Origin of the sequence: Paraburkholderia piptadeniae, from assembly GCF_900007165.1 — a bacterium.
Taxonomy (GTDB): Bacteria; Pseudomonadota; Gammaproteobacteria; order Burkholderiales; family Burkholderiaceae; genus Paraburkholderia; species Paraburkholderia piptadeniae.
Genome location: NZ_CYGY02000077.1, coordinates 1 through 57671 on the forward strand (window position 1 = coordinate 1; position 57671 = coordinate 57671).

Consider the following 57671-nt stretch of genomic DNA (forward strand, 5'->3'; position numbering starts at 1 on the left):
TTTAACTCGGGATACTAGTAACGCAGATCAGATTTGCGGGTTCGTCGTCGTACAGCGATGCTGTTGAAGTGCGGTACTACCTGACAATCACTAATCCAGCCAACGTAGACGTCAGGAGGACAGCCATGCCCACGCCCGATGCGCCGTTTATCCGACTCTACTGCGAAGGAAAGGAGATCAACCCCTCGTCTCCAAAGAACGATATTGGGATCATGGCAATAAAAGCGCCTCCGCAAGATGATGAGATCAAGCGAAACCGCTTCATGGTTAAAGGAAACGGTAGATGGACCGGCGACGTACCCGGTGAATTTGTGATCACGAACAGCCAACTGCTGACCGGCACGCACATCTACGAAATGGTTTACTGGCACAGCCAGCTCGACTGGATCGACGTGCGCGAAGTACTGGCGCGCACCGACGCGCAGGGCAAGGGCCGCATGGTCTACCCGATCACCGACAACGCGCCATCGAACCGCCTGTACTTCAAAGTCTACAGGCCGACCGACGAGGAAGCCGCAAAGGGCTACAAGATCGAGTTCCTGGGCGAGGTCGACGCCCGCACCCAGGTGCCGCCGTTCCCGCGCGCCCGACCCGGTGATTTCTCGCCACGAACCGGTTACTGGTACGCGGTGGGTCAGACGATCGACCTGATCGGCGGCTACCACGAGGTGTTCGTGAAGGAAGGTGATTCAATGCCGAACCTGCCGGGTACGGTTGCTGTGGACCCGTTCAGCTTCGAATGGAACTATGCCGGTGAACACCCCAGAGCAGCGGGCCAATAAATTTCTATCGCGAAGAGGTTTTCATGCGTCCGGTTGTTCTGGTTGGTCACCGCCATATATGCCCGGTTCATGGGGTGGGCACAGTCGTGACGGGTACAAGTGGTGTGATCATCGGAGGTCGCGCCGCCGCCCGTATCGGCGACATAACCAGTTGCGGAGCCGTCATCACTTCGGGCTCGACCTCGGAGTTCGATGGCGCCGGTATTGCCCGGAAGGGGGACACAACCAGCCATGGCGGTACGCTTGTTGAAGGCGACAGCGCCTGGGTGCTTGAATGAGCGAACAGGTACGTTCAACGTTTTGCCACCCCTTCGGGCGCGCCGTATTTTGTTGCCTTAGTGCTTTTTAAGCCGCGAACCGCGCCAGTCTCAAGGCTCTTCTCACGCTCATCCAGAATCGTTTCGCCCGGCTTGACGCGCGTGAATGTCACGGGCTCTTGCGATATGCAGATCTCTCCTTGCTGGCGGCGAACCGTCGTAAATGCCGATCTGGTTAGATCGCCCGCGTCCGGAAAGTCCTCTCTGAAATGCGCGCCCCGCGAGTTCTCGCGAGCAATTGCCGCTTCCGTAATCACCTGGCTGACCGATATCAGGTTCTTCAAATTGAGCCAGTCGTGCCATTGCAAATTCAATGCGCGGTCGCCATCGGCAACGCCTGTGCGCATCAACTGGCCGTAAAGGTCTCGCAATGCCGCTCGTGCGCGAAGAAGTCCGTCGCCATGGCGACTAATGCCGACGTCCTTCCACATGCATTCATAGAGCGATTCCCGAATGTTCTCCAGGTCTTTTCCGTTCTGCTTGAAAGGCGCTTCGGCTTCGCTGATGGCGGCCTGTATTGCGTCATCGTCGGGGGCATGATGCTGGCCCTGTTCGCTGACCCACGTCGCCATGCTGTCACCCGCAATGCCGCCGAAAACGGTGGAGTTCGCGACACCATTGCCACCCAGGCGATTGGCGCCATGGACTCCGCCCGTATCTTCGCCCGCTGCGAACAGGCCGGTGAGTTCCGTGCGGCAATCGGTCTGAAAAACCACGCCGCCCATCATGTAGTGCGCGGTCGGCACGACTTCGACGAGACCGCCCGCAAGATCGAAGCCGCAGTCGGCGCAGCGTTCCACCATGCCCTTGAACTGCTTGCGCACCTTGTCCGGTCCAAGGTGGCCCATCTGAATGTACACGCCGCCATTCGGCGATGTGCGGCCCTCTCTCATTTCCGAGTAGATACCACGCGATACGATGTCGCGCGTCGCACGCTCGCCGCGCGCGTCGTAGCGATGCATGAAGCGCTCTTTATCGCCGTTCAGCAAATGACCGCCCGCTCCGCGCAAGCCTTCTTCGAGGACCGTGCCTGTCATCCGCGTATGACTTCCCGCGAGCAGACCTGTCGGATGGAACTGCACCATTTCCATATCGCGCAGCGGCAAGCCCGCGCGCAATGCCATCGCAAGGCCGTCGCAACTCTTGTCGCCCGACGGCGTATGAAACTTGTACATCGTCGGGCCCCCACCCGTCGCGAGCAGTACCGCGCGTGCCTGCACGAACACGAACTGCCCCGAGCGCATATCGATCATCAGGACGCCCGCGAGGCTCTTGCCGTCGCGGCTTCTGATCAACTCGATTGCGCGGTGCTCTTCGAGCCGGTTGATGCCCCGGCTCCACACCTGCTCGGCAAGACGGTTGATGATCTCGATACCCGTCAGATCGCCCTTGTGCACCGTCCGATCGAACGTCTGTCCTGCGAATGCCTTTTGATGAATCGAGCCATCGGGATTGCGATCGAAAAAGCAGCCCAACTCGTTCTCAAGTTCGCGAACGCGCTCGACGGCCGTGCTCACCAGTGTCCACGCGAGATCCTGATTCGACAGCCACTTGCTGCCTTCGATGGTGTCCATGAAATGACGCTCGACGGAATCACCCGGCGCCAGCGCGACGTTGTATCCGCCCTGTACCATGCGCGTGCAACCGCACTTCCCTAACAATCCTTTGACGGCGACGGTAATCGAGAGCTGAGGCGCGGTCTGATGCGCGTGCAGCGCCGCGAAGAGACCCGCGCCGCCGGAGCCGAGTATCAGGATATCCGTCCGGATGTGCGCAATATTCATTTGGCCTGTACTCCAAGACTGGCGAGCACGGCCGCGCGACGATCGGCTGCGTCGTGCTTCACGGCGTCGTAAAGACTCCCGCCGTGGCTATCCATCGCCACCAGCAAGGGACCGAAGTTGCTGATCCTGAATCGCCATAAGGATTCGGGATTGAGATCGTCGAGATCGATGGCTTCGATCTGCTCGATCCATGTCGTCTCGAGCGCGGCCGTGCCGCCGATGATCGCGAGATAGACGCCGCCGAGATCGCCGAACGCCGCTTGCGACGCTTCGCGCAGCCCGCCCTTGCCGACGATCATGCGCACGCCGTATTGCTCCATCAGCGGCCGCGTGAAGCGCTCCATCCGGTCCGACGTCGTCGTGCCGATACAGATCGGCTGATAGCCCGCCGGATAGTCGTCGCTGACGGGAACCTTGCGCACATTCGGCGCCGTGTGAATGACGGCATGGCCGCGAAGATCGAAATGCGTCGTGCGCCCTCTGTCGAACATATGAATTTGCGTCGCGTCCCGAATGCCGTAAAGCGTTCGATGCAATGTCACCGTATCGTTCACACGCAATTGCCGGATCTGTGACTCGTCGACGGGCGTGAATAGATCGTAGTGGGCCATTTTCAGAAACCGTATGAAAGTCCGTCGGTAGAGAACACGGCTCTTGCGCGCCGCGCCGAGTGACATTGCATGTTCACCGCAATGGGATTCATCGTGATATGCGTCGCAGCGAGTTCGATGTGAACGGCGAATGCCGTGCTGTCGCCGCCCAGACCTTGCGGGCCGATGCCGAGCTGGTTCACGGCCGCCGACAGTTCTGCTTCGAGCGCCGCGCCGTCGGGATCGCCGCAGCGTGTGCCGAGCGCCCGTGTGGCCGCACGCTTCGCGAGCGCAATCGAAAGATCGGATGTGCCGCCGAGTCCGACGCCGACGATCGTCGGCGGGCAGGTCTTGCCGCCCGCGGAAAGCACGCAATCGACGACGAACGTCTTGATCGCATCGATCCCTTCGGCAGGCACGGCCATCTTCAGAAACGAATTGTTCTCGGAGCCGCTGCCTTTAGGCACCATTTCGATAGCCGCTGTATTCGCATCGCCGGAAAAGTCGATGTGAATGACAGGTACTTCGATGCCACAAGACGTGTGATCGTTCTTGCGCGTCAAAGGATGCACGACCGACGAACGCAACGGATGCTCGCGCGTCGCTCGCTCACAGCCCTTGCGAATCGCCGCCTTGAGTTCGAACCCGTCGAACTCGACATTGCGCCCGATCACAACGTTGTAGATCGGGATGCCCGTGTCCTGGCAAAGGAGATTGTCGGTTCCCTCCGCCACTTGAATGTTCGTGCGCATCGTTTCGAGCACACGCTTCGCCACAGGCGATGTATCGGTTGCCGCGAGCCTGTCGATACCGAGCTTCACATCCGGCGGCAGCAGTTTGAGCGCGCGGATATAAAGCTCTTTAGACGCTTCCTCGACCGCGCCGAGATCCAGTTTCATGGTCATTTCCTCCCGGATAGCGTTTCGAATCCAGACCTCGCTGGCTTCGCAAACGCGGCATCAGTAGTTCAGTGCATCAGTGCAAGCAGAAACGCGAGACCGGCGCATGTGCTCGCTCCCAACCCCAACGCGAGCCAGTTCTTTCGCAGCCCGTTCCAGGGAAGAAACTCGATCAGCAACAGCCGGATGCCGCCCATCAAATGAAGCGAGAGCAAGACCACGAGGCCCCATTCGCCGAACTTGAAAAGCGGCTGGTCAGTGACGCGAATGAAACTTTCGAGTGCGCCCTCGCCGGCAATCGACTGCCCAAGCGCCCAGAAATGAACGGGTAAAAAGAGAGCAAGGCCGAGACCGGACAGGCGGTGTACGAGAAACGCCCAATACGCCGGGTGCGTACGCGCGCGATAGTCGTTCTTGCGCATCATGCGACGACTCCATAGACCGCGCGCAGTCCCATGAAAGCCAGCAACGCGGAAATCGCAACGCTTGCCGCCACTGCGGATTTGCCGCGCCATTGCAACCACTCTTCCGCAATCCGCAGCAAACCAATCGGAACATGAATCGCGCACGCGATCACAAACAACGTATAGAACGCGCCAAAGAACCAGTTGCCATGCGTGCGGCCAAGAATGGCAGGGGCACTCAGCCCCATGTGCACCGCGTACACGATGACGGCAATGTGAACCAATACGCAGCACGCCAGAACCGTCGCGCTCATTCTTTGCCAATACCACAAGCGCGCCTGCGTTTTCAGCGACATTGCGTTCATCACAATTCCCCTTCGAGCGCGGCCTTCATCGTCATCCGCTTCAGGCCGGCAATGCCCGCCGTCGGCGAGATGTGCTTGGGGCAACGTTCCGTGCAGGTCGCCTGCGTGTGACACGAATGGCATCCCGCATCGCCCGCGACCGCGCGAAGGCGCTCGACACGCTTGCTGTCACGCTCGTCGTTGACGAGCGTCCACGCGCGGTTCAATGCGGCAGGCCCCAGGTAATCGGGACGCCACGTCACGACATCGCACGACGAATAGCACACGCCGCAACCGATGCACTCGACGCCCGCATCGGCCGCTTGCCGCCGGGGGCTGTCCGGCTGCACGCGCGCGAAGTCATCGCGGCGCGTACGTTGCCCGCTGAATTGGCCTTTGGCCTGAGCCCATTTATCGAAGAAGCGGCTCATGTCGGTCACGAGATCCTTGATCACGGGAAGGTTCGACAGCGGCGCAATTTCAAGCTGATTGCTCGCAGCCACCTTTGCGACGTGCGTGCGGCACGTCCACCGCGCCTTGCCGTTCACGTTCATCGCGCAGGAGCCGCACATCCCGACGCGGCACGCGAAGCGATACGCGAGATCAGGTTGAAGGTGACGCTGGATATAAGTCACGACGTCCAATACGGTCTGACTTTCATGGCGAGGCACCTCGTAGGCGACCAGTTCGCCTTCCGTGCGACCTCTCCAGACCTTGACGCGTAGTGTGTCCATATCGACAGTGCCTTTGATGAAGAATGACCGATGCAATAGCCAATAGCGGCTTGTCAGTCACTAGTGTTCTGCATCCTTAGATAAAGCAAAAGCGAATATTTCTTGGCTTGAGAGAAAGGATCGCTTTTCATCAGTCGAAGCCGCGACGGCCCAGCACCAGCGCCATGCGAGCGTTATCGCGTTCCTTCGGCTTATGAATGAGATGTCTTGCGGGAAAGAACGACGCGGCATGCCCGCCAGATGGCGAGATCACGCCAGCATTCCAATTGAAGAGCGGATGATGAGATTGGCTCCCGCCAGAATCAGCACTGACCAAAGAAGCGTCGACACTCTGGCGGCCGGCACTCTGGTGCGCAACAACGCGCCCGTTGCGAGACCGAGCGCGCCGCAAGGCAAGAGCCATCCCGCCAGCGGCAACACCACCGGGTTCTTGTACAAGCCGGATGCACTGAATAGAAAGAGCCGCGCGACAGCAGTCGCGGTGATGAGCGTGCTGATGGTTGCGCGCCGCTGGTCGGCGTCGCGCAGACGCCCCGCGAGATAGATCGTATAGACGGGCCCGCCCGTGCCGAACACGGCTGTCAGGCATCCGCCGCCGAGCCCCAAAGGCAGTGCCCAGCCCGCGCCCAGCGCGCGAAATTCTCCGGTCGACAGGATTCTCCATGTCGAATACACGAGCAGGCAGACACCCAATATGAGTTCGAGCGGCTTTTCCGGCGCAGAGACGAGCACGGTCACGCCAAGCACGAGCCCGATGCAAAGCCACGGTCCTATCTTGCGCAGTTCGCTCGTTTGCACGTCCTTCAGATTGCGTATGCCGACGAGCAGTCCCGCCATCAGATCCAGTATCAGCATGACGGGCGTGGCCGTCTTCAACGGAATGAGCTGAGTCAGCATCGGAATCGCGACGATCGACGAACCGAACCCCGTCATGCCGTACACGAGATAGGCAAGCGCGACGATCACACCCGACGCCGCTATCGAAGCAATGTCGATTCCGATCGTGGACAGAGCGAGATACGCATGGTCAAGCATCGGTGCATTGCCTCGTGGTATCGGGGTTCCATCGGGGGTTCCTTTCCACGAGTCATTATGAAACCGGTGTTGATAAAGAAAAATCTAATAATGGTTTTCCTTAGCACAAGGAAAACTTTTGCTTTTGTATCATGGGGCTCTGCCGATTCAACGCACTACCGCGTCGATGCGCGGCCTGACATATCGTCATGCCTTCGATCAGAACCCTAAAAATCTTCCTCACTGTCGCCCGTTGCGGCACATTCGCGGCGGCGGGTTCCGAGGTCGGCCTCACGCCTGCCGCCATCGGCCTTCAGGTTCGTGCTCTCGAAGACGAGCTCAAGGTGCAGCTCTTCGACCGGAGCGCACGCGCGGCCGTGCTCAATTCGGTCGGCCGTGCGCTGATTCCTGATGTGCAGGAGATCGTGCGCCGTTATGAACTGCTCGAGTCCGCAGTGGGCGGAGGCGAAATGTCGGGCACGGTGACGATGGGCGCGCTCGTATCGGCATTGATGGGTTCGTTTGCCGATGCGCTATGGTCGATCCGTCAACGCTATCCGCGGCTCGACGTGCATCTGTTTGCGGGCATGTCGAGCGACTTCGCGCGAAAGGTGGAAACGGGCGAACTGGATGCGGCCGTCGTCACGCAATCGCCGCGCGCGCTCGCTTCCAATCTTCTGTGGACGCCGTTGTATTCGGAGCCGATGATTCTGATCGTCCCGAGAAGCCCGCACTTCGATCTGCCGCGCAACCAGAACGACATACTGCGTGAAGCGCCGTTCATGCGCTTCGACAGGAGCACATGGACAGGACATCTCGTGCAGGACGTATTGAATCAGTGCGATACGCTCGTCAACGAGGCGATGGAGCTGAACTCGGTCGAAGCCATCATCGAGCTGGTTCGACAGGGCTTCGGCATTTCGATCGTGCCGAAGCTGGCTAACGTCGCGTGGGCCAATGACCAGAAGCTGCAGGTGATGTCTTTGAATGGCGTCGAAGTGCTTCGTCACGTCGGCTTGCTCGAACGCTCGCGGCACAACCGCATGGCGTTCACCGACGCGATCAAAGGGTTCTTCAATACGCCGTTGCGTTCCGCGTGAACGCGGGCGACTCAGCCGACGCAAGCGACACGCGTCCGCGCGTCCTTACAGATAGCTGCACACGTAATCGAGCGTTTCGATCACATCGATATCGAAGCGGCTCTTGCCAGGCACCGAAAACGACTCACCCGCGCGATACGTCTTCCACTCGTCGCTGCCTTCGAGACGGATGCGGCATTGGCCTGCCTGCACTTCCATGAGTTCCGGCGCATCGGTGCCGAAGTTCAGCGTGCCGGGCAGGATCACGCCGAGCGTCTTGCGGCTGCCGTCGGCAAAGAGAACAGTGTGCGAAACACACTTGCCGTCGAAATAGACGTTGGCCCGTTTGATAACGGAAACCTGATCGAATTGCGTTGCGGCCGTCATGGCTATCTTCCTCTTGTCGTCGTGAATGGATGCGTTCGCGCCGCATCGATATCCGCGCGGCGCGAGCCCGCAATCATACAGGCGATTCGGCTACTCCAAAGGCGCGAGTCATTCTTCCGCCTTTGCTTTCTTCGACTCCCCTCCCATCACCGATACCGACGCTTCGCTCGTCAGCATCAGGAACGTCAGCGTCTCGCGCAGATAGAGCCGCACGGCCGAGTCGGTATGGCTCTGGTAGCCGATCGACACGTCCTGGCCGAGATGCAGTTCGTAGTCTCCGCCGCGCATCGACAGCACGCTGCCGCCCTCCACCGCAGGCGCCCAGACGATGTCGCCGTTCACGATCCGCTTGATGTGCTCGATCACGGGATAACCTTGATCGCTGGCTTCGCCGAGTGCCGTGTACGCGTCGGCGCCGAGCAGCACGGAATACGGACCGTCCACGCCCGCGAGCCGCAGTTGTTCCAGCGCGCGGCTGATCGCAGCCGGATAGTCGGTGACATCGGCGGGCAATGCGACCTGCGGATTCGACGATCCCTCGCGAATGCCGACGATGCCTGCCGCCTTGTAGCCGTCGAAGATCGCGCGATCCTCGGCATAGGCAAGCTCCTTCGCGGCATCCTTCGCCGGCTGCCAGTCCGCGTCGTTCGCGCCGCGCTCGACGGCGTCGATCTCTTCGCGCTTCAATTCGAACGGCACGGTCAACTGGACGAGCGCCTTCACTTCGGCGAGTCTCGCGCTCACGCCATGATGAGGCTCGGCGATCGTCGTCTGATGGCCCGTGCCGATGCCGGACAGATCGGTGCCGCCCGGCCCCTTCACGTCGACCACGCGCCGCCCGGCGACAGAGCGCTTGAACGTGCGCGCCACTTCCTCTTCGATTTGCGACCAGGCAACACCGGAGATGGGGGCTAGCTCGCGATGCAGGTTATTCATATTGTCTGTTTCCTTTCAGAGAGCCAATATTCAGCGAGCCTTCCTGATGCGGCTCGGCAGAAGCAGATGCGGAAGCGGAAGCGGATGCGGATGCATCATCAGGCGGCTCGCTCGCGCTTACGTTCACGCCCGCGGCCTGCGGATCGCGTTCCGCGAGCGCTTCGAGCAGAGTCGCCGATGGCACGAAGAAGAGACCGCCCGTGACGGCGCGGCTGAAGTCGAGCAGCCGGTCATAGTTGCCCGGCGGCCGCCCGACGAACATGTTCTCGAGCATCTGCTCGAGCGGCGCGGGCGAGCGCGCATAACCGATGAAGTACGTTCCGAACTCGCCTGCGCCGGGGCGTCCGAACGGCATGTTGTCGCGCAGGATCTTCACTTCCTCTCCGTTCTCGACGAGCGTCGTCAGCGAACTGTGCGACCACGACGGCTTCACGCCTTCGTCGAGCTCGATGTCGGAGAGCTTCGTGCGGCCGATGATGTGCTCCTGCGCTTCGACGGTGAGCGCATTCCAGCCCGTCATATCGTGCAGGTACTTCTGCACGAGCACGTAGCTGCCCGCTGCGAACTCCGGGTCCTCGTCGCCGATCATCGTGAACTCGGGCACCTCGCGGCCCGTCGGGTTTTCGGTGCCGTCGACGAATCCGACCATGCTGCGCAAGTCGAAATAACGAAAGCCTTGCACTTCGTCGACGACCGAGACGGCATCGCCGAGCCGGCCTGTCAGTTGCGTCGCGAGTTCGAAGCAGAGGTCCATCCGGTCCGCGCGAATGTGAAGCAGGATATCGCCCGGCGTCGCGACCGCGCGGCGTTCGCTCGGACCGAACTCGCGAAACGGATGAAGCTGCGCGGGACGTGGAGCGCCGAACAGCGTGTCCCATGCGTCTGAGCCGAAGCCGCACACGCACGACAGGTTGCCTGACGGCACGCGCTTGCCGACGGAGCGCACGAGCGCGCCGATGTCCGCGCACCATGCGCGCACGGCGCTGGCGTGGTCCTGTCCGGCGGAGAGCGTCGCGACGATGAAAATTACGCTGCGGGTAATGGGACTGTCGACGGCTTGCGGTTCTGGAATGTCGTTGGGCATCGGATCGTGTCCTGTTGAAACCGTTGCGGATTGCGACAAAGCGGAAAGTGCGCCGGGTAGGAGAGTACCGCGATTACGGCGATTCTGTCCCTGGAGCCGGCAAGAGGGTCATGCGTTGATGAAATGCGGTTCGCGACTAAAAACATCATACGAATTGATCGACATCAGGTTACGGGTTTCCCCGCGTCAGGTCTGGTTGGAAGCGAGCCGATATACCCATCGAGCATCGCGTTATCAGCCGCCATGAAAACCAGCAGCATCAGCAACGACCAGCAACAATCAGCAAGCTACCCGCAAGCCATCCGCAAGCCTCGACCCCAGCCGCAGCAAACCGACCATCCTGACTTCACCATGACTCTCAACAAGAAACTCGCCTCGATGATTGCGATCCTCTGGATCGGCTTGATCCTCATCGGCGCGTTCGGCGCGTGGCAGAACCGCTCGTCGATGATTTCCGACCGCCGCGACCAGTTGACCACGCTCGTCGAAGAAGCGAACGCGATCGTCAACCACTACCACACGCTGTCGCAGCAGCACGCGATGCCCGAGGCCGACGCGAAGAAGCAGGCACTCGACGCAGTCTCCGCGCTGCGCTACGGCGCTGACGGCTATTTCTCCATCAACGACTCGCAGCCCGTCATGCTGATGCATCCGTTCAAGCCGGCCCTCGTCGGCAAGAACCTGTCCGATTTCGCGGACCCGGCGGGCAATCACCTGTTCCTCGATATCGTGAAGGCGGCGAACCAAGGCAAGGGCGGCTTTGTCGACTATCTGTGGTCGAAGCCCGGCAGCGAAACGCCCGTCGCGAAGACCAGCTACGCGATGCGCTTCGCGCCGTGGGACTGGGTGCTCGTCACGGGGATGTACATGGACGACGTGCAGAGCGCGTTCTACGCGGACCTCGTGCGCTGGCTCGCGATCACCTTCGCGCTCGGCGCGCTCGCGACTGTCGCGATGGTGCTCGTGCTGCGCAGCGTGAAGCAGACGCTCGGCGGCGATCTCGAAGTGGCCGTCGAAGCAGCGCAGCGCATGGCGCGCGGCGATCTCGCGACGCCCATCCCTGTGGCGCATCGCGACGGCGCGAGCCTGCTGCACGCGCTGCGCACGATGCAAAAAGGCCTCGTCGATACCGTGTCGCGCGTGCGCGCCGGCACCGAGAATATCAACGTCGGCGCAAGCGAGATCGCGGCGGGCAACACCGATCTGTCGCAGCGCACGGAACAGCAGGCGGCCGCCCTCGTGCAAACGGCATCGAGCATGGACGAGATGACGTCGAACGTGAAGCAGAACGCCGACAGCGCGGCCACGGCCGCTCACCTCGCGAGCCAGGCCGCCGATGTCGCGACGCGCGGCAGCCGCGTCGTCGACGACGTCGTTCGCACGATGGGCGACATCACGAACAGCTCGCGGCAGATCGGCGACATCATCGGCGTAATCGACGGCATCGCGTTCCAGACCAACATTCTTGCGCTGAACGCCGCTGTCGAAGCCGCGCGCGCCGGCGAACAGGGCCGTGGCTTTGCCGTCGTCGCGGCGGAAGTGCGCAGTCTCGCGCAACGCTCGGCGACGGCCGCGAAGGAGATCAAGGCGCTGATCGAAACGTCGACGGGCAGCGTCGAGGAAGGCGCGTCGCTCGTCGCGAACGCCGGTTCGACGATGACGGAGATCGTCGCATCGGTGCGCCGCGTGAACGAGATACTCGAGGAAATCAGCCATGCGTCGCGCGAGCAGAGCGCGGGCATCGAGCAAGTGAACCGCGCCGTCGGCGAAATGGATCAGGTCACGCAGCAGAATGCCGCGCTCGTCGAGCAGGCGGCCGCAGCCGCGCATTCGCTGAAGGACCAGGTCGGCGTGCTGCGCGAGGCGATTTCGAGTTTCTCGCTGCCCGCGTGAGTGCTCTACCCTCGCTCGCCCTGTGCCTACGCCGTTGATGCGGCCAGCGCAGCCGATCAAACGCAGCCCACAAGAAAGCAGTCGACAAAAAGAAGGCGCTCATCGCGAGCGCCTCTTCAACACGCCGCGTCGGAGACGACGCATAAGTTGAACGGGCGATCCGTCCGATTTTTCAACTTCACATGCCCCGCATTCCGCCCGATGTGAGCGCGACCGCACGGAGCAACACAGTTCCGAAGCGGCGCTCTTTCATCGCGTTTCCTTGCGTGAAGCTCGCGCAAATATTACGTTCTTATTACAATCCGTTCCACGTTCACTGTGGACCGGTCATCGGAACGGCCGGCTTCGCCCTCATGACCCGCAAGCAAAACCACGACCCGTACGCGCCCGTCGCGAAGAATCCCGTCCTCGTCGCGCGGCTGCCGATGTGGCGCTCGAAGCTGATCGTGATTCTCGTGTTCGCGGCGTTTGCATCGCTGATCGGCCGCGCGCTCTGGGTGCAAATCGTCAATCGGGACTTCTACGTCGAGCAGGGGCAAAAGCGCTATCAGCGGACCATCGAACTCGATGCGACACGCGGGCGCATCGTCGACCGGCATGGCGCGATGCTCGCCGTCAGTCTCGCGACATACGAAATCTGGGCGTCGCCGAAACTGCTCGACGAAGCCGCACATGCGCCGCTCGCGAAGCTGCTGGACATGCCGCGCGCGGAACTCACGCGCCGCGTATCCGGCGACAAGAGCTTCGTGCTGCTCAAGCGCCAGGTCGATGCACAGACGGCCGCGCATATCGACAAGCTCGACCTCGCGGGCATCACGCGCATCGCCGATTCGAAGCGCTTCTATCCGGAAGGCGAAGCGGCCGCGCACGTGGTCGGCTTCACCGATATCGAGGACAACGGCCAGGAAGGCATCGAACTCTCGGCGAACGAACTGCTCGCGGGTCAGCCGGGCGAGCGCGAAGTGATCCGCGATCGCCTGGGGCGCGTGATCTCCGATACGCGGCCGCTCACGCCCGCGCAAAACGGCGCGACCGTGCATCTGACCATCGACCGGCGCATCCAGCAGCTTGCGTATGCGCAGCTCAAGACGGCCGTCGCGAAGCACAGCGCGCAGGCGGGCAGCGTCGTCGTGCTCGACGCGCGCAACGGCGAGATTCTCGCGCTGGCCAATTACCCGAGCTTCGATCCGAACGACCGCGCGCGGCTCACTGGACAGCAGCTGCGCAACCGCGCTGTCGTCGATACGTTCGAGCCGGGCTCGACGATCAAGCCGCTGGTGGTCGCGCTGTCGCTCGATCGCGGCCTCGTGCGGCCCGATTCGATGATCGATACCGCGCCGGGCTGGTACAGGATCGGCCCGAACGTGGTTCACGACACGTCGAATCACGGACGCATGACGATCGCCGAGGCATTGCAGAAGTCGAGCAACATCGCGCTCGCGAAGCTCGCGCTGAACCTGCCCGCCGAGACCATCTGGGACAAGTATCAGGAGTACGGACTCGGGCGCGCGCCGCAGCTGACGTTTCCCGGCGTGGCGGCGGGCCGCGTGCGTCCGTTCGCGCGCTGGCGACCGATCGAGCAGGCGACGATGGCCTACGGCTACGGCCTGTCGACGTCGCTGTTGCAGATCGCGCAGGTGTACACCGCTTATGCCGGCGACGGCACGCTGCACCCGGTCAGCCTCATGACCGACCCGGCGCGTTCCGCCGCAAGAGGCGATCGCCAGCGCGTCACGACGCCTGCGACGGCGGCCGCGATCCGCTCGATGCTCGAAATGGCGACGGGCGCGGGCGGCACGGGGCGCGCGGCAAATGTGGACGGCTATCGCGTCGGCGGCAAGACGGGGACGGCGCGCAAGCAGGTCGGCGCGACGTATGCGAAGAACCGTTACCGGTCGCTCTTCGTCGGCATGGCGCCGATGAGCGATCCGCGTCTGATCGTCGCCGTGATGATCGACGATCCGGCGGGCCGCGCGTTCTACGGCGGCACGGTCGCGGGCCCCGTGTTCAGCGCGGTGACGGGCGGCGCGTTGCAGCTGCTTGGCGTGCCGCCCGATGCGCCTGTGACGGCGCCCGCCACGGCCGCCACGCATGCGCCCGATGTGTGACGCCTGCTACGCCGCGCCGTCGGTACATGCTTTGCTTCGTTACGCGCTGGCTTGTGCAAGCGCGTGCAAATCGCTTGCGACTTCATCCATCACGGGCTGCCACTGCGCGAACCGCCGCTGCCGGTAGAGCGTAGCGGTCGGATACCACGGACTGTCGCGCCCTTGCGTCATCCACGTCCAGTACGGATTCACGTCGAGCAGCACCCACGTGGGCCGGCCGAGCGCGCCCGCGAGATGCGCCGTCGACGTGCATACGCTGATCACGAGATCGAGTTCGCTGACGAACGCCGCCGTGTCGTCGAAGCTGCGCCATTCGTGCGTGAAGTCGGTCATCGGCAGGCCGGCCGCGCGCGCCGCCGCGACATCGTCGGCCGCGCCGGGTTGCAGCGAATAGAACGCGACGCTTTCGAGTCCGCTTTCGAGTCCGCTAAACGCCTGCGCATAGCGCTCCCAGCCAACGCGCCGAAAGCGGTTGCGTCCATGCGCCAGGCTGCCCGTCCATGCAACGCCGACCTTCAGGCGCGGCTCGTTCGCGAGACGCGCGCGCCATGCGCTGCGCGCGTCGATATCGGCATGCAGATAGGGCACGGCCGATGGAATCGTCTCGACGCGCGTATCGAGCATCAGCGGCGCGCTCGCGAGCGGCAGTTCGAAGTCGAAAGGCGGCAGCGCGTCGACGGCGCCCGCCGACGAATACGCGTCGATGTGCTCGCCGAAACTGCGTGGCAACAGCTCGCCCATCTGCGGAAACGAATTCCACGCCAGCCGCCCGCCTTCGCGATGCACGCGCTGCGCCAGCGACGGAATGAAGCGGCAGAACTGCAGCACGTCGCCCATGCCCTGCTCGCCCCATACGAGCAGCGTCTTGCCCGCAAGCGACTCGCCGCGCCACTGCGGCTTGCCGAACACGGGACGGCCGCTCGTCAGCATGCTTGCGGGATCGCTCCAGCGCGCTTCGTGCGCGGGCCAGCCCTCAACGTAGTTGCCGCGCAGCAGATGCAGCACGGCGAGCGCCGTGCGGAGCGAAGCGTTGTCGGGTGCTAGCTCACAGGCCTTCGCCGCGTGAGCGAGCGCGTCGTCCCAGCGCTGCGACTCCTTCAGCGCCTGCGAGAGATTGCCGTGTGCAAGCGCGCTGCGCGGATCGAGTTCGACCGCCCTCATCGCCGCGGCCAGCGATCCTTCGACATCGAAGCGCGCGCGCCGCGCGCCCATCAGATTGATCCACGCGCCGAAATCCGCAGGGTCCACGGCGACGGCCGCTTCGAGCAATCGCCGCTCTTCTTCGGGGTCGCCGCCCGTGCGGTTGAGCGCAATCGCGAGATTCGTGCGCAATCGCGGAAACGCCGGATCGATTGCAAGCGCATGGCGATACGGCGCGAGCGCGTCGCGATGCCGGTTCGCGCTTTGCAGCGCGTAGCCCAGACGCACGCTTGCCGCCGCGTCGTGCGGCTCGAGTTGCGCGACGGTTTCGACGACCGATATGGCTTGCGCGAACTGCTGTTGCTGAAGCAGATCGACCATCATCCTGTCGATCGAAGCGCGATCCGTTTGATGAAGATGCGCAGCCGCTTCGAGCCACAGCGAACGCGCACGCGCATCGCCGCTCGACTGCGCGGCTACGGCGTGGCGAAGAAAAGTGAGAAACGGATCGAAGACCGGCTGCATATGCGCTGAACGAAGAGTTGACCTGAGCACACAGCGTGCTGCGCGCGCGGCATAGATGGATGAGAGTTGCACATTGTCCAATGCAACCGTGCCGCGACGCGTAAAGAATCGTCAATGCGCGCAGAACCAGCAGATGACCGTGCACGGCACGATCACGCGCCAGTGCCTCCCGTGCCACCGACGCGCTACGCGTACAAACTGCCTGCCGCCGTGCGCGTCGAATCGCTCGACAGTGTGCAGTCTCCTGACGCCACATCGTCATCGCCTGCGACGCAGGCGCAATGACGCGCCGCTTCCTTCGCAAGCACGATGCAAGGCAAACGCCAGCCGCGTCTGTGATTGCGCCGGCATCCACTGACGATTTGACAATCGATACCTTTCACTACGCTGTCCGACGATGACAGCGTCGAAAGTTATGCGACTCCATAAGTTCACACCTGTTTGATTCAATTCGGTCGCGTCGGCATAGCCGACATGCGGCCTGCATCTCCATGCGGATCGTCACGCGCCTCAGATCGGCGCGCTCACGATACGACCGCCCCGAAACAAATCAACAATTCATTCCCGGGAGCTACGTCATTATGTTTCGCCGAGCTTTGATAGCGGTTCCTTGCGCCGGGTTGGCGCTGTCGCTGTTCGCATGCGGCAGCGATCACAACAACTCGACGGCGCAGAACTCGCTGCAAACCGCTACACCCATCAAGCACCTCGTCGTGATCTACGGCGAGAACGTTTCGTTCGATCACTACTTCGGCACGTACCCGAACGCGACGAACCCGGCCGGGGAGCCGGCGTTCTCGCCTGCCGCCAACACGCCGTCGGCAAACGTCCTCACGGGCACGCTGCTGACGGCCAACCCGAACCTGAACGCGGCCAACGGCACGGGCGCGGCGAACCCATTCCGCCTCGACCGCACGCAGGCCGCGACGGCCGACCAGAATCACGCGTACACGGCGGAGCAGCAGGCGAACGACAACGGCGCAGCCGACCTCTTCCCGAAGTTCACGGGTAAGGGCTCGAGCGGCGGCGTCGGCGCATTCGGCACGACGGGCCAGGTGATGGGCTACTTCGACGGCAACACCGTCACGGGCCTGTGGAACTACGCGCAGAAGTTCTCGATGAGCGACAACGCGTGGACGTCGACGTATGGTCCGTCGACGCCGGGCGCGCTCGAAGTCGTGTCGGGACAAACGAACGGCGTGCAGATCCTGAAGACGACGGCGAGCCCGTCGACGGTCGCGAAGAGCTCGTTCTTCATCAACGACGGCCAGGGCGGCATCACGATGATCAACGACGTCGATCCGGGCAACGACGTGTGCTCGAGCCAGACCGATCAGGCGCTGATGTCGGGCAAGAACATCGGCGACCTGCTGAACGCGAAGAGCATCACGTGGGGCGGCTTCATGGGCGGCTTCAACCTGTCGACGACGAACCCGAACGGCACGACGGGCTGCAAGCGCAGCACGGTCGCGACGGCCGTGAACGCCGCGACGGCCGACTACATTCCGCACCACAACTGGTTCCAGTACTACACGTCGACGGCCAATCCGCAGCACACGCGTCCGAGCTCGATCGCCGCGATCGGCTACAGCACGCAATCCGACGGCAAGACGCCGGAACCGGCGAACCACCAGTACGACACGGATGACTTCTTCGCCACCGTGAAGGCGGGGAACTATCCGTCCGTGAGTTTCCTGAAGGCGCCCGCCGCGCAGGACGCCCACGCAGGCTACTCCGACCCGCTCGACGAACAGCAGTTCGTCACGAAGGTCGTGAACTTCCTGCAGCAGCAGCCCGACTGGAACAGCACGGCCGTGATCGTCACGTATGACGACTCCGACGGCTGGTATGACCATGTGTTCATGCCGCCCGTGTATGGCTCGTTCGATGCCCAGGCCGACCAGCTGAACGGCGCGGGCGTGTGCGGCACGACGGGCACGCAGCCGGCGGGTGTGAACGGCGGCGCCGTCAACGGCCGCTGCGGCCCGGGCACGCGCATTCCGTTCCTCGTGATCTCGTCGTGGGCGAAGACGAACTACGTCGATCACACGTTCGTCGACCAGGCCTCCGTCGTGCGCTTCATCGAGGACAACTGGCTGAACGGCCAGCGCATCGGCGGCGGTTCGTTCGATGCGACGTCGGGCAGCATCATGTCGATGTTCGACTTCTCGAACGGCGGCAAGAACCCGACGCTGTTCCTCGACCAGACGCAAGGCACGCCCGTCAGCTCGGTGCCCGCGATCTGACGCACGCACCGAGCGCGTCGGGAGTTTTTTAGCAGCATGGCCGTGTTGCAGCCGGGAAACCGGCGCAACGCGGCGCTTTCGTTTTCGAGGCGCGGCCTGTGCGGCGCGTCTGTCCCGAATCAGTCATTGCATCGCGATCGAATATGACCGAGCTCTCTACGCCATCCGTGAATCCCTCTCCCCTTGAGCCCAAGAACGCCCCGAGCGGTTCGCCGACGGGGTCGCGGCGCCACGCGCTCGCGCTGTGCGCGGCGGCCGTCGTCATCGTGGCGCTCGGCGCGTGCGGGTTCGCTGTCGCGTATCCGCAGTACATGCCCGATTCCATCGGCGAGATCGTCGAGGACATGACGGGCGCCAATGCGCATCCCGTCACGTTGCAGCGCCCGGCCGCCGCGCCGCTCTCAGCAGTCGCGATGCTCGGCAAGGAAATCTTCTTCGACACGTCGCTGTCGGCGTCCGGCAAGCAGTCTTGCGCGACTTGCCATAGCCCCGCGCACGCATACGGGCCGCCCAACGATCTCGCCGTGCAGCTCGGCGGCGAGCATATGACGCTGCAAGGCTACCGGCCGCCGCCTTCGCTGATGTACCTGTACCGTCAGCCGAACTTCAGCATCGGCCCCGACAGCGCGGAGAACGACGACAACCCGGCGAACCTCGCGCAGCTCGCAAGCCAGGCGGCGGGCACGCAACGCGCGCAAAAGACGGCGGGCGCGGCGCCCGCGGCGGCGGAGATGGTGCCGCAAGGCGGACTCTTCTGGGACGGCCGCGTCGATACGCTGCAACAGCAGGCGTCGGGTCCGATGCTCAACCCCGTCGAGATGGCGAACAAGGACGACGGCGAAGTGCTGCGCAAGCTGCAGAACGCGCGCTACGCGAAGACGATGATGCAGCTGTTCGGCCCCAACATCTTCAAGGACCAGCGGCTCGCCGTCGCCGAAGCGATGTTCGCCGTCGCGCGCTATCAGGTCGAGGACCCGTCGTTCCATCCGTACACCAGCAAGTACGACTACTGGCTCGAGGGCAAGGCGCGTCTCTCGCGCGCGGAACTGCGCGGCCTGCACCTCTTCAACGATCCCGACAAGGCTAACTGCGCGGGCTGCCATCTGTCGAAGCCGAGCCGCGACGGCCTGCCGCCGATGTTCACCGACTTCCAGTACGAAGCGCTCGGCGTGCCGCGCAACACGGCGCTTACGCAGAACCACGATCCGCACTTCTTCGACATGGGCATCTGCGGCCCCTTCCGCACCGACCTGAAGGACCAGACGCAATACTGCGGGATGTTCCTCACGCCGACGCTGCGCAACTCGGCGACGCGCCACGCGTTCTTTCACAACGGCATCTACAACAATCTCGACGACGTGATGGCGTTCTACAACGCGCGCAACACCGACCCCGCGCGCTTCTATCCGCGCGGCGCCGACGGAAAGCCGGAGAAGTACAACGACATTCCGCCCGCGTACCGCGCGAACGTCGACGTGAAGGATGCGCCGTTCGACCGCAAGTTCGGCGAGCAACCGGCGATGACCGATCAGGACATGCGCGACATCGTCGCGTTCCTGCATACGCTGACGGACGGCTACGGCCAACAGCACTAAGAGCTAGCTCCAGTGGGAAGCGCTGAGCATCGGTGAACCGTAAAGCCACCACTTTTAAGGCTCGTTTAATTCTTTCCTGTGAACATGCGGCTCAACATCCCCTGTTGAGCCGCCTGAGTATCGGCGGCATTTTTTTATCCGCCGGGGGTGGCGCCTCCCATTGCAACCATTTGCATGGGACGGGATCAAGCGCACAAGGCGCGACTCCCGCAGACCGCTCTGCATGGGGCTGGAGTTAAGTGCTAAAGCACTAACTCCGGTCGACCGCCTTGCATGGGACCGGAGTAGGTGCTCTGCATGGGGCTGGAGTAAGTGCTGAAGCACTAACTCCAGCCGACAGCTAAAGCGCCAACTCCGGTCGACCGCCTTGCATGGGACCGGAGTAGGCGCTAAAGCGCCAACTCCGGTCGACACAGGAGATACACGATGGTCGAAGACACGGTGCTCGAACATCTACGCGCGCTGCACGGCAACGCGCAAACGCTCGCGATCCGCAGTTGCACCGTTTCGCCGCCGATGCAGCATCCGTGGGGACGCTCGTACCGGCTCGTCGAATGGACCTTCAGGCACGACGTTGAATCCTTCCGGCGCGTCGTGCCTGCCGAGAGCACCCCTCGTCAAATCGCCGAGGCCGTAATGTCGCACGTGCCGGGGCGGCGCTTCTGCCAGCCTGGCGGATAGATTGCGCGCCGCACAGCGCAAGCCGCTCGATGCGCGGGCCGCGCGCGTTGCACGCCGGATCGCCGTTTTTCATCACGCAGTCCTCCATGCCGACATCGCCGGCCGCACCTGTGCGGGCGGATACACATTCCACGATCCGTCGTCGTGACGGAAGAAGAAGATCGACAGCAGCCCACCGGGACGCGCGGCCTCGACGCACACGCAGCGCCGATGCATCTGCGTGCGGCAGAAGCGAACAACGCGCGCGGGCATCGCGGGCGTGGGTGCGAGCCATTTGTCGACGGCCCAGTGCAGTGTCTTTCCGGTCGGGCTCATGGTGGTCTCCTTCGCTTTCTTGCTTGCTTCGCACTTCAATTGCGCGGTTCATGCTGCTGGGTTCACACTGCGTTAACTACGGCGTGGCCGATTTTCATCCGGTTGCCGACGAAAGCGCTCACGAGGCACAGCAGCGCATGCACGCCCGCGCGCGGATGTGTGAGGCATTCGTGGACCTGTTCGCTGCGGCTTTCGCCGAGCAGGCACCATGCGCAGAAGTGCTCGCAGTTATTCGTCAGCAGGCGATAGTGGTTTTCGCCGAGGCGCGTGCGGGCGCGCAGCACGGTCTGTTCGCCGGAAAACTTCGGGAACGGATGCGGACGCACGGCGACGACGTGACCATCGGCGAACTGTTCGAGCGATACTTCTTCGACGGGACCGCGATGCGCGGACTTGGCGAAACCAGCGTAGTGAATGACCTTGCCGTTGCCTGCATAGATGCCGTGATGTTCGTAGCCGCGGCGTTGCGTGATCAGGTGGGCACCGAGAGCGGGTTCGTCATTGGAACCGCCGAGCGCGACGTCCGCCGATGCATAAGCGGCCGCGCGGTTTGCACCTTGTTCACTGCCTGATTGTTGGAGGTCGCGGTTCATGGCTTTGTCCAGCTATCCGATTCAAAAGGGCCAACACTGTTGCAGGCTCTTTTGCATCAAGCGGACCAGGCGAAGCAAGCCATTGATTTGACGACAGATTTCCCTCCAGAAGGGCGCCTTGCAGGCACCTTGTGTATGGACAGTCCCAACAGGAATACAGGCTGTTGTGTTGCGCCGACACCATCACTTCGCGTTCTGCCGCGACGCCTGGCGCGGCCCGCAAATGTGTTGGCTACCCCACCTTTTGCGGTAGCCCTTTGTTGGGCCGTCGCCAACGCAACGCGTCACTGGTATGCCGCGCTATCAGAGCGCGGTCGCCGTCATGCCTTGCCCGGCAACGATCGGCAGGAAAGCTCGCGCGCGCGACGCAAACTGGCATAGGCCTTGCGCCTTCACCGGCATCAAGCATCATCCTTTGACTCGCGGCCTCATGACTGACGGCCCATCGGGAGACACGTCATGGCATCCATCAACATCAGCGACCTGCCCCTCAACCTCGCGCTCGATCGCAAGGCAATGTCCGCGATCAGCGGCGGCGGCGGCGCGCCGTGGGTATTCGGCTGGATCACGCCGTTTGTCCAGAACACGCCGAGCGTCGGCCCCGTCGTGAACCTGTACGACGTCACCAACAACTTCTATGCTAACCAGATGATCAACCAGTTCCAGACGGTCAACGTCCAGAACACGGGCAACAACTCGAACGTCATTACCGCTCCTGACGAACGAAGCCTGAACCGGGCTTAGATGCCGTGACCTGTATCAGTCAATTCCGGTGGGCGTCGGCGGCACGCTCCGACACCGGCCGCGTGCGCGAGATCAACGAGGACGCCTGCCTCGATGAGCCGCAGCGCGGCCTTTGGGCCGTGGCCGACGGCATGGGCGGCCACGCCGTCGGCGATCTCGCGAGCCAGCTCGTCGTCGGAATGCTTGGCCGGCTACCGGACGCGGCGGGCGTCAAGCAGTCCATCGCCCAGGCGCGCGCGTGCCTGCAAGACGCGAATCGCCAGCTGCGCGAAGAGGCGGGCCGCCGACAGGTGCCGCGCATCGGCACCACCGTCGTCGTGCTGCTCGCATCCGACCGCTTCTGCGGCTATCTGTGGGCGGGCGACAGCCGCATCTATCTGCTGCGTCAAGGGCAGTTGCGCCAGCTGACGCACGATCACAGCCAGGTGGAAGAGTTGCGCCGCTCGGGTTATCTGACCGATGAAGAAGCGCGCAATCATCCCGCGCACAACATCATTACGCGCGCGGTCGGCGCAACGGATCAGCTCGATCTCGACGAAGACGCGCTCGAAGTCGCGGACGGCGACGTATTCCTGCTATGCAGCGACGGCCTGAGCAACGAAGTGACGGACGAAGAGATTCACAAGATGCTTTCCACTGTCGATTGCCTGCACGCGCCCGGCGAACTCGTCGATATCGCGCTCGCGCGCGGCGGCCGCGACAACATCACGGCCATCGTCGTGCAGGCAGAAGACCCGCATGCGTCAGACAAGACGCTGCTCAATCCGACGCCCTGATACGACGCATTAATCGCTTCATTGCGTTTCGTCGTTCGCTTCCGTCTCGTCCTTGCGCGCATTGGCCTGCGCATGCTGACGGCGAAAATCCTTCGAATGCAGCCCGTGCTTCTTCAGCAGCATCTGAAGATGCGAGCGGTTCATGTCGACGCGCCGCGCCAGTTCCGCCACCGTGCCGCCCACTTCCTGCAAGCCGCGCTGCAAGAACGCCTTTTCGGCTTCGTCGCTGGCGGCCCGTTTCGCGTCGCTGAGCGACAGCAGGTTCGTCACGCTCGCGGCGCCGTTCGCCGTTTCGTTCGCCACGCCGGGTATCAACGAAGCGACGGGCAACGACGGACGCATGTCCGACGGCAAATGATCGACATCGGCGATATCGCCTGCGAGACACGAAATGCGGTACATCACGTTGCGCAATTCGCGGATATTGCCGGGATACGAATAGGTCAGCAGAAAGTCCCGTAATTTAGGGGTTATTCTCACGGGACGGCGTTTGAGCACGCCGGCTGCCTCGTCGCCGAAGTACTGGATCAGCAGGGAAATTTCATCGCGCCGCTCGCGCAACGGCGGCAGCGTCACGTGAATGACGCTCAGCCGATAGAACAGATCTTCGCGAAATGTCCCCTGCTCGCTCAGCTTGCGCAAGTTGCGGTTGGTCGCCGCGACGATGCGCGTATCGACGCCGATCGGCTCGTCGGAACCCACGCGCTGTATTTCATGCGCCTCCAGCACGCGCAGCAGTTTCACCTGCCCCGTCAACGGCAGCTCGCCGATTTCGTCGAGAAAGATCGTACCTGTATGCGCGCTTTCGAATTTGCCTTTGCGGTCGTTCGTCGCGCCCGTGAATGCGCCCTTGCGATGACCGAACAGTTCTGATTCCAGCAGGTTGTCCGGAATCGCGCCGCAGTTGACGGAGATAAACGGCTTGTCCGCGCGGCTGCCGTTCGCGTGAATGACTTTCGCCATCAGTTCCTTGCCGGTGCCGCTTTCGCCGTCGATCAGGACGGGCAGATCGGTCGGCGCGGCCTTCTCCGAGATTTCGAGAGCTTCCAGCAGTTTAGGGTTGTCGCCGAACGTGCCTTCGAAAATGAAGCTGCGCGCGAGCAGCGCCTGCCGCCGCGCGCCACGCGACTGCTCGCCACGCAACGGCTCGACGGCAGCCGCCTGCACGAAACGCTCCTTGTGCGACATCTGCATCACTTCATCGCGCAAGGAACTGGCCTGTTTCAGGAGCTTTTCGATATCCGCGCGTTCGAGCCGCGACGACCAGCGCAGCGTCGAACGCAATATCTCGATCTTCTCGATCAATCCCGCGTACGAGAGGGCGGAACCGCTGTCTTCCGGTTGCTGGTCGAGTATCTTCATCACGCGCTCAACTGTTTCTGGACGAGCTGGTAGTACATGCCCTTCCGGTTGACCAGTTCCTCGTGACGCCCCTGCTCGACGATCGCGCCTTCGTACAGCACGAGAATCTTGTCCGCGCGCATGATCGTGCTCAGACGGTGCGCGATGATGACGGCCGTGCGTCCCTTGAGGATGTCGTGCATGTTGCTGAGGATATTGCTTTCCGACTGCGTATCGAGCGCCGACGTCGCTTCGTCGAACACGAGCAGGCGCGGATCGTGATACAGCGCGCGCGCAATGCACAGGCGCTGGATCTGTCCGCCCGACAAGCCGATGCCGCGCTCGCCGACAATCTGTTCGTAACCGAGTGGCAGCTTGCTGATGAACGCGTGCGCGTCGGCCATCTTCGCGACTTCCTCGATGCGCCGCCGGTCGGGCGTATCGTCGCCGCTCGCGATGTTCTCTGCAATCGTGCCCGAAAACAGCAGATTGGACTGCATCACATAGCCGATCTGCGCGCGGTAGAAGGCCTTGTCGACCACATTCATGTCATAGCCGTCGACGGTCATCTTGCCATCGCTCGGCGCATAGAAGCCGACCAGCAGCTTCGCGAGCGTCGTCTTGCCCGAGCCGCTTCTTCCGACTATCGCAACGAGCTCACCCGGCTTGATATCGAACGTGATGTTCTCGAGCACATACGCGCCCTCGTTCTCGCCGTAGCGGAAATAGACGCCATTGAGGCTGATCGCGCCTTGCAGGTCCGGCAGCATCACGCGCGAAGGCAGGTCCTCTGGCTTCTGTTCGGGCTCGATATCGAGCACGTCGCCGAGGCGCTCCATCGCGACGCCCGCATCGTTCAGCATGCTCCACAAGCTGACGAGTCCCATCAGCGGCGTCAGCACGCTGCCCATGAATGCATTGAAGGCGATCAACTGGCCAATCGTCATTTCGCGCGCGAGCACGAGATTCGCGCCGACCCAGAGAATCGCAATCGTCGTCGCCGCATTCAGCAACTGGCTGACAAAGCCGATCAGGATGTTGAACGCGTGCGCGCGGTACTGCACTTCAAGCGCTTTCGCGTACTTCTTCTCCCAGCGCAGGCGCACGGGCCGCTCGATGCCCATGCCCTTCACCGTCTCGACGCCCGATAGCGCCTCCATCAGGAACGACTTCGAATCCGTCGCCGCCGAGAACGTTTCGCGCGCATAGTTCTTGATCTTCGGCGTGGCGACAACCGTCAGAGCCGTGATGGGAATGACGAATGCGATCAGCACCATCGTCATCTTCGCGTTGTAGAAGAACATGATCGCGAAGTAGATGAACACCATCAGCAGATTGAGCGCCGTCGTCACCGTCGATTCCGTCAGGAATGCGCGGATCGTCTGGTTCTCCTGGAAGCGCGCGAAAATGTCGCCCGTCTTGCGCTTCGCAAAGAACGAGAACGGCAGCGACATCGTGTGCTTGAAGAACTGCGACATCATAGCGAAGTCCATGTTGCGAACCATGAAGTTCGACAGGTACGCGCGGATCATCGACATCAGCTGCGAGAACACGTTCGAAATGATCAGGCCGAGTATCAGCAGATGCAACAGACTGATGTTCTGATGCACGATCACGCCATCGAGTATGTTCTGGATGATCAGCGGCGGAATCACGCCCAGCACCTGGATCACGAACGTCGCGAGAAACAGGTGCATCAGTATCTTCTTGTACGGCGTCAGATACGCGACGAAGCGCAGCCACGGCGAGCGCGACGCCGATAGCTGCACGAGATTCGGCCCCGGAGTGAACAGCAGACACGTGCCGCTCCAGCCGCGCTCGAAGTCTTCGATATTCAGCTTGCGAAAGCCCAGGGCGGGATCGGCGAGCCAGACGTGATCCTTCGACACGCCGTACACGATGATGTAGTGGTAGCCCTCCCAGTGCACGATGAACGGCAGATCGAAGCCACGCAGCGAATCGAATGTGCATTGCACGCCGCGCGCAGTGAAGCCCAGCGATTCGCCCGCACGCGCGAGGCTGTCGAGCGTCGCGCCTTGTGTCGTCACGTTCGCGAGTTCGCGCAGCTTGCCGAGCGTCATCGGTATGCCGTAGTGCTTGCAGATCATCGCAAGGCACGCGGCGCCGCAATCCATTTCCTCCGCCTGCTCGACCAGCGCAAAACGCTTGATCACGCGTTCGCCGAGTTCGGGCTTCGTATGCAGATCGAGCCGCAGCGGCATCTTGCGCCGCTGCTCGATGCGCTTTTGCCGGTCAAGCTCGCGATCCGCGTATTTGATGCGCTCGTCGAGTACTTCGCGCAGTTTCGGATTGCGCTCGAGAATGAAATGCACCGTGCGCTCGGGAATGACGAGCAGCCGCGTATCGATCGTGGCAATCGCCGACGCCGCCTGCTCCTGCCGCATCAGGCAGGCCTTTTCACCGAAGATCTCGCCGTCGCGCAGCGTCGCAAGCGTGTAGTCGTTGCCGTCCTCGTGGCGCACGATGCGCACTTCGCCTTGCCGGACCACATAGAGACGCCGGTCGTCGCGTCCGTCCTGCTTGAGAATCTCCTTGCCGGCGGTGACGCGCTTGACGCCGACGCTGCGCACGTATTCCTCGAGTTCCTGCTTGTTCAGCTTGCCGCGCAAATCGAATAGCTGCGCCACGAAGCCGCCCGCCGAATTGATCGCGACATAGCTCGCGACAAATGCGAGCGCGGCCTGATTGCCCCCGATCACAGGCTCGATCGCCGCGCGCGGAATGAACAGCAACTCCGTCTTGCCCGAAGAACGCACGGACGACTCGTGCGCGTACGCACGCAGCATCGCAATGTCGGCGAACACTTCGCCCGACTTGCGCACGCCCATGCTGATTTCCTTGCCGTGTTCTTCGGTGAAGATACGCACCGAGCCCGACTTGATCAGATAGAGACCGTCGGCGGGATCGCCCACGTTGCACACCGTTTCGCCAAACGAGTAAAAGCGCGATTGCACGTGTTCCGCGAGACGTTCGAGTTCTTCGCGCGTGAACGGCGACAGGATCTCGACCGTCGACAGAAAGTCGGCAATGGACGGCGTGGTTTGCGGTGCATCCATGATGCTCGTGGTCCCCGGCAGCAGCGCGCTTCAGCTCAGAGCGCTTCGATGATGTGTTCCTGAGCGCGCGTCATCAGCCACTCTTCGCGCAACAGGCGTTTGATTTCCGACGCGACATCGGCGTCGAGCGCTGCCGGATATTTCGCCGTGACGGCGAAAATCTCGAAGCACGAACGGTCCGGCGAAGCGAACGGCCCGAGCAGATCGCCGACTGCCGCGTTGAAGATCTTCGCTTCGATATCCGGCTTCAGCGAGCCGCGCAGTACCTTGCCGATCACGCCGCCCGACGCTTTCGTATCCGCAATCGAATGCTCGCGGGCCATTTCCGCGAATGCGTCGGGATCGTCGTTCAGATACGAGATCATTTCCTTGGCCTTGCCTTCGTCGTCGAGAAGAATGTGACTGATCTCGATCGCGTCGAACTTCGGAGAATTCATCGAAAAGTACTCTTCTATTGCGCCGTCGCTGCAGACCTTGTCGAGCATCTTTTCCTGATACAGGCTGTCGGTGATGAACCCCTCGAACTCGTCGAGACTGACCTTGAGCGTGTCGAGATACTGGTTCATGTCGGCCGCGCGATGCAGCCCCCGCACGCGCCGGAACTGATCGGCGCGCTCCTGGATTTCGTCGGCGTTCACCGTCACGCCATGCTTCTTCGCGGCGTGCACGGTCAGCTTGTCGCGCACCATCTGCTCGATCAGGCTTTCGAACTGACCCGTGAGCTTCAGCAGGCGTGTGAATTCGCCGACATCCACGACTTCATCATCGATTCGTACGATCGCGGTCATCTCGTCCGCTCCTTCTAATGGTGGCCCGAACGAACAGGCGGGCTGGCGGTTGTATGTTGACTACGGCTTGCGTTGCAGCACGTTCAGATCGTGGCCGGCCTATCCGGCGAGTTGCCTGAACGGGTCCAGCCCCAGGTCGATCAGCCGCCGCTCGCGCACGACGATTTCGGCGCTCGCCGTCATGCCGTAACGCAGCGGATAGCGGTTCTCCGCGACCTGGTAGTAATTCTTGTCGAGCGACACGCGGCCTTCGTAGACCGGCTGCTTGTCCTGCGCCGAAGGTTTCGTGGCCGGCGAGATATACGCGAGCGTGCCGCTGATGAGCCCATAGCGCTGATACGGAAACGCGTTGAATTTCAGCTTGACAGGCATGCCTTCGTGCAGGAACGCGCGGTCGCGCTCGGCGATCTCGATCTTCAGCACCGGGCGCGCATCCTTCGGCGCGATGCCGCCAAGTGGCGTATTCGCCTGGATCTTGTCGCCCGTTTGCGTCGACGTGACATCGGTGATGACGCCCGATGTCGGCGCGAGAATCAGCAGGAAATTGTCCTTGTCGATGTTCTCGAAGCGAATGCGCGCGGCCGCGTCGGCGACGAGGCGCGCGGTCTGCAATTGCAGGCGCAGTTTCTCTTCGGTGCTCGTGATGTCGCGAATCGCGGCGTCGTATTGAAGCTGCAAGCTCGTCGCCTGCTGGCCGCTCGTTTCGAGTTGCGCATTGGCCTGTGCGTACTCGTGGCTCAGCTTGAAGTCGAGTTCCGTGAGCCTCGATTGCGCGACGCGATAGGCGTTGTCCGCTTCCAGATACGCATTGCGCTTGGCCTCCACCTGTAGTTCGGCCACGCCGCCGCCGCCAGGCTGCGCAAAGAGGCGCGCGTACTTGTCCGCCTCCTGACGCGTGGCGTCACGCGTGCGGCGCGCATTATCGAGCGTGCTGCGCGCTTCTTCGAGTTCCGCCTTCTGGCCTTCAGCAAGCTTGGTCGTGCCTTCGGAAATGCGGTTCTCGTGCAGACGCTCTTCCACTTCGAGTTGATCCTTGAGCGCGGCCGCCCTTCGCTCCATCAACTCCTTCTTTTGCGGAAACTCTTTCCACTCGCGCTCGGCGTCTTCGAGTTTCAGTTGCGCCTGCAATGCATTGGTCGCCGCTTCGATCGCGCCGCGCGCATTGATTCGCGCGAGCACATCGCCCTTCGATACGGGCTGCCCTTCAGCGATGTAGAGGTCCGTCAATTCGCCGTCGATCGGCGCATAAATGCGCCTCACGTCCGATTCCGGCGCGAGCGTGCCTTGCGCCGTCACGATCACATCCGCGCGACCGATGAACGACCACAACAGGCCCGCGACGACCAGCGCGACCAGCGTCAGGACGAGCGCCGTCGCAATGCGCACGGGCTCCGCAGTGAGAATTGCGATGCCTTCGGCGCTGTGATCTTCGAGCGCTTCGTAAAGCGGCTTCGGATGATTGTCACGCTTCACTCGTCAGTGCCTCCAATCAACGTGAGCTTGGCCTTCAGCAAGCCAGGCTCGAGCACCATGCGCAACTCCTGCAACGAGCGGCGCTGCAATTGCGTTTCCGCTTCGATGTCTTCGAGCAACTGATCGGAGCCGGCGGGATGCGGCGCTTTCAATTGCGTATAAATGCGCATGCCCTGTTGTGCGGACGCATTCGCTTCCGAAAGCAGACGCGCCTGATTGCGAAAGCCTTCCGAAACGCCCGCTTCGAGACGTTGCGTGCCGCCGATCGAACCGTTCGCGCGATATTGCCGCCACAGCGACTGCGCGCGATTGATCGAGTCCTGCGCGCGGGCGAGCGCCCGGTCGCGCAGCGCATCGACATCGGTTTGGATTGCGCGCACGTAGTACGCGTCTTCGACGGGATCGAGGCTGGCGTAAAACGACAGCAGCTTGTCGTCGCGATTGCCTGCGCCGCGGCTTTTCTGCAAGTCCGCGAACTGGTCGAGCACCGCCTTCTTGTGCGCGAGTTCCGCAGCGAGCACTTCGGACCACGGGCCGGCGGGCATTGCCTGCAAGCCGGCCAGCGCCTGCTGGCTGTCGCCGCTCTGCCATGCGGCGCTCACGGCATCATGCTTCGCAATCACTTCCGCCGACGGCAAGCGACTCGCGCTCAATTGCCTGTATTGCGACTGAAACGGCAGCGTGCTGAAGCTCGCCTTCTTCATCAATGCGAGCAGCTGCGGCAGATGACGCGCCGACATCTCGTCGAAGAGGTTGGTGTACTGCCGCAAATCTGCGCGTACTGCATCGAGTCCGGCGAGACGCGGATAACGCTGCGCGTAGTCGTCGAGCACGGCCGTCAATGCATTCGGCTTGTCGCGTCCCAGTTCCGTCGCGATGGTCGAATTGAGCCGATCGATTGCGGCGAGGTACACCGAATCGTCGCTTTGCAGCTTGCGCAGATGGCTCATTGCGAGTGCATACGGCTCGGTAAATTCAGGCACATACGATGCGATGCGATCGAGAATGCGCTGATGCCCTTTCGCATCGTCTTCCCAGCGCTTCAGCAGATTGTCGATGCGGCCTTCGTCGCTGTAGATGTGAATCGGCGCGTCGGGGCCTCCACGGCCAACGACGAAACGCTCCAGGTCGCCGACCCAGCGTAGCTGGTCGATCAGCGACACGGCATCCGGGTTGCCCGTGCTCGACGCGCGCATGCCTTCCACCAGGGCCGCCGCGCGGTCAAACGCCTTGACGCGCAATGCGGCGAGCCAACCGGGCACGCGCGCTTTCATCAACGCTTCGCTCGCGAGCGACCTGATCGAATCGCTGGCGGGATGATGTTGCAGATAAGTCGTGGCGGAATCCACCGCTTCTTCGTATTGGCCCGCCGCGAGCAGATTCTTCACTTCACGCTCGGACGCCCCGCGCATGTAGAGCGCGACGGCAATGCCGCCGATGACGATCAGCCCGGCAAGGCCGCCCCAACCGATACGCCGCATCGTCGTGCGGTCGCCGCCAGCGAAGGTGCGCGTCAATTCGCTGAGCAGGAGTTGCCAGCGGCGGCGCGGACGGCGCGGCTGCGTTTCCGTCGACTCGTCCGGCGTCAACGGCGGTGAGTTCTCGTTGACTTCGTCTTCACGCTGCAACGCGCGATCGACACAGAAGATGTCGAGAAACGAATGCGCCGCGCCGACGAACGTCGTCTTGTCGGGATCTTCCGCAGGCATCGCGGCGGCGGCAACGGACGCGGGCGTGTCTGAAGCAACGGGCGAAGCGGCGGCGGCGAGCGGCGGCGTCATCTGTGTGACGGTGGGCTCGATTTCGAACGACTTTTCGAGTGCCACCTGATAGACGAAATGATCTCCGCCGAATCCGACCACATCGCCGTTTTGCAGCGCGACGGCCGATTCGCCCAGGCGCTTGTGATTGACGAATGTGCCGTTCGTGCTGCCGAGATCTTCGATCCACGGTTCGCCGCTCTTCAGAAAAATATGGGCGTGGCGCCGCGAAATGTAATTGACCTGATGCGGATATCGGTCCTTATAGCGCGCGAACAGCTCATCCGTCTTGCTGACGAGAAACGGAAATACTGGGATGTCGATCGCATCGAGTCCCAGATCGGTGCGTTCCGGCTTGAGCGCCACCGTCAGATGCTGAACGCCGCGCGCGGACGCGGAACTGAACGGGCGAGGTTCGATGGCGACGCGATAGCTCAGCTCGCCGCCAAAGCACAGTTCGTCGCCCGCCCGCACTCGCGCCGGCGTCTGACGCACGGCATTGCCGTTCACCGTCGTGCCGTTCTTGCTGTCGAGATCCGCCACATAAACCGCGCCGTGCTCGCTAAAAATGCGTGCGTGACGCCGCGAAAGTTTCGTGATCAGCTCTCGCGGATATTCGGCAAAAGGCGGCTCGCTGCGGCCGATCGCGAACAGATCGTCGACGATGCGGATAGGGCCCAGAGACGGATGCGAGACGGGAAGCAGCAGGACGTCGAACTCCTTGTCCAGAGCAGCCCGCATCTCAGCAATCGGAGCTTCGCCGGGATTCATCTCTTTGCATCACCAAGCAAGCGTGGACACCTGACGCACGAGCGGCAGGACAGAGCTTTCGACGGGCGCGGCGACCAGAGCGTATTCGACGCAGCCACCGTTTTGACAGCTAATCCGGCAGCTAATCAGGAATTTTAAGTCACGCATGGTGTTAGTCAATTGTTGGTCCGGCTATTGCGGCTGCCGCAAATCATCCGACTCGACGCAGTACTTTTAAGAACCGTGCCAGTGCTTTCAATTGGCGAGCAGTACCCGTTCATTACGGGATTGACTGCCGCGCTCACTGCTTGACTTGCGCTTCGACATTGACGGCCGGCCAGCCGCCGCCGAGAGCCTTGTAAAGCAGTACCGTGTCCGACAGTATTTGCTGATGATTCGTCAGTACATCGAGTTGCGCCTGAAGCAGCGTGCGCTCCGTTTCGAATACTTCCAGCTGCGAGACGACCCCCTCGCGCAATTGCGACTCGATCTGCTGCGCGACCACGCTGAGACGCTGCACTTCCTGTTGCAATTCCACCCGCTGCTGCTTGTGCGCATCCAGACTGACCAGCGCGTTTTCGACTTCTTCGAATGCCGCCATCACCGTTTGCCGATACTGCTGTTCGGCGACGGCCATTTGCGCTTCCGTCGTCTTCACGTGAGCGCGCACGCCCGGATCGAGCAGCGGAATGTTGATGCTCGGCATCAGGCCGAACGTGAACGACTTCAGCAGCTCGGACAGCGCAAAGCTCGCCGTGCCGCCGTGCGCCGTCAGGCTGACGGTCGGCAATTGCGCGAGCTTCGCTTCCCCGACGAAGTCGTATCCTTCGAGCACGCGCAGTTCCGCCGCGACGATGTCCGGCCTGCGCGACAGCAATTGCGAAGGCAGTCCGCCCGGCACAGGCGGCAGTTGCACGCGCTGCTGCAAATGGCCGACAGGCACCGTGAATTCGCCGGCTGGCACGCCGATCAGCGTGCACAGCGCGTTGTTCGCCAGGCTGCGCGAACGGCGCAGATCGATCAGATCCTTCGTTAGACGATTCACCTCCGCCTGCTGGCGAAGAACCTGCGTCTTCGGAATGAGGCCGTTGCGGTTCATGCCGTCGAAGATCGAGAGAATCTGCTTGTTCTCGTCGACCATTTTTTGCTGCGCTTCCATCTGGTCGTCGAACTGGAGAATCTGGAAATACGTGGTCGCCACGTTCGACACCAGTTCCAGATAGCCCGCGCGCCAGTCCGCTTCCGTCGCGTGGAATTCGGCCTTTTGCGCCTGCACGCCCTTTTCGACTTTGCCCCAGATGTCGATGTCCCAGTTCACCTGGGCAGCGACGTTGTACTGCTTGGTAAACGGCTGCCCCGTGACCTTTTGAAAATTGGCGCCCGCGCCGAGATCGGCTGTCGGCAGCGCACCCGCCTTCGCTTCGCCGATCTGCGCACCGGCGACGTCAATGCGCGCGGCCAGTACCTTGATGTCGAAGTTGCCTTGAATCGCCTTGTCGATCAGCGTGTTCAGATACGGGTCCTGGAAGCCCTTCCACCAGTCGGGCACGATGGTGTCGGCGGGCGAAACGAGCGAACCCGTCTTGTCCGACCACGATGCCTTGGCCGGTGTATCGGGACGCTTATAGTCGGGCTGGTGAACGTCGACGCAACCGGCAAGCAGTGCCGTGCAGATGGCGGTGGATGCAATTGCACGAACGACGATGGCGATACGGCTTTTCGGCGCTACGTCGCGGTTATCCGCATGAACGCTGGCGGACGAACCCCGTTGCGTGCAGCAGGCGACGAACGAATCAGGCAACGCAGACACGATATTCTCCGATCTTTCCCGGCTCTACTGCACGTGCAAAGCGCGCCATTCAAGTAAAGCACGTCCAGCGCGGCATCACTATGGATGTCGGCGGATTTCGTTCGGCGTGGAGTTCGTGCGGCGACGCGGCGGTCTTGTGAAAAGGACGATTACGTTTTCGATCTTTTTGACGGCGGTGACGACGTCTTTGATACGAGCGCCTGGCCATCCGAGGCGCCCGGCCCGGACAGCCTCGGATGCGCGCGTGAAGGTCAGTTCATGACGATGCTGTTTCCGGCCGTCATCATCGGAATGATCGTTGAGTTGTTGCCGCCCACGTTCGTGATGTTCATGTGTTGCTGAATGAACTGCGGACCGTTGATCGTCTTGCTGTTGTCGAGCATGAACGACAGGCTCGGGAACAACGGATTGGCAAGGTAGCCGCCGCGGACGGATTTGAGTGCCTTGCTGTCGAGTTCTTCGGCAACGGACAGGTCCTTGATCATCAGTGCGCTCATGACTGTTCTCCCATGAGAGAAGCGAAGGATTCGCGAGATATTCGGGTTGGTGCTTCAAGCATCTTGTCTGCTCGAGCCTCACTCACGCATGGGTTGTGCCAATTGCAGTGCGCGTACCTCGAAAATCCTTCACAGCCTTGCCCGCATTGAGTTGTCCGCCAAAAAGCATCCGCGCATACCAATCGCGCATGCATTCGTACTCCGCGCATGTGACGCAGCGGGGCAGACATTCATAAAGAAACTGTTGGGCCGAGAAGAACACGCGCAAAGCACTCAATTTATCCAGCGACTATTGAGCACACACGTTCGTTCACTTCGCAATCACGGTGATCTTCTTCGAGTAGACGGGCGGATTGTGCGGAACGTGGTTCTCGTCGCCCATCAGCAATTGAAGCGTGTGCTTGCCGGGCGGCAATTCGATCATCGTCTCCGTTTCCCCCGCCCCGAAATGCAGATGCTGGCGATCGGAAGGAATCCCCTGATCCATCGGCGGCAGGTCGGTGTCGATCAGCAGATGGTGGTGGCCCGTATTCGCGTACTTGACGCCCTTGGGCGCGACGCCCATGTAGCGCAAGCCAAACCACACGCGAAAAGGCTTGTTGGCGGGCACGACCTGCCCGTTGTTCGGATAGCCGATATACGCGTATGCATCTTTTGGCGCAGGCGTCGGCCCGGCGAAGGCGATATTCAACGAAGCGAGTGCGGCAAGCGCCGCGGCGGCAACGATCCTGATCATGGCTGCTGTTCTCCGTCTTGCGCGCATTGCACCGGCCCGCCGGCGCAATGGCGGCGCGTGCTCACTTCACGATGATGGTGATCTTCTTCGAATAGACGGGCGGATTATGCGGAACGTGGTTGTAGTCGCCGAGCAGCAATTGCAGCGTGTGCTTGCCGGGCGGCAACTCGATGCGCGCATCCGTTTCCCCTGCGCCGAAATGCAGGTGCTGGCGATCGGAGGGAATCTCCTGATCCATCGGCGGCAGGTCCGTATCGATCAGCAGATGGTGATGTCCCGTATTCGGCACATTCACGCCCTTAGGGCACACGCCCATATTGCGCAAGCCCATTCGCACCCAGAGCTTGCCGCCCGTAATGACGGTGCCGTCCGACGGCCAGATGATGTACGCCTCGGCTCCGGGCGGCGAAGGCGTCGGTCCTGCGAATGCCTGTGCCGAAGCGAGAAAGAGCGCGCCAAAAATCGCCAGCCTTATTCTTCTTTGCATTGCGCATTCTCCCAGGGAGGGTCAGTGCTGCTTGCTTCCGCTTTAGCTTAGGACGTAACTTGTCAAAAAGATACGCCACGCTCGTTAACGTTCTGACGTTTCGAATCGCGTGCTATCGTTGAAGAGGGTGGTCCATGCAAATGCAATGCGTCGCGCGGGCGCCGGCAAGCGCGCATGCGATGTCGCGAACGGCTGCATGCTTCGCCGTCGATTGCAATGCAGCGAGCGGCTGTCGTTCTCATTGCGCGCCTGGCCCCTCCCGGCTGGTCCCGCCGGTTCGTCCATAGTGAGGTTCCTTCCAGAACTTCCAGAACAAACAGGATCTGAAAATGTGGCGAAAACTTCTGCTGGTTTGCATCATCGGGGCACTCCAGATGCAAGCAGCCGCCGCGCAAACGCTACCGCGCGAAGCAAAGGCTGCCGCTCTGCGCATCGCAATGGACGATGCCGTTACAAGTTCAGTCGAAGGCGCCGGGCGCAAGGTCGCGCTCGTGATCGGCAATGCGGACTACCCTGTCGATGCGCTGCCGAACGCCGCGCGCGATGCGCAAAGCGTCGCCGACACGTTGCGCGCCGAAGGCTTCGATGTCGTGCTGCGCACGAACGCGACGGCGCAACAGATGCGCGACGCGCTCGCCGATTTTCGCCGTCGCGTGCAGCCGGGCGGCACCGCCCTGTTCTATTTCGCCGGACATGGATTGCAGGCGGGGCACTCGACGCTGCTCGCTTCCGCCAGCGCCGATCCGCGCGCGCCCTCGACCTTGATAACGGCGAGCATCGATCTGTCGGGCGTGCTCGATACGCTCTCCGAGCCGCGCGCGCATGCGCTCAATCTGGTGGTGCTCGATGCGTGTCTCACGCAGCCGTTCGCGAGGTCCGTAGCGGCGATTCCGTTGCCCGCGCAAACGCTCATTGCCTTCGCGACTGCGCAGGGCGAACAAGCCGCCGACGGCACGCGTCACGGCATCTTCACGGACGCATGGTTGCGTGAAATGGCCCGCGCGCCCGATCAGCCACTCGACTCTATGTTCGCTCAAGTCACGCGACGCGTGATGCGAGCAACGCACGGCATGCAGAAACCGTGGGCCGTCTCGTCGTTGACGAAGCCCGAGCGTGTCTTTGCATCGCATACGCTAACGCTGGCTGCGGACGATTCGCCGAATGAATTTGTCACTCTGAATAGCCGGGGCATTTTGCCGAAGGACAGCAACGAGCAATATGAACTGACGTTCTGGGATTCGATCAAGGACAGCAATTACGCGAGCGATTATGAAGCGTATCTGAAGGCCTATCCGAACGGCCGCTTTGCGGCGCTCGCGAAGGCGCGCATTGAACGGCTCAAGGCGGCGGGCTCGGCGACGCCACCTGCCTCGCACGCGGCGCCCGCTCCTTCGCCATCTCCATCGCCTGCGCCCGCGCCAGCACCTGCACCGAAGGCCGCTGCAACGCCCTCACCGGCTTCCACACCCGCTCCTGCACCGAAAGCCGCAGTGACGCCCGCGCCCGCTGCGCCGACGCCTGCGCCCGCGCACGCCGCGACGGGTGGCGAAATCAAGGACTGCGCGGCATGCCCTGTAATGGTGTTGCTGCCCGCGGGCTCGTTCACGATGGGCAGCAATTACGGCGACCCGTCTGAGAAGCCGCCGCATCACGTGACGATTCCCGCGCCGTTCGCGATCGCCAGATACGAGGTGACGGTCGAACAATGGAACGCGTGCGCGGACGTCAACGGATGCCCGAAGCTTTCGTCGGAAAACAGCTCTGCGAAGAATGCGCCCGCGCGCGATCTCAGTTGGGACGATACGCAAGCCTACGTGAAATGGCTGAGCAAGGTGACGGGCAAAACCTATCGGCTGCCGACAGAAGCCGAATGGGAATACGCGGACCGCGCGGGCACCTCGACGAAGTACTGGTGGGGCGATCAGATGCGTAAAGGCGTGGCGAACTGCAAGGACTGCGGCGATCCCTATCACAAGGACGCGCCGGAACCCGTCGGCTCATATGCGGCGAATCCAAATGGACTGTACGACATGAATGGCAGCGTCTGGGAATGGGTCGCCGACTGCTGGCATAACTCATACCAGAACGCGCCGACCGACGGACGCACATGGGATGCGCCCGGCTGCAACATGCGCGTGATTCGCGGCGGCTCATGGCGCGAAGGCAACGACTACATGCTTAGCTCGACGCGCTTCAAGTACAGCCCGAGCGTGCGCCAGTCGCAAAACGGCTTTCGTGTCGTCAAAGAACTCAAGTGATTTAGAGGCCGCGCGTAATACGCAGAAAGCACGCGCGCCTTTTAATTTGGCCGTGGCCTGCTGTTGATCTGCGCAATATCGGCGACGATGCGGTCCTGCCCATATCTCGCCACCAGTTGCTTGAGCCGTGCATCGAGTGCGCGCAGATAGTCCGCGCGCGACTCGCTCTCGGGACGTGGCGCATCGAATAGCGGTACGGGCGTGACCAGCAACACGACCAGTTCCTGTCCGAACGGCTTCGAAACGACCCACTCGCCGCCGCTGCCGATCGTCGCCGCGTAGTGCGGCGGCGCCTGATTACCTTTTGCGCGCGGCCCCGGCACCATGTGTACTACCGTGCCGTCGAGCACGTAATAGTCGAGGTTCACATACGAGTCGTAACCCGGCGTCGTCACATCGACGACGAGGGGATCGCCTTCCGTCAGCACGCCATTCGGCATGCGCGCTTTCAGCGAAATGATGTGCCCTACCAGCCAGTTATGCGACCAGTAAGGACCGAGTTCCTTCAGGATGTCGCACTTGTCGTTGCTCACGTGATGCACGTCGACTTTCGTCGATGCCACGCCGGGCAAGGTCGCAAGGCGCTCGTTGACTTGCGCCTCGCCTCGCTGCGGCACGAATCCGCGCACCTCTACCGCGCGATCCTGTACGGAAGCGGCCAGCGCCGAGCACGGCAGTGACGCGAGCACCGATGTGACGGCGGCGAGCGTCGGCGGCGCGGGCGTGCCGGGTGCTTGCGGCGGCGGAGGCGCCGAGGCCACGGAAGCGGACGGCTGCGCGGGTGTAACGGGTGTGGCAGACGTTGACGACGTTGGCGACACAGCCGCGCTTTGCGCAGTCGGCGCGCCTGCCTCGGGTACGACCGACGCCTGCTGCGCCTCGTTCTCGTGCTCCAGGTTCTGCGAAGCGCGATAGAAGTACAGCGCGCCCGCCGCCGCGCAAGCGAGCGCGAGACCCGCGACGCCCGACTTCGCCAGCATCCCAGTGCGGTCCGGGCTGCGCGTCGTGGACTTCGACGCGGACGGGCGCTCCTGCGCGCCGAACTCCTCGACGAAGCGCGACACGGTCGGCGTGCGCGCCTTGCGATCGAACGCCAGCGCCGAGCGCAGCGCGCGCCATTGACGGTTGCCCAGATTCTCCGGCCGCTGCGGCTGGCGATTCGCGGCGCGCGCCTGAGTCGCCGACATGCGCTCGAACGGGTGGCGTCCCGTCAAAAGCTCATACGTAATGCAACCGAGCGCGTAGATGTCGTCGCGCGGATCGGGCTCGTGATGCTCGAGCATTTCCGGGCTCGCATACGCGGGCGTCAACGCGCCGAGGCTGGCCGGATCGAAAACCGTCGCGTCGCTCTCTTCTTCGGGGCGCTGAAAGACGCGCGCAATGCCGAAGTCGATCACCTTGACTTCGCCCGTATCCGTGAGAAAAACATTCGCGGGCTTGAAATCGCAATGTACGAAGCCGCGCTCATGCGCATACGCAAGCGCGTTCGACATCCCGCGCACGATCGGCAGCGCGGACTGAACGGGCATGCCGTTGAAATCCGGCGTGCGCAAGATCTGGCTCAATGGCTTGCCCGACAGGTACTCCATCGTCAGGTAGACGATGGGGCCTTCGCGATCGAAATCGTAGACAGTGACGATATTGCGGTGCGCGAGTACCTGTGCCTTGCGTGCCTCGCGCTGCAACGCGATCAGCGACTTCGGATTGCCGCGGAACTGCGTATTGAGCACCTTGATCGCGAGATAGGGCTTGCGGTCCGACGCTTCGAGCTTGCGCAGATCGAGCGCCTTGTACACGGTGCCCATGCCGCCCACGCCCAGACACTCTTCGAGGACGAAGCGGTTGTTCAGCGTATCGCCCGTGCCCTTCACCTGATCGATGCCGGACAGGACGCTCGACGTGTCGGCGTGCTTCGTGGGCGGCGGCGTGATCAGGCGCTCCGGGACCGTCTGCACGCGCGTTTCCTCGCCGCCCGCCGCGGCAAGATTCGACACCGGCATCTGCTCGATCCGGCGGCGCACTTCTGCGTAGAGATCAGGAGGCAGAGGCTTCCTGGTGTGCGCTTCGCCAAGTATTTCGAGCAGACGAGACGAACCGAGACCTTCCGTCGTCAGCGTGCTGTCGAGTTGAGCGACAAACGCATCTTGCGTGAGCGCGCCGCTCTGAAAATCCCGAATCACGTGCGCAAGGCTAGCCATGTGTTCAAAGCGCTGCAGCTCCCGTTGGCCGAAGAAATTCCCTGTCTTAACCAATTACAAGTGCTCGTTCGATAGTAGTTCGCACGTATGCCTTTCGCAAACCAGGATTGGCCCGTGACACGCGCACGGCACGGTCGTACGACTGGCATGGCTTATGCATCGACTGGTGCGCCGGGTAGACACCGTGCGCACGGCGCGAGCGGTGCGGCCGCCGTTCATGTCCGACAAGAGCAAGACGGTTGATGCCCGGCAGCTTGTAAACGATGCGACGAATACGAGCGTTGTGCTTCCCGCTTTGCTGCTCGACTTCGCTTCGTTCGCATTGCCCGGTGGCCCACACCATACCGAGGCTGAATTACCTATACTGGTTGTTCGAGCCCTACGCGTTGCCGCCACTGATCGAAGCGCACCTTTGGTCGCAATGGCATCACGCGATATTTTTTCTGGAACTGCCATGTCCAAGCTCGTCATCAAGGATCTCTCCGAAAGCGTCGAACTCGATCGCGCGGCCATGACGGCCATTGTCGGCGGCGCAAGAACGGGGGGACGCTTCTTTGGCGTCACCGCGCAAGCAGTGCCTGCCGCGACGCGCGTAGTCGACTATCCCGCAGGATTCCCGACGGCCGCGCGTCAACCGGTCGACGAGCGCATACCGCCGCAAAGCCTTTTGCACAAGTAGCTGTAACGCACTCGTCCCTTGCTCACGTGTACCTTCCTTCCGTATGCCGCCACGCGGCGGCATACGGATAGCGTTCGTTCGCGTGTCAACGCACGGCATTGATCGACGCGTCGGGTTCATTCCAACAACCGTTCGCGCGCGCCGGTGCGGTTGACGCCAACACATTTGCGCCGACGCGTCGCGGTCAACCGGTCATAGACGTGTGAGGGCCCTCCGATATTCCCTTGCGTACAGGCGTTTTTCAACGCGCAATGTGCGTTACCCCTCACAATGCTGCTAAATCGGCATACTCGTTGCGGAACAGGAAGCGAGCGCTGAATCGTGCTCGTCTATCCGCATCAGGAGAATTGCCATGAAAGCCACTGTCGTAGTCAAAGACCTGTCCCCATCCACCACACTCGACCGCAAGGAAACCGCGCTGACGCCTGACAAGATGAAGAGCATTGTCGGCGGGCGAAGCGTTGCCGTGACCGTCGACGGCACCCGTAGCGGCGCTGTCGACGATTGGGCAATCGACACCGCTATCTTCGAAGGGCGTATCAAAGGGTCGATGATTTGAGGACGCTATTTGGTGTTTGCTTCTGCGGAGTTGGCAGAGCGAGGCCCCTTTGTCCGCTAATGGTACAAAGGGGCAACTTTGAAGGGCTTGACGAACTTTTGCGATCCGCCCATGCATCCGTGCTAGATATATGCGCTCATTGACTCGCGTGGTGAGGCATGGGAACGGAACTAACCGTGACGAAGGCTACGCGCGGATAATGGCCGCCTTGAACAGGGACGAGCGGCTTTCGGATCGCAAGGCACGATTTATCGCGTTCATGTACTCGTGCCTTGGCGCAGAACTCGCCATCGAGTTCGATTCGCTGAAGATCGAGACGGACGGAATTGCACGATGAAATCACGTTTCCAGCTCATCGCCATGCTGGCGATCGTCAGCGCACTACTTTCCGCGTGTGGCATTTTCGGTTGCGCGGGCGTCGGCGGTAACAGCGGATATGCCGCTGGTTGCACGGCGGGGACACGATTTTAGTGTCGGCTCTCGACGATGTTTGTCACGTCGAAAGAGAAGAGCAGACGGATCACCGGATGAGGAGTCCGGCATCGCTCCAGCCAGAGCTAGATCCGTCATGCGATGCATTATCGGCTTGCGGTGCGGATGCGTCATCATGCAAGTGAGCAAGAGACTCTTGCCAGATGCGTCAAAATGCGAGCAGCCAGTTCGCCCTCGAGACAGGCCACGCTTGCACATCCGTTAATATATCGGACGCACCCGCGCCTTTAAATCACCGTTCGCAATCTGCTTTGCCGACCTTTACGCTGCCCTCGACGCTTCAAGCGGAACTCGAAATCCGCAAAAGCCGCTTCATTGCCTACGCGATTCCCGTGGCCGACCGTGACGCCGCGATGGAAGAATTACAGCGCCTGCGCGCGGAGCACCCCACTGCCACGCACGTATGCTGGGCGCTCCTCGCGGGCGGCCAGTCCGGCATGTCCGACGACGGCGAACCTTCCGGCACGGCGGGCCGCCCGATACTCGAAGTGTTGCGTCACCACGATCTCGACGGCGTGCTGGCCGCCGTCGTGCGCTATTACGGCGGCGTGAAGCTGGGCGCGGGCGGCCTCGTGCGCGCCTACACCGACGCCATCGCGACCGCGCTACAGGACGCGCCGCGCGTCGAGCGGATTGCGCTCGCATCGCTGAGCGTCGAAATCGGCTACCCCGACGAAGCACGCGTGCGCCGCTGGATCGAACAGGAAAATCACACGCTCGAATCGAGCGCCTACGGAATGAGCGTGCAATTGACGATACGCATGCCCATCACCGCCATCGACACCGCGCGCGAAGCACTGCGCGACATGACGCAAGGCCGCGCGAGTTTTCCCGAAGACGTCTGAGCCGATTCGCGAGAACAAAAACAAAGCCGCCGCGCGCCGGAAAACAATTCCGTACACGCGGCCGCTAGCTGCTTCAATTGCCCCCTAGTGCGCGGCAACCATTGCCTTTGCCGATTCGGGCGCTTGCGCGCCGCCCGCTTGCGCGTCTTCGAGAATCATCTCCGCGCCCTTTTCCGCGACCATCATCGTCGGCGCATTGATATTGCCCGACGTGATGTTCGGGAAGATCGACGCATCGACGATGCGCAAGCCCGACATGCCATGCACGCGCAAACGCTCGTCGACCACCGACGTCCCATCGTCCGGCCCCATCGTGCACGACCCGCACAGGTGATAGATCGAGCCGGACTGCTCGCGGAAGTACTGCAAGAAGCCCGCGCGATCGGTCACCTGCAGCCCCGGCGAAATCTCTTCGACGGTGACGTCCTTGAGCGCCTGCGTCGACATGATCTTGCGCACGAGCTCGCAACCCTGAATGGCCTCGTCGATATCCTTTTGCGTCGTCAGCGCGTTGATGCGGATCTTCGCGGGATCTTCAGCGCGATTGGACGCGATCTGGATCGAGCCGCGGCTCGTCGGACGGCATGGATTGAAGCACAGCAGAAAGCCCGAATACGGTTCGGGCTCGAGGCTCGCCTTGTTGCTCTTCGGAATGCGGTAAGAGAGCGGATTGAAATAGAGCTGAAGGTTCGGCAATGCCTCGCTCTCGCTGCCTCTGAAAAATCCGCCTGATTGATTCACGCTCATCGCGAGCGGGCCCTTGCGCGTCAACATGTACTGCAAGCCGAGCCTGATCTTGCCGAGAAGCGGCCGCATTTCGTCATTCAGCGTCTTCACGTTTGCGCGGTAATAGAAGCTCACGCAAAGATGATCCTGAAGGTTCTGCCCGACGGCGGGCAGATCATGCACGAGCGCAATGCGATGCTGTTCGAGCAATGCCCGGTCGCCGATACCCGACAGTTGCAGCAGCTTCGGCGTATCGACGGCTCCTGCCGACAGAATCACTTCGCGCTTCGCGGTGAAATGACGTGCGTTGCCGTTCTGCTTCACTGCGACGCCCATCGCCCGCCTTTTCGCATCGAACAGTACCTGCGTGACGAGCACTTCGCGCTCCACGGTCAGTTTCCGGCGATTCAACACCGGGTGCAGATACTCGAAACTGCTCGACGAGCGCTGGCCATTGCGCGTATTGACGTCGTAAATGCCCGCGCCTTCGAATTGCGCGCCGTTGAAATCGTCGGTGCGCGGGTAGCCCGCCTGCTCGCAGCCCTTGAGGAACACGTGACAGATGGGATGCACGGCATCCTTCATCGGTGAAATGCTGATCGGCCCATCTGCGCCGTGATATTCGGTGTCGCCGAGCGGATGCGATTCGAGCTTGCGGAAATACGGCAGCACGTCGCGATACGACCAGCCCTTGTTGCCGGCTTGCGCCCAGTCGTCGTAATCGCGTGCCTGGCCGCGCACGTAGATCATCGCGTTGATCGAGCCGGAGCCGCCCTGCACTTTGCCGCGCGGACAATACAGCGAGCGGTTGTCGAGTTCCTTCTCGGGCTCGCTGTAGTACATCCAGTTATACGTTTCGTTGTAGTACGTCTTCGTGAAGCCGACTGGAATCTTGAACCAGAACGAATCGTCAGCGCGCCCCGCTTCCAGCAATAGCACCGAGTACTCGCCCGACGCCGACAGTCGGTTGGCGAGAATGCAGCCCGCTGATCCCGCGCCGACGATGATGTAGTCGTAATTCATGCTTTATCCGCCCGCAGGCGTCCATACGTGGATACGTTGAAGCCCGCTCGCGCATTCAGCCTTTGGCGGGCGCGAGATCTTTCACGTCGAAGGGCTGCGGCGCCATTTGCAAATGCAGACGCGTACCCGTGTACGGCGTGTGCTGCTGCACGACTTCCATGTTCAACTCGACGCCAAGGCCCGGCTCCGTCGATGGAATGATGTAGCCGTCTTCCCAGCGAATCGGCGTCTTGAGGATTTCCGCGTGGAAACCGCCCCACGTGCCGATGCTTTCCTGAATCAGGAAATTCGGCGTGCACGTGGCGAGCTGAATGCTCGCGGCAGCGCCGATGGGGCCGTTGTAGAGATGCGGCGCGATCTGCGCGTAATGCACTTCGGCGAGGCTCGCGACCTTTTTCGCTTCGAGCAAGCCGCCGACGCGCGCCACGTTCAATTGCAGAATCGACGCGCCGCCCGCTTGCAGCAGCTTGAAGAACTCATACTTCGTGGTGAGGCGCTCACCCGCCGCGATGGGAATGCTCGTGTGCGCGGCGACTTGCGCCATTGCGTCTTCCTGTCCCGGCGGGACGGGCTCTTCGAACCACAGCGGATCGAATTTTTCGAGGCGCTTCGCGAGACGGATCGCCGACGACGGCACCATCTGGCCATGCGTGCCGAACAGCAGATCGGCCTTGCTGCCCACGGCCTCGCGCACCTTGCGGCAAAACGTTTCGCAGCGATCCAGCACTTCGAGCGACAACTGATGGCCCGAGTAAGCCGTATAAGGTCCAGCCGGATCGAACTTCACGGCCGTAAAGCCACGCTTGACGTTGTCGGCCGCGCATTCGGCGGCAAGATCGGGATCGTCATAGTCGTACTCGCCGCGGCGGTTCTTCGGGTATAGATACGTGTACGAACGCAGGCGCTCGTGTACACGGCCGCCCAACAGCTCGTACACGGGCTTGTTCGCCGCCTTGCCGATGATGTCCCAGCACGCCATTTCAAGGCCGCTCACGACGCCCATCATCGTCAGATCGGGACGCTGCGTGAAGCCGCTCGAATACGCTTCACGCCAAAGGCGTTCGATATGATGCGGGTCCTTGTCGAGCAGATAGCGCGTGAACACATCGTCGATGACGTGCGTCATCGCCTTCGGATGAAACGTCGCCGAATAGATTTCGCCGACGCCTTCGATGCCGCAATCCGTCTTCAGCTTGAGAAAGATCCAGTACATGCCGCCAATATGCGGCGGCGGCACGGCGACGACATGCGTTTCGAGCGAGACGACTTTCATTTACGCACCTTCTTTTCTGTTGAGCATATTGCGCAGCACGAGCCCCACGCAACCGCCGACGGCGGACACGGCAGCCACGTAGCCGAAGTACATTTGATAACCGTGCACGCCCGGGAACGTCTGCGTCAGATAGCCGTTGATGAGCGGCAGGAACACATCGGGCGAATAGCCGAGCACCGAGATCAGGCCGATCGCAAGACCTATCGTCTGCACGGGCACATTGCAGCGGTCGAGCAGCGACCAATAGAGGCCGCGAATCGCGTAAGTGAGCACGCCGATAAAAAGCACGAGGAACACCAGCAGCACGTGGCTGCTAATCTTCGGTGCGAAGATCAGGCCGATCAGCGAAAGCGACGCCAGAAAGAGCGCGATGATCAGCACCGTCACCTTCGAAAAGCGGTCGCCGAGAAAACCGCCGCCGATGCCGCCGATGGGACGCATCAACAGCTTGAGCGTCGTGATCGTGCCCGCCATCACCACCGACAGGCCGATCTCGCCTTCATGCAGATACGCCGAGAAACTGTAGGTTGCCCAGAACACCTGATAGCCGCAGAACACGATCGCGGCGACGAGCCACAGTTCCGGAATCTTCGCGAGCGTGAGCAGATCGTCGATCACGTTGCCGCGCTTTGTGGCTTGCGCGCGGCTCGCCTGTTCCGCTTGCGACGAAGGGTCCTTGACGAGCGCGAGCAGCACGCCAAGCCCGATGCAAAGGAACGCGTACATATAGACGACGAACCGGAAGCCGACCACGGCCGGTTCGCCCTTCGTCTGCGTGATCCATGCGAAGAGCGTGATCGCGATCGTTGCGAGCATCGCTTCGACGAGTCCGCGGCCACCGTCGAGAAAGCCGAAGAAACGGCCCTGCTCGTCGTGACCGGCGATCAGCGAAACACGCTTGATCACGGCCGCCCAGAACGTCAGGCCCGTCGACAGCCCCCAGCCGCCGAAGATCATCAACAGCAGATCGAATGACGGCGCAGTCGAATACAGCAACCCGAGCACGCCCGTTGCAACAAGCGAAAAGCTGATCAGCACGCGCGGCGCGACGCGGTCCGCGAGCCAGCCGCTCGGCAGATAGCTCAGCAGAAAGATCGTGCCGAGCATCGAATACAGATAGCCAAGCTGGCTTTCGCTGATGTGAAAGACTTCCAGCATCGTCGGCTGATAGACCTGGCGCAGATAGAGAATCGGATAGATTGCACCGGCCGCAATGACAAGCAGCAGCAATTGCACATAGCGCTGTGCATTGCTGGCGGATTGAACGGTCGATGCGTTGGAACGGCGCGCCGGGACGTCCGTTTGCAGAGATGGGCTTGCCACTGAGGTGCTCCTGTGGAGACGCGCGAGGAGCACGGCATGCGCCGTGACGTCGCGTCTCCAGATGTTGTTATGAATGCAGCGCAGCGTATGCTTGCTGCGATTAAGGAAGAAGCGCACCCGCTTGCGCGGAATGCGCTTTGACAGGATCAGTACTTCATGACGACGAGACGCGTCTGCGTGAATTCGAGCATGCCGTGCTTGCCGTCGTCGCCGCCGAGGCCCGAGCGCTTCCACCCTGCGTGAAAGCCCTGATACGGGTCGGCAGGCGTGCGATTCACGTAGAGTTCGCCTGCTTCGATGTCGTTGGCGACTTTCATCGTCGTTCGGTAGTTCTCGGTGTAGAGCACCGACGAAAGACCGAATTGATGGTCGTTGGCCATTTGCAGCGCTTCGTCGAGCGTGCTGTAGCGCACGACGGGCATGATCGGACCGAAGGTTTCTTCCTGGATGATCTCCATGTCCTGACGGCAATTCGTCAACAGCGTCGCCGGATAGAAGAAACCTTTTCCTTCGGGCATGACGCCGCCCGTTTCGAGCTTCGCGCCGTCGGCAATCGCGCGCTGCACCATCGCGTGAATCGACTGGCGCGACGCTTCGTTGACGAGCGGACCCATCAGCGAAGCATCGACGCTGCGGTCGCCGCTTTTCACGGCGCTCATATGCTGCTTCAACAGCGCGACGAACTGGTCGTGCACGCTCTCATGCACATAGACGCGCTCGATGGCCGTGCAAAGCTGTCCGCAATGCGTGGTCTTCGAGCCGACGAGTTCTCGCGCGGCTTTCTGAAGATCGGCATCCGGCTCGATGATGGCGGGCGTCTTGCCGCCGAGTTCCAGCGACGGCTTCGCGATGTTCGCCTTGCAATAGTCGAGTACCTTGCGGCCCGCGCCGACGCTTCCCGTCAGCGTAATCATCCCGACGGCGGGATGCATGCACACGGCCTCAGCCGTCGCGTGGCTCATCGCAAGAATGTTGACGACGCCCGGCGGCAATTCGGCGCGAGCGACGGCCTTGGCGATTTCGAATGCGGAGGTCGGCGTGTTGTTGCTCGGACGCACGACGACCGTATTACCCGCGATCAGCGCCGGCGCGACCTTGCGCATCAACGTATAGACGGGGTAATTGAACGGAATCAAACACGCGACGACGCCGATCGGCTCGCGATGCAGCACGAGATTTTCGTCGGGCGTATCGCTCGGAATGACTTCGCCTTCGATGCGACGCGCCCACTCCGCGTGATAGCGCGTGATCTGGCCAGCGTAGACGGCTTCGTTCGTCGCATCCGCGACGCTCTTGCCGGACTCCAGCGCGAGTGCCGCGCCGATGGCGGGCGCGCAGTCCGTCAATGCATCCGCGAGCCTGTGCAGATACGCGGCGCGCCCGGCGGCGGGCAGCTTGCGCCAGTGCTTCTGCGCGGCTGCGGCCGCATCGACAGCGGCGACGGCCTCTTCGCGCGATGCGCCCGACACCTGCGCGATCAACGCCTCGGTGGCAGGGTTATAGACGGAGATGAGTTCGTCGGTTGCGGGTTCGATGAACTGGCCGCTTACGAAATTCCGGTCGAGTCGCATGGTTCTTGCCTCGTGACGCGTGCGCAAAGCGCGTTACCGGCCGCCATTCAAAGCGATTTTAAACGATTCGAAACATGCAGCCGGCGCATGACCCGGATTCTTCTCTGCGTCATTGCGACGCGCAAGCGAGTATTTCGACCGGCAAGCATTCGAAAAACTCATGTTTGCGCGGTGAATTGACACCCGGCGAACGAAGCGCCAACGAATTGGACCGATGTGTGGAAATGCGTCTATTCGAATGCTGCTTTAACGACGCGGAAAGCGGCGGAACTGCCGTTGAGCGAGCCGGCATCGCGCCGGCTGCGAATGACAGCGCGGGGACTAATGCACCGCGCCGGGGGAATGGCCGGACCTCGTGAGATCCGGCCGGGTCGTGTCGAAGCGTTTCACCTCAACCGCGCGACTCAAGCCTCGCCTGTTGTCTCGGCGGGCGTCTGCACGGACGCCGGCGTTTCAATGACGGGCTCCGCGGTCTTCACGGGCGTTTTCTTCGCGCTGACTTTTCTTGCGACGCCCTTCTTTGCGGGCGCTTTGGCCGCGGTAGTTTTTTTAGCAACCGCTTTTTTAGCGGCAGCTTTCTTTGCAGCCGTCGGCGCGGCCGATTTAGCGGCGGTCTTTCCGGCTACTGTCTTTTTGCCGACAGCCTTGACGGCCGCTTTCTTCACGACCTTGCCCGCCGCCGACTTCACCGTCACTGCTTTCTTCGCCGCGGTCTTCCTCGCGGTTACCTTCTTGGCAGTGGCCTTCTTCGCCGCCGTTTTTTTCGCCGCCGTCTTGACGGTCACTGCCGGTTCAGAAACAGCCTCAGCCGGATCGATCAAAAACCTGGTGCGGTCTTTCACGTTCTTGATCCATGCCGGCGGACGCGCATGACCGCTCCATGTCGCCCCTGTCTTCGGATCGCGATACTTGGGCGGCAACTTGCCTTTCGTGGCCGTCGCCGATTTTGCCTTGCCGCCCGCAACACCCAGACGCTCTGCGCGCGCGCGTTCGCGTCGGGCCTTTGCACGCCGCTCGATATCCTCCGTTGTGAGACCGTGCTTGATCATCAGTTCGCGTATCTGGTCCAGCGCGCCCTGAGCGCGCTGGGCGACGATCACTTCGGCCTGGGTTTGCAGCTTCTTTATACGTGCCTGGATAGATTCCAATGTTGCCATTATTGCCTCCCTTTGAATTGCATAGGCCGACTATGCCACGGAATTGCTTAGAAGCGCTATGGTTTTGAAGCCTGAATAAGACAACCGTTGCGCATTTATATCGTTGTCGCGCTTAAGACTCGCATAAGGTTTGTAACACCTTATCGGCAAGGCGGCTTTGAAGCGCTTTAAAGAACATAGAAGCATCTTCGAAGGCTCGCTCAAACCGCTTTGAAGCGTCGCGCTTTGAAGCATCGTCGTTGCGGCATGGCAAATCGCAGAATAAGCAGTGGCTTTCGAACGTTGAGTCTCCATATCCCGCTTGTGATGCGTAGCCGCATATCTGCGCCCGGCATGAGCACACTGGTAGACTTTCATGGAATGATTTGCGCGCCATGCGCGTCACCGTGCTGCGTCGCCGTGCTCTTGGATAGCAGCTTCAATACCCGGAGAAATCGATGGAGCACGCGTACGTCCAGTTGCTGCACCTGCTTGCGGGCCATACGGCATGGACGCTCGTCGTCGTCTTTCTTGCGGCCTTTCTCGAAGCGGTCGCGATCGTCGGGACGTTCGTGCCCGGCAGCACGGCGATGTTCATCGCGGGCGCGCTGGTCGGCACGGGCACGCTCAATCTCGGCTGGCTGCTCGCGTGCGCGATTTCAGGGGCCGTCGCGGGCGACGGAATGAGCTACTGGATCGGCCACCGCTACAAAGACAGGATAGGCAGGCTCTGGCCGTTCAGCACGCATCCGGGCCTGCTCGAAAGCGGCCAGAAGTACTTCGACAAACACGGCGCAAAGAGCGTCGTCTTCGCGCGCTTTGCCGCGCCGCTGCGCGCAGTCGTGCCCGTGGTCGCGGGCATGCTCGAAATGCCGCCCGCGCGCTTCTATGCGATGAACCTGCTCTCGGCGTTGCTATGGGCACCCGCGCACATCCTTCCCGGCGTCGTGTTCGGCGCGTCGATCCAGCTGGCGGGTGCGGTGTCGTTCCGCCTCGTCGCCGCGCTCGCGATCGTCGTGGCCATCGTGTGGGTCTGCTTCTGGATCATGCGCGTGGTCGTCTCGCATGCGCGCGCATGGGCGAGCGCATCGCGCCGGGGCATCCTCAACTGGGCACGCAATCACGAAGCACCGTACGGCCGGCTGATCTACCGGATCGTCGATCCGGAACGCGAAGCCATTGGCCTGCTTGTCGGCATCTCGTTGTTCGTACTGTTGTGCGCGGGCGTATTTTTCGGCGTCATGCAGGACGTCGTGGCAGGCGATCCGCTCGTTCAGGTGGACATGTCCGTCTATCGCTTCCTGCAATCGTCGCGCGCGCCGTGGATCGACGACGCGCTTGCGCGCGCTTCGACGCTCGGCAGCATTCCAACGCTGATGGCGCTTGTCATCACGTCCGTCATTCTGATGGCCTATGAGAAGCGTTGGCGCACGCTCATCTATTGGCTCATTGCCGTGCTGTTCTCGCAACTGCTGATCTTCGCGATCCAGGTCATCGTCCATCACGCGCCGCCTGCCGCCACGCAACCTGATATCTACGCGTTTCCCAGCAATCACGTCGCGGCGAGCGTCACGGTGTACGGCTTTCTCGCGTTTGTCGTCGCGCGCCGCGTCGGCATGCTGACGGGCATCGCGGTGACAGCGCTTGCCACGCTGATTGTGATCGTCATCGCTTTCGCGGGCCTGTACACGGGACGCTTCGCGTTCTCCGATGCCGTGGGCGGCGCGGCGTTCGCAGCCGTGTGGGTGGCCGTGGTCGCGCTGACGGCCGTATGGCGGCACCCTGAAACGCCGCCGTTGCGCGAAGCGATGCCCGCTGTTCTGCTCGCGGTGCTGTGCGCGAGCGTGGGCTTGCAGATCGGCCTGGGACGCCAGCCGGATGCGCCAAGACCCATGCACGAGCGGCCCCCTATCGTCGTGACGCAAGCGCAATGGACGGACTCGTTGTGGAAGATCTTTCCCTGTTACCGCTCCGACATGGAAGGCGACCGGCGCGAGCCCATCACCTTGCAATGGACAGCCAATCCGCAGCAGATCGTCGCGCAGTTGCACAGCCGCGGCTGGCTGGAGGGCACGCGTTTCAACGCGCGCAGTCTGTTCTCGCTGGTGTCGCCCGACGTGCCCGCGATGGATCTGCCCGTGCTGCCCAAGCTCAACGATGGCGAACCGTCGATGCTCGTCTTCAGCAGACCGCGCGATCGCCGCGACGAACGCGACGTGCTGCGCTTCTGGCGCACGGGCTATGCCGTTGCGCGCCACGATGGCATTGCGCCGACACCTATCTGGCTCGGCTCGCTCGTACACGAACGGCTGTTGCGGCCTTCGTGGCCCTTCAACGTGTTGCGCACCGACCGGCAACTCGAGCCGCTCATGTCATCGAAATCGCGTGACGGCGAGTGGCGAGAGCTCGAAATCTCGCGCAGCGTCGGATGCACCGACATTCCTGTCACGCTGCTTGCGTCGAACCGACGCTAGTCTCGCGTATCGTTTCCTCCTCGGCTTTGCACCCCTACGCTCGATACGCGCGATGCGCCCAGCCGTGCAACAATGAGCGGCTGCCGGCGCGAACCACGCGACAGGCAACGCGAGACGAAGCGATGCAGAGCGCCAAGGAGTCGCTGCAATTGGTCGAGTTCCACCCGTCGGCAATTTCTACCTGGGGCGCAACGGTCGTTTTCGCGAACGTGTTGCTCACGCGCCTCGGCGTTCCTGTGCCCGCCGTGCCCGTGCTGCTGCTTGCGGGGACGGCTATCGCGAATGGCCATCTGTCGTTCTGGCATGTGCTGACAGCGGCCCTCTCAGGCGCGCTGATCGGCGACGGCACGTGGTTCCTGGCCGGGCGCCTGCTCGGCCGACGGTTGATCCGCGCGCTCGCCCGATTGTCGGCCGCCGTGGAAGTGCACATGCGCAAGGCGCGCGCACTCTTCGTTCGCTTTGGCCCGGCCATCGTATCGGTGTCGAAGTTCGTGCCGGGGCTTGCGATCATCACGCCGCCGCTGATGGGCACGACACGCGTCGGCGCCGTCATCTTTTTCGCGTGGGATGCCCTGGGTATCGTCGCGTGGGCAACGTTCTGGCTGCTCGGCGGCGCGATATTCGAGCATCAGCTCACCCTGCTGATTTTCGAAGTGCGGGCTCATGGCTGGACGATCGTCGATGTTCTGTTCGCAATCGCAATCGTCTATCTGGCGTTCCGTCTGATCCAGCGCTGGCGGCTGCAACAGCCGCTGTCGCTTGCACCCGTCTCGCCCGAACAGCTCGATGCGATGATGCACGCCGACAAGCCGCCCATCGTGCTCGACGCCCGCCCCGAAGCAGTGCAAGCGCAGGCGCAGCAGCGCATTCCGGGCGCGCTGCCACTCGACATCAATTCGCCTGGCACCGTCGACGCCGCCTTGCTTGCGCGCGATGTCGTCGTCTATTGCGTTTGCGCCGACGATGTCACGGCGAAAGCGCTGTCGCAGCACATGCGAAGCAAGGGCTTTACGCGGGTTCGCGCGCTAAGAGGCGGACTCGACGCATGGGAACGGCGTGGCTATGCAGTCGAGCCTTCGAGCGCCGACGAAGAGATCACCACATGGCGCGTGCGCGAAAACGGCCGCAAGCTGCCAGAAGAGCGCGGCATCACGCTGCGCGGTATTGCGCCAAGGGGCGCCGTTTCCGGCTAAGCAAGTCTTCTTTGGCGCGCAGGTTTCAGAAGGAATTTGCGTTAATGCCTCTACGCGCTCCAAGGCGCTTCGCTTGAGCGCCATTCTTTAGGCGTGTGTCTTGAGCTTGCGTTGTCGCGCGGCCCGCACCGCTTTAGCCGCGCGCGAACTCCTGCACAGGCGCGAGTCCCCCGACGACGATCCGGTCGCGACCCGTCGCCTTCGCCTGATACAGGCTGCGGTCGGCTTCCAGCAGCCACGTGTGATAGTCGTGCAAATCGTCGGTGAGTTGGGCGATGCCCACGCTGATCGTGCACGGGCATTCCGCCGATGCCTCTTTGCACTTCTCGCGCACACGCTGCACCAGCGCTTTCGCGACGGTGTGCGCCTCGCGCAGCGTCGCGCCCGGCAGCACGACGCCGAACTCCTCGCCGCCGTAGCGCCCAATGCTGTCGCCCGCACGGAAATGGCGGCGCAGCAGATTCGCGAATGCCTGTAGCACTGCGTCGCCAGCAGGATGGCCCATCGTATCGTTGATGCGCTTGAAGTGGTCGAGGTCGATCAGCAGAAGGCACGACGCGTAGCGGTTCGCGCGGCATCGTTCGAATTCTTCGGCGAGCTTCCCTTCCCAATGCCGCCGGTTCAACAAGCGCGTCAAACCGTCGGTCCGGCTAAGACGTTCCAGTTCCCGCGTGCGCTGCGCAAGCTTGAGCGACAGGCGGTAACTCGTCAGGCCCAAAGCGAGTGGATACACAACAAGGAACGGCAGGCATCCGAGAACGACGGGCATCTGCGATATCGGCGAAAAGACGAAGCCCAGCGTGACAAGCCCCGCGAGCAAACCGAGTACATGCGCGACCACGCCGCGCGCAAATAGCCTGAGACCGCCGGCGGCGATGTTGTCCATGCTGAGCATCGCAAGAATCAGCATGCTGGGCAGCACATTGAACCGCATCGCGACGACCCAGAAGCCGCCCAGCAGCGCGTCGACCATCAGGTTCACGCGCTCGCCCCGCGAGGGCACGGCACAGGCAAGCGCAGCACGCCGCGCGACATGCGGCCAGAAGAAGCCATGGAACACGAGCAGCGCCCACAGCACGAAGCCACGATGCTGTTGCGCGAATACGGAAGCGACACAGGAGAAACCCAGTCCTAGCCCGGCAATGCGCAAACGGTAGATGCGCTCTACAAAGCGTGTCCCTTGCGCGGCCTTGCTATTCGTTGCCAACTTTATCGCTCTCTGAGCAAGTGACTGCGGGAATTCAGGCACGCGCGGCGCACATTACGCGTGGCGTGTGGGCTTTCAATGCAGACGCATCGTCACGAATTGATCTAAAAAGAATACCAGTACCGCTGCGGGCGATGAGCCCCTTTAACGGGTGGAAGCGCTTCTGTTGCGCGCTTGTGTTGTTTTCCCACAAGAGGTCGATCGAATCTTGCTGTGATCAATGGCCGCTTATCAGCGGCACGGCCGATGCCGCCGATGTTTCGAAGCTGCGCTGCGTTAGCCACACTTCCTGTTGCAGCCAGTCGCGAAAGACAGCGACATGCGGCAGGTCGCCTTGCTCGGGCCGCGTGACGAACCAATAAGACTGGTGCCCATCGACATGCACGTTCAACACTTGTACAAGCTGTCCATTGGCAAGCTCGTGCGCAATCATGTGACGATCGGCAATCGTGATGCCGAGACCGTCGATGGCCGCGCGGATCGCGTGATCGAGCAGATCGAATTCGAAGCCCCCCGACGTATCGACGCCCTCGATGCCCGCCGCCTTCAGCCAGTGCTGCCACGTCAAATACCGCTGGTTGTCGCTTGCCAATACGTGCAGCAGCGTGAACTGGTTGAGGTCGATGCCCGCACTTCCCGCCTGGCGCGCGAGCAGTGCGGGCGAACACACTGCTATGTGCTGCTCGTTCATCAGCAGCAGATTGTCGAGCCCTTCCCATTCGCCATTGCCGAAGCGAATCGCGCAGTCGAGCACGCTCGATTCGGCGAGATCGTCTTCGAGACGCGTCGACAGGCTCAACTCGAGTTCGGGCCGATCCGCGCGCAGGCGGCCGAGCCGCGGTAAGAGCCAGCGGCTTGCAAACGTGGGCGGCACATTCATCCGCAGACGATTGAGGTGTGTCTTCTCCTGAATGCTGCGCACGGTCCATTCGATTTTGTCGAATGAATGCTGCAAGGCCTGCAAAAGCACGCGGCCGGACGCCGTCAGGTCGAGATGATGATGCCGCCGCTGCAGCAGCGATTCGCCAAGCTGTTCTTCGAGCTGACGCACCTGACGGCTCACCGCGCTTTGCGTGACATTGAGCAGTTCGGCGGCGCGCGTAAAGCTGCCGGTGCGGCCGGCGACTTCAAAGGCTTTGAGCGCATTGAGCGCTGGCATTTTTCTTTTCAAGGATGTCTCTATCTCAAAGGCCGCAAAGGGCGGTCAAGCAGGCATTTTAGCGTTCGGGCCAACGCACTCTTCTTTTAAGGCACTACACCATCGCATGCCCGGACGAGCATGCATCGCCGCTCAAAAACCCCTTGATTCAGGGCATAAACGTTTAGGGGCAGCATCCGTCACGCTGCTGTCATCGTACAGACATACTGGCCTTGCAGCATCGTAAATCCCCCCGAACCTTCCCCCGAGGCCCAGGCCATGCCGGAACTCTCATACCCGCAACCAGGTGCTGCAACCGCAAAAAACCGCAATTTAGGAGTCGCCGTCTTTCTGATCGCTCTCGTCGCGGGTGCCGTCTATTGCGCGTTCCAGTTGATCGGCGACCTCGAATCCGTGCGCATGGGTTCGTTTGTTCCTTATCTGCTTCTTGGTATTGCTCTATTGATCGCGCTCGGCTTCGAGTTCGTCAACGGCTTTCACGACACGGCGAACGCGGTCGCGACCGTCATCTATACTCACTCGCTGACGCCTAGCGTGGCCGTCGTCTGGTCGGGCGCGTGGAATTTTCTTGGCGTGCTGACATCGACGGGCGCAGTCGCGTTCGGCATCCTTCAATTGCTGCCCGTCGAACTGATTTTGCAGGTGGGCAGCAGCGCCGGCTTTGCGATGGTCTTCGCGCTGCTGATCGCCGCGATCATCTGGAATCTAGGCACGTGGTGGTTCGGCTTGCCGTCGTCGAGTTCGCATACGCTGATCGGCTCGATCATCGGCGTCGGCTTGATGAACCAGATGCTACACGGCCCGAACGGCACGAGCGGCGTCGACTGGGCGCAAGCGCTGGGTGTCGGCAAATCGCTGCTGTTTTCTCCCATCGTCGGCTTCCTGCTGGCAGCGCTGCTGCTGCTGATCCTCAAGGCGGTCGTGCGCGTGCCCGAGCTCTATTCCGAGCCGAAGGGCAAAGAACCGCCGCCGTTCTGGATTCGCGCGCTGCTGATTCTGACCTGCACGGGCGTTTCGTTCGCGCACGGTTCGAACGATGGCCAGAAAGGCATGGGCCTTATCATGCTGATCCTGATCGGCACGGTGCCGACGGCTTATGCGCTGAACAAGGCCGTCAACGCAGCGGAAACGCAGACTTTCCTCGCGGTTTCGCAGCAGGCTTCGACCACGCTCGCCAAGTACGCGACCGAGGGCGCGCCGCCCGTCGCCGCGCCGCGCACCGAAGTGGAGAACTACGTGCGCACGCGTCAACTGACGCCCGCGACGGTGCCCGCGCTGCAGAAGCTGTCGGAACAGATCGGCCAGCAGGTCGGCGCGTCGGGCTCGATGGCGAACGTGCCGCAATCCATCGTCGATAACGTGCGCAACAACATGTATGTGGCGTCCGAAGCGATCCGTCTGATGGAAAAAGCGAAGCAGCCCGCGTTTGCGCCGGACGACGCCAAAGCGATCGACAACTTCAAGAAGCAGATGGACCACGCGACGAAGTTCATCCCGACCTGGGTCAAGGTCGCGGTGGCGATTGCGCTGGGTCTCGGCACGATGGTCGGCTGGAAGCGGATCGTCGTGACGGTGGGCGAGAAGATCGGCAAGCAGCATCTGACCTATGGTCAGGGCGCGTCGGCCGAACTCGTCGCGATGGTGACGATCGGTGCCGCCGACGTCTACGGCATGCCCGTCTCGACGACGCACGTGCTGTCGTCGGGTGTTGCGGGCACGATGGCTGCAAACGGCTCGGGGCTGCAATGGGGCACCGTGCGCAGCCTCGTGCTGGCATGGGTATTGACGCTGCCGGCGTCGATTGCGTTGTCGGCGTGTCTGTACTGGGTGTTCCGCCATACGTTCTGATCGACGGTCATTCGCCCC

Annotated in this window: 48 protein-coding genes; 17 read left to right on the forward strand and 31 right to left on the reverse strand. The window is 62.1% G+C overall.

Annotated elements, in window-relative coordinates:
• The first annotated feature begins 125 nt into the window (after positions 1-125).
• Positions 126-782 carry a hypothetical protein gene (locus BN2476_RS36120; RefSeq protein ID WP_087738986.1) on the forward strand — a complete coding sequence of 219 codons (657 nt, stop codon included), beginning with the start codon at positions 126-128 and terminating at the stop codon, positions 780-782.
• A 23-nt stretch (positions 783-805) separates the two neighbouring features.
• Positions 806-1060 (forward strand): PAAR domain-containing protein, encoded by a 255-nt coding sequence (locus BN2476_RS36125; RefSeq protein ID WP_087738987.1) that lies wholly within the window; start codon positions 806-808, stop codon positions 1058-1060.
• A gap of 14 nt (positions 1061-1074) precedes the next feature.
• Here BN2476_RS36125 and BN2476_RS36130 read toward each other — a convergent pair whose 3' ends face one another.
• The 7 genes from BN2476_RS36130 to BN2476_RS36160 all read right to left on the reverse strand — a co-directional run bounded on the left by BN2476_RS36130 (position 1075) and on the right by BN2476_RS36160 (position 6889).
• Positions 1075-2883: an L-aspartate oxidase gene (locus BN2476_RS36130; RefSeq protein WP_087738988.1), complete on the reverse strand. Its 1809-nt coding sequence runs from the start codon at positions 2881-2883 to the stop codon at positions 1075-1077.
• Positions 2880-3494 (reverse strand): fumarate hydratase C-terminal domain-containing protein, encoded by a 615-nt coding sequence (locus BN2476_RS36135; protein WP_087738989.1) that lies wholly within the window; start codon positions 3492-3494, stop codon positions 2880-2882. The genes BN2476_RS36130 and BN2476_RS36135 overlap by 4 nt, the downstream gene beginning before the upstream one ends.
• A gap of 2 nt (positions 3495-3496) precedes the next feature.
• Positions 3497-4372, reverse strand: coding sequence for a fumarate hydratase (locus BN2476_RS36140; RefSeq protein ID WP_087739032.1), 876 nt, complete (start codon positions 4370-4372; stop codon positions 3497-3499).
• 68 nt (positions 4373-4440) lie between these two features.
• Positions 4441-4797 (reverse strand): succinate dehydrogenase, cytochrome b556 subunit, encoded by a 357-nt coding sequence (gene sdhC / locus BN2476_RS36145; RefSeq protein ID WP_438942927.1) that lies wholly within the window; start codon positions 4795-4797, stop codon positions 4441-4443.
• Positions 4794-5141 carry a succinate dehydrogenase gene (locus BN2476_RS36150; RefSeq protein ID WP_087738990.1) on the reverse strand — a complete coding sequence of 116 codons (348 nt, stop codon included), beginning with the start codon at positions 5139-5141 and terminating at the stop codon, positions 4794-4796. Before BN2476_RS36150 ends, sdhC begins: the two co-directional genes overlap by 4 nt.
• On the reverse strand, positions 5141-5854 hold the full coding sequence (locus tag BN2476_RS36155) for a succinate dehydrogenase/fumarate reductase iron-sulfur subunit (RefSeq protein ID WP_087738991.1): 714 nt from the start codon (positions 5852-5854) through the stop codon (positions 5141-5143). Before BN2476_RS36155 ends, BN2476_RS36150 begins: the two co-directional genes overlap by 1 nt.
• A 249-nt stretch (positions 5855-6103) precedes the next feature.
• On the reverse strand, positions 6104-6889 hold the full coding sequence (locus BN2476_RS36160; protein WP_087738992.1) for a sulfite exporter TauE/SafE family protein: 786 nt from the start codon (positions 6887-6889) through the stop codon (positions 6104-6106).
• A 188-nt stretch (positions 6890-7077) separates the two neighbouring features.
• Here BN2476_RS36160 and BN2476_RS36165 point away from each other — a divergent pair, with 188 nt between their 5' ends.
• Entirely contained in the window at positions 7078-7968 is an 891-nt protein-coding gene (locus BN2476_RS36165) for a LysR family transcriptional regulator (RefSeq protein ID WP_087738993.1), read from the forward strand.
• 45 nt (positions 7969-8013) lie between these two features.
• Here the strand turns inward: BN2476_RS36165 and ppnP are convergent, their stop codons facing one another.
• The 3 genes from ppnP to BN2476_RS36180 all read right to left on the reverse strand — a co-directional run bounded on the left by ppnP (position 8014) and on the right by BN2476_RS36180 (position 10354).
• The gene (ppnP, locus tag BN2476_RS36170; protein ID WP_013341965.1) at positions 8014-8334 is read right to left on the reverse strand and encodes a pyrimidine/purine nucleoside phosphorylase; all 321 of its coding nucleotides are present in this window, start codon (positions 8332-8334) and stop codon (positions 8014-8016) included.
• A 108-nt stretch (positions 8335-8442) separates the two neighbouring features.
• Entirely contained in the window at positions 8443-9270 is an 828-nt protein-coding gene (locus BN2476_RS36175) for a family 1 encapsulin nanocompartment shell protein (RefSeq protein WP_087738994.1), read from the reverse strand.
• Positions 9263-10354, reverse strand: a complete 1092-nt coding sequence (locus BN2476_RS36180) for a Dyp-type peroxidase (protein ID WP_087738995.1) — start codon at positions 10352-10354, stop codon at positions 9263-9265. The genes BN2476_RS36175 and BN2476_RS36180 overlap by 8 nt, the downstream gene beginning before the upstream one ends.
• A 351-nt stretch (positions 10355-10705) precedes the next feature.
• Between BN2476_RS36180 and BN2476_RS36185 the strand changes: the two genes are divergently transcribed.
• Both BN2476_RS36185 and BN2476_RS36190 read left to right on the forward strand, forming a co-directional pair.
• Positions 10706-12247 (forward strand): methyl-accepting chemotaxis protein, encoded by a 1542-nt coding sequence (locus tag BN2476_RS36185; RefSeq protein WP_087739035.1) that lies wholly within the window; start codon positions 10706-10708, stop codon positions 12245-12247.
• 353 nt (positions 12248-12600) lie between these two features.
• Positions 12601-14355, forward strand: coding sequence for a peptidoglycan D,D-transpeptidase FtsI family protein (locus tag BN2476_RS36190; RefSeq protein ID WP_087739036.1), 1755 nt, complete (start codon positions 12601-12603; stop codon positions 14353-14355).
• Between the two features lie 39 nt (positions 14356-14394).
• Here the strand turns inward: BN2476_RS36190 and BN2476_RS36195 are convergent, their stop codons facing one another.
• Positions 14395-16020, reverse strand: a complete 1626-nt coding sequence (locus BN2476_RS36195; RefSeq protein WP_087738996.1) for a tetratricopeptide repeat protein — start codon at positions 16018-16020, stop codon at positions 14395-14397.
• Positions 16021-16601: 581 nt separating this feature from the next.
• Between BN2476_RS36195 and BN2476_RS36200 the strand changes: the two genes are divergently transcribed.
• The 3 genes from BN2476_RS36200 (at position 16602) to BN2476_RS36210 (ending at position 20542) form a co-directional block, all read left to right on the forward strand.
• Complete coding sequence (locus BN2476_RS36200) at positions 16602-18266, forward strand: phospholipase C (protein ID WP_087738997.1); 1665 nt, start codon at positions 16602-16604, stop codon at positions 18264-18266.
• 143 nt (positions 18267-18409) lie between these two features.
• On the forward strand, positions 18410-19861 hold the full coding sequence (locus BN2476_RS36205; protein ID WP_087738998.1) for a cytochrome-c peroxidase: 1452 nt from the start codon (positions 18410-18412) through the stop codon (positions 19859-19861).
• Positions 19862-20287: 426 nt separating this feature from the next.
• Complete coding sequence (locus BN2476_RS36210) at positions 20288-20542, forward strand: DUF2866 domain-containing protein (RefSeq protein ID WP_087738999.1); 255 nt, start codon at positions 20288-20290, stop codon at positions 20540-20542.
• 72 nt (positions 20543-20614) lie between these two features.
• Here BN2476_RS36210 and BN2476_RS36215 read toward each other — a convergent pair whose 3' ends face one another.
• Positions 20615-20857, reverse strand: coding sequence for a hypothetical protein (locus BN2476_RS36215; RefSeq protein WP_087739037.1), 243 nt, complete (start codon positions 20855-20857; stop codon positions 20615-20617).
• A 62-nt stretch (positions 20858-20919) separates the two neighbouring features.
• Positions 20920-21450, reverse strand: a complete 531-nt coding sequence (locus BN2476_RS36220; RefSeq protein ID WP_087739000.1) for a lecithin retinol acyltransferase family protein — start codon at positions 21448-21450, stop codon at positions 20920-20922.
• Positions 21451-21909: 459 nt separating this feature from the next.
• On the opposite strand from BN2476_RS36220, the gene BN2476_RS36225 reads away from it, so the two are divergent.
• Both BN2476_RS36225 and BN2476_RS36230 read left to right on the forward strand, forming a co-directional pair.
• Positions 21910-22194 carry a hypothetical protein gene (locus BN2476_RS36225; RefSeq protein WP_087739001.1) on the forward strand — a complete coding sequence of 95 codons (285 nt, stop codon included), beginning with the start codon at positions 21910-21912 and terminating at the stop codon, positions 22192-22194.
• A gap of 5 nt (positions 22195-22199) precedes the next feature.
• Complete coding sequence (locus BN2476_RS36230; RefSeq protein WP_087739002.1) at positions 22200-22970, forward strand: PP2C family protein-serine/threonine phosphatase; 771 nt, start codon at positions 22200-22202, stop codon at positions 22968-22970.
• A gap of 18 nt (positions 22971-22988) precedes the next feature.
• On the opposite strand, the gene BN2476_RS36235 is transcribed toward BN2476_RS36230, so the two are convergent.
• The 9 genes from BN2476_RS36235 to BN2476_RS36275 form a co-directional block, all read right to left on the reverse strand.
• On the reverse strand, positions 22989-24332 hold the full coding sequence (locus BN2476_RS36235) for a sigma-54 interaction domain-containing protein (RefSeq protein ID WP_438942928.1): 1344 nt from the start codon (positions 24330-24332) through the stop codon (positions 22989-22991).
• The gene (locus tag BN2476_RS36240) at positions 24332-27388 is read right to left on the reverse strand and encodes a peptidase domain-containing ABC transporter (RefSeq protein WP_087739004.1); all 3057 of its coding nucleotides are present in this window, start codon (positions 27386-27388) and stop codon (positions 24332-24334) included. Before BN2476_RS36240 ends, BN2476_RS36235 begins: the two co-directional genes overlap by 1 nt.
• Positions 27389-27423: 35 nt before the next feature.
• On the reverse strand, positions 27424-28176 hold the full coding sequence (locus BN2476_RS36245; RefSeq protein WP_087739005.1) for a peptidylprolyl isomerase: 753 nt from the start codon (positions 28174-28176) through the stop codon (positions 27424-27426).
• A gap of 99 nt (positions 28177-28275) precedes the next feature.
• On the reverse strand, positions 28276-29649 hold the full coding sequence (locus BN2476_RS36250; RefSeq protein ID WP_087739006.1) for a beta-barrel domain-containing protein: 1374 nt from the start codon (positions 29647-29649) through the stop codon (positions 28276-28278).
• Positions 29646-32180 (reverse strand): FHA domain-containing protein, encoded by a 2535-nt coding sequence (locus BN2476_RS36255; protein ID WP_087739007.1) that lies wholly within the window; start codon positions 32178-32180, stop codon positions 29646-29648. The genes BN2476_RS36250 and BN2476_RS36255 overlap by 4 nt, the downstream gene beginning before the upstream one ends.
• A 280-nt stretch (positions 32181-32460) precedes the next feature.
• Positions 32461-33969 (reverse strand): efflux transporter outer membrane subunit, encoded by a 1509-nt coding sequence (locus BN2476_RS36260; RefSeq protein ID WP_173819706.1) that lies wholly within the window; start codon positions 33967-33969, stop codon positions 32461-32463.
• 251 nt (positions 33970-34220) lie between these two features.
• Positions 34221-34466: a hypothetical protein gene (locus BN2476_RS36265; protein ID WP_087739008.1), complete on the reverse strand. Its 246-nt coding sequence runs from the start codon at positions 34464-34466 to the stop codon at positions 34221-34223.
• Positions 34467-34776: 310 nt separating this feature from the next.
• Positions 34777-35202: a DUF4399 domain-containing protein gene (locus BN2476_RS36270; RefSeq protein ID WP_087739009.1), complete on the reverse strand. Its 426-nt coding sequence runs from the start codon at positions 35200-35202 to the stop codon at positions 34777-34779.
• A gap of 61 nt (positions 35203-35263) precedes the next feature.
• On the reverse strand, positions 35264-35689 hold the full coding sequence (locus tag BN2476_RS36275; protein ID WP_087739010.1) for a DUF4399 domain-containing protein: 426 nt from the start codon (positions 35687-35689) through the stop codon (positions 35264-35266).
• 329 nt (positions 35690-36018) lie between these two features.
• Here BN2476_RS36275 and BN2476_RS36280 point away from each other — a divergent pair, with 329 nt between their 5' ends.
• Entirely contained in the window at positions 36019-37947 is a 1929-nt protein-coding gene (locus tag BN2476_RS36280; RefSeq protein WP_087739011.1) for an SUMF1/EgtB/PvdO family nonheme iron enzyme, read from the forward strand.
• A gap of 41 nt (positions 37948-37988) precedes the next feature.
• Here BN2476_RS36280 and BN2476_RS36285 read toward each other — a convergent pair whose 3' ends face one another.
• The gene (locus BN2476_RS36285; protein ID WP_087739012.1) at positions 37989-40145 is read right to left on the reverse strand and encodes a serine/threonine protein kinase; all 2157 of its coding nucleotides are present in this window, start codon (positions 40143-40145) and stop codon (positions 37989-37991) included.
• A gap of 454 nt (positions 40146-40599) precedes the next feature.
• Between BN2476_RS36285 and BN2476_RS36290 the strand changes: the two genes are divergently transcribed.
• The 3 genes from BN2476_RS36290 (at position 40600) to BN2476_RS36305 (ending at position 42720) form a co-directional block, all read left to right on the forward strand.
• Positions 40600-40824, forward strand: coding sequence for a hypothetical protein (locus tag BN2476_RS36290; protein ID WP_087739013.1), 225 nt, complete (start codon positions 40600-40602; stop codon positions 40822-40824).
• Between the two features lie 352 nt (positions 40825-41176).
• A complete protein-coding gene (locus tag BN2476_RS36295) occupies positions 41177-41383 on the forward strand; it encodes a hypothetical protein (RefSeq protein ID WP_087739014.1) in 207 nt (68 codons plus the stop codon).
• Positions 41384-42126: 743 nt separating this feature from the next.
• Complete coding sequence (locus BN2476_RS36305; protein ID WP_173819707.1) at positions 42127-42720, forward strand: IMPACT family protein; 594 nt, start codon at positions 42127-42129, stop codon at positions 42718-42720.
• An 84-nt stretch (positions 42721-42804) separates the two neighbouring features.
• Here BN2476_RS36305 and BN2476_RS36310 read toward each other — a convergent pair whose 3' ends face one another.
• The 6 genes from BN2476_RS36310 to BN2476_RS46770 form a co-directional block, all read right to left on the reverse strand.
• Positions 42805-44469 carry a GMC family oxidoreductase gene (locus BN2476_RS36310; protein ID WP_087739016.1) on the reverse strand — a complete coding sequence of 555 codons (1665 nt, stop codon included), beginning with the start codon at positions 44467-44469 and terminating at the stop codon, positions 42805-42807.
• A 55-nt stretch (positions 44470-44524) separates the two neighbouring features.
• Positions 44525-45742 (reverse strand): mandelate racemase/muconate lactonizing enzyme family protein, encoded by a 1218-nt coding sequence (locus tag BN2476_RS36315; RefSeq protein WP_087739017.1) that lies wholly within the window; start codon positions 45740-45742, stop codon positions 44525-44527.
• Complete coding sequence (locus tag BN2476_RS36320; protein ID WP_087739040.1) at positions 45743-47065, reverse strand: MFS transporter; 1323 nt, start codon at positions 47063-47065, stop codon at positions 45743-45745.
• Between the two features lie 146 nt (positions 47066-47211).
• Positions 47212-48636: an aldehyde dehydrogenase gene (gene aldA / locus BN2476_RS36325; protein WP_087739018.1), complete on the reverse strand. Its 1425-nt coding sequence runs from the start codon at positions 48634-48636 to the stop codon at positions 47212-47214.
• Between the two features lie 404 nt (positions 48637-49040).
• Complete coding sequence (locus tag BN2476_RS36330) at positions 49041-49556, reverse strand: H-NS family nucleoid-associated regulatory protein (protein WP_438942929.1); 516 nt, start codon at positions 49554-49556, stop codon at positions 49041-49043.
• Between the two features lie 267 nt (positions 49557-49823).
• Positions 49824-50150: a hypothetical protein gene (locus BN2476_RS46770; RefSeq protein ID WP_160111822.1), complete on the reverse strand. Its 327-nt coding sequence runs from the start codon at positions 50148-50150 to the stop codon at positions 49824-49826.
• Positions 50151-50230: 80 nt separating this feature from the next.
• Between BN2476_RS46770 and BN2476_RS36335 the strand changes: the two genes are divergently transcribed.
• Together BN2476_RS36335 and BN2476_RS36340 are read left to right on the forward strand one after the other, a co-directional pair.
• Entirely contained in the window at positions 50231-52246 is a 2016-nt protein-coding gene (locus BN2476_RS36335; protein WP_087739020.1) for a bifunctional DedA family/phosphatase PAP2 family protein, read from the forward strand.
• Positions 52247-52368: 122 nt separating this feature from the next.
• Complete coding sequence (locus BN2476_RS36340) at positions 52369-53439, forward strand: VTT domain-containing protein (protein ID WP_087739021.1); 1071 nt, start codon at positions 52369-52371, stop codon at positions 53437-53439.
• Between the two features lie 133 nt (positions 53440-53572).
• On the opposite strand, the gene BN2476_RS36345 is transcribed toward BN2476_RS36340, so the two are convergent.
• Positions 53573-54646, reverse strand: a complete 1074-nt coding sequence (locus BN2476_RS36345; protein ID WP_087739022.1) for a diguanylate cyclase — start codon at positions 54644-54646, stop codon at positions 53573-53575.
• Between the two features lie 217 nt (positions 54647-54863).
• Positions 54864-55805, reverse strand: coding sequence for a LysR substrate-binding domain-containing protein (locus BN2476_RS36350; protein WP_087739023.1), 942 nt, complete (start codon positions 55803-55805; stop codon positions 54864-54866).
• Between the two features lie 258 nt (positions 55806-56063).
• Here BN2476_RS36350 and BN2476_RS36355 point away from each other — a divergent pair, with 258 nt between their 5' ends.
• Positions 56064-57653 (forward strand): inorganic phosphate transporter, encoded by a 1590-nt coding sequence (locus BN2476_RS36355; protein ID WP_087739024.1) that lies wholly within the window; start codon positions 56064-56066, stop codon positions 57651-57653.
• Positions 57654-57671: the final 18 nt, after the last annotated feature.

What these genes read in the sequence shown, in the direction of transcription:
- BN2476_RS36235 (WP_438942928.1), bottom strand. Translation starts at nt 24,332, where the DNA reads ATGAAGATACTCGACCAGCAACCGGAAGACAGCGGTTCCGCCCTCTCG.
- BN2476_RS46770 (WP_160111822.1), bottom strand. Translation starts at nt 50,150, where the DNA reads ATGAAAGTCTACCAGTGTGCTCATGCCGGGCGCAGATATGCGGCTACG.
- BN2476_RS36210 (WP_087738999.1), top strand. Translation starts at nt 20,288, where the DNA reads ATGGTCGAAGACACGGTGCTCGAACATCTACGCGCGCTGCACGGCAAC.
- aldA (WP_087739018.1), bottom strand. Translation starts at nt 48,636, where the DNA reads ATGCGACTCGACCGGAATTTCGTAAGCGGCCAGTTCATCGAACCCGCA.
- BN2476_RS36135 (WP_087738989.1), bottom strand. Translation starts at nt 3,494, where the DNA reads ATGGCCCACTACGATCTATTCACGCCCGTCGACGAGTCACAGATCCGG.
- BN2476_RS36240 (WP_087739004.1), bottom strand. Translation starts at nt 27,388, where the DNA reads ATGGATGCACCGCAAACCACGCCGTCCATTGCCGACTTTCTGTCGACG.
- BN2476_RS36120 (WP_087738986.1), top strand. Translation starts at nt 126, where the DNA reads ATGCCCACGCCCGATGCGCCGTTTATCCGACTCTACTGCGAAGGAAAG.
- BN2476_RS36195 (WP_087738996.1), bottom strand. Translation starts at nt 16,020, where the DNA reads ATGCAGCCGGTCTTCGATCCGTTTCTCACTTTTCTTCGCCACGCCGTA.
- BN2476_RS36350 (WP_087739023.1), bottom strand. Translation starts at nt 55,805, where the DNA reads ATGCCAGCGCTCAATGCGCTCAAAGCCTTTGAAGTCGCCGGCCGCACC.
- BN2476_RS36335 (WP_087739020.1), top strand. Translation starts at nt 50,231, where the DNA reads ATGGAGCACGCGTACGTCCAGTTGCTGCACCTGCTTGCGGGCCATACG.
- BN2476_RS36340 (WP_087739021.1), top strand. Translation starts at nt 52,369, where the DNA reads ATGCAGAGCGCCAAGGAGTCGCTGCAATTGGTCGAGTTCCACCCGTCG.
- BN2476_RS36315 (WP_087739017.1), bottom strand. Translation starts at nt 45,742, where the DNA reads ATGAAAGTCGTCTCGCTCGAAACGCATGTCGTCGCCGTGCCGCCGCCG.
- BN2476_RS36125 (WP_087738987.1), top strand. Translation starts at nt 806, where the DNA reads ATGCGTCCGGTTGTTCTGGTTGGTCACCGCCATATATGCCCGGTTCAT.
- BN2476_RS36155 (WP_087738991.1), bottom strand. Translation starts at nt 5,854, where the DNA reads ATGGACACACTACGCGTCAAGGTCTGGAGAGGTCGCACGGAAGGCGAA.
- BN2476_RS36295 (WP_087739014.1), top strand. Translation starts at nt 41,177, where the DNA reads ATGAAAGCCACTGTCGTAGTCAAAGACCTGTCCCCATCCACCACACTC.
- BN2476_RS36280 (WP_087739011.1), top strand. Translation starts at nt 36,019, where the DNA reads ATGTGGCGAAAACTTCTGCTGGTTTGCATCATCGGGGCACTCCAGATG.
- BN2476_RS36185 (WP_087739035.1), top strand. Translation starts at nt 10,706, where the DNA reads ATGACTCTCAACAAGAAACTCGCCTCGATGATTGCGATCCTCTGGATC.
- BN2476_RS36165 (WP_087738993.1), top strand. Translation starts at nt 7,078, where the DNA reads ATGCCTTCGATCAGAACCCTAAAAATCTTCCTCACTGTCGCCCGTTGC.
- BN2476_RS36215 (WP_087739037.1), bottom strand. Translation starts at nt 20,857, where the DNA reads ATGAGCCCGACCGGAAAGACACTGCACTGGGCCGTCGACAAATGGCTC.
- BN2476_RS36265 (WP_087739008.1), bottom strand. Translation starts at nt 34,466, where the DNA reads ATGAGCGCACTGATGATCAAGGACCTGTCCGTTGCCGAAGAACTCGAC.
- BN2476_RS36290 (WP_087739013.1), top strand. Translation starts at nt 40,600, where the DNA reads ATGTCCAAGCTCGTCATCAAGGATCTCTCCGAAAGCGTCGAACTCGAT.
- BN2476_RS36355 (WP_087739024.1), top strand. Translation starts at nt 56,064, where the DNA reads ATGCCGGAACTCTCATACCCGCAACCAGGTGCTGCAACCGCAAAAAAC.
- BN2476_RS36180 (WP_087738995.1), bottom strand. Translation starts at nt 10,354, where the DNA reads ATGCCCAACGACATTCCAGAACCGCAAGCCGTCGACAGTCCCATTACC.
- BN2476_RS36225 (WP_087739001.1), top strand. Translation starts at nt 21,910, where the DNA reads ATGGCATCCATCAACATCAGCGACCTGCCCCTCAACCTCGCGCTCGAT.
- sdhC (WP_438942927.1), bottom strand. Translation starts at nt 4,797, where the DNA reads ATGATGCGCAAGAACGACTATCGCGCGCGTACGCACCCGGCGTATTGG.
- BN2476_RS36310 (WP_087739016.1), bottom strand. Translation starts at nt 44,469, where the DNA reads ATGAATTACGACTACATCATCGTCGGCGCGGGATCAGCGGGCTGCATT.
- ppnP (WP_013341965.1), bottom strand. Translation starts at nt 8,334, where the DNA reads ATGACGGCCGCAACGCAATTCGATCAGGTTTCCGTTATCAAACGGGCC.
- BN2476_RS36220 (WP_087739000.1), bottom strand. Translation starts at nt 21,450, where the DNA reads ATGAACCGCGACCTCCAACAATCAGGCAGTGAACAAGGTGCAAACCGC.
- BN2476_RS36130 (WP_087738988.1), bottom strand. Translation starts at nt 2,883, where the DNA reads ATGAATATTGCGCACATCCGGACGGATATCCTGATACTCGGCTCCGGC.
- BN2476_RS36175 (WP_087738994.1), bottom strand. Translation starts at nt 9,270, where the DNA reads ATGAATAACCTGCATCGCGAGCTAGCCCCCATCTCCGGTGTTGCCTGG.
- BN2476_RS36270 (WP_087739009.1), bottom strand. Translation starts at nt 35,202, where the DNA reads ATGATCAGGATCGTTGCCGCCGCGGCGCTTGCCGCACTCGCTTCGTTG.
- BN2476_RS36245 (WP_087739005.1), bottom strand. Translation starts at nt 28,176, where the DNA reads ATGACCGCGATCGTACGAATCGATGATGAAGTCGTGGATGTCGGCGAA.
- BN2476_RS36190 (WP_087739036.1), top strand. Translation starts at nt 12,601, where the DNA reads ATGACCCGCAAGCAAAACCACGACCCGTACGCGCCCGTCGCGAAGAAT.
- BN2476_RS36160 (WP_087738992.1), bottom strand. Translation starts at nt 6,889, where the DNA reads ATGCTTGACCATGCGTATCTCGCTCTGTCCACGATCGGAATCGACATT.
- BN2476_RS36255 (WP_087739007.1), bottom strand. Translation starts at nt 32,180, where the DNA reads ATGAATCCCGGCGAAGCTCCGATTGCTGAGATGCGGGCTGCTCTGGAC.
- BN2476_RS36200 (WP_087738997.1), top strand. Translation starts at nt 16,602, where the DNA reads ATGTTTCGCCGAGCTTTGATAGCGGTTCCTTGCGCCGGGTTGGCGCTG.
- BN2476_RS36275 (WP_087739010.1), bottom strand. Translation starts at nt 35,689, where the DNA reads ATGCAAAGAAGAATAAGGCTGGCGATTTTTGGCGCGCTCTTTCTCGCT.
- BN2476_RS36140 (WP_087739032.1), bottom strand. Translation starts at nt 4,372, where the DNA reads ATGAAACTGGATCTCGGCGCGGTCGAGGAAGCGTCTAAAGAGCTTTAT.
- BN2476_RS36150 (WP_087738990.1), bottom strand. Translation starts at nt 5,141, where the DNA reads ATGAACGCAATGTCGCTGAAAACGCAGGCGCGCTTGTGGTATTGGCAA.
- BN2476_RS36205 (WP_087738998.1), top strand. Translation starts at nt 18,410, where the DNA reads ATGACCGAGCTCTCTACGCCATCCGTGAATCCCTCTCCCCTTGAGCCC.
- BN2476_RS36285 (WP_087739012.1), bottom strand. Translation starts at nt 40,145, where the DNA reads ATGGCTAGCCTTGCGCACGTGATTCGGGATTTTCAGAGCGGCGCGCTC.